Origin of the sequence: Ochrobactrum teleogrylli, from assembly GCF_006376685.1 — a bacterium.
Classification (GTDB): domain Bacteria; phylum Pseudomonadota; class Alphaproteobacteria; order Rhizobiales; family Rhizobiaceae; genus Brucella; species Brucella teleogrylli.
This window is the reverse complement of the sequence record NZ_VEWL01000013.1, coordinates 1-57,671: the sequence shown is the minus strand read 5'-3', so window position 1 is coordinate 57,671 and position 57,671 is coordinate 1. Positions and strand designations below refer to the sequence as shown.

Sequence of the window (57,671 nt, the reverse complement as noted above, 5' to 3'; positions counted from 1 at the left end):
CCCCGCGATTGCCGATTTGCAGGAACTGATCCGTTTGGGGGAGATCGGCTATGTTCGCGGCATCGAAGCCAAGCTCGCCCTTCTGGCGCAGGATGAACACCTTCAACCCTTCGTCGACAACGCGCGCGAATATATACGCGCCTTCAACATGTCGGGCTACGATATGTTCTTGCGCAATCTGGAACAGAAAATGGATAACCGGCCATGAGCGTTCTTCCCCGCGACACGGTTCTTATCGTTGACGATTCTCCGCAGACGCTCGGCTTCCTGACCGAAGCGCTGGAACAGGCTGGCTACTCCGTGCTGATCGCAACATCCGGCAGCGCTGCGCTTGGCATTGCTGAACGTATCACACCGGACATGATCCTGATGGATGCAATTATGCCCGGAATGGACGGGTTCGAGACCTGCCGCCGGCTCAAGGCAAATCCAGCCATCTCGCAGGTGCCCATCGTATTCATGACCGGCCTGACAGAAACTGAACATATCGTCCATGCGCTGGAAGCGGGCGGTGTCGACTATTTGACCAAGCCCATCAATATTGATGAGCTGCGGGCGCGCATAAGGGTGCATCTCACCAATGCCCGCTCCGTGCAGAGTGCCCGCGTCGCGCTCGACGCCAGTGGCAGACATCTGTTTGCGGTGGACCGTGACGGCGCCATTCTCTGGTCCACGCCGCAGGCGATGCGCCTGATGGATAGTGCCAGTGAGAATGGGAACGGCCAGCTGCTTTTGCAGCAAAAATGCGCCGAGTTGCTACGGGCACGGGACCGACAAGGAATCTCCAATGATAGCCCGGAATTCGTCACGACCAACGGGCAGATATCCCTGCAACTGGCGCATCTCGGTTCGACCGGTCCCAATGAGTTTTTGTTCCGGCTGACTGCGATCAGCGAAAACGGCGAACAGGACATGCTACGCCGTCACTTTGGCCTGACGGCGCGAGAAAGCGATGTTTTACTTTGGGTAGCCCATGGAAAAACAAATCGTGACATCGGCACTATTCTCGACCTGAGCGCTCGCACTGTGAACAAACATCTGGAGCAAATCTATATTAAACTTGGGGTCGAGAACCGTGCGGCAGCAGCTGTGAAGGCTACCATCGTTCTTCATAGATAAAAGCTTGGCACTCCAGGAAGCGCCATTTTTACTTCTGCGTGAACAGAGAGCTTGAGTTGCATTATTTGCGATCAGAAAAATTTTCAGCGTTCGCAACTGCTGCGGCGAAGAGTTCGTCTCGGGATCGGGTCCCGACCCCACTTTGCAAGCCCTCGTCAACGAAGTGCTGCATAGCGGCAATTTTATCGCTGCGCATCTGATCTTTACGGATCAAATCGCGCACATAGTCGCTCGCGTTTGAATAGCGTCCTGTCTTTGCCTGCGCCTCAACCCATTCTTTCATCGGATGAGGGAGCGATACGTTCATGGTTGCCATTTAAGTCTCCCTTCTTTGGCTTACATTGTGCATTGGCAAAGTTTGTCAATTCAATTTCAACGACTCTGCCGCAGTGACTATGTGCCGAAGTTGTGGCAACGAAGGAGGATGAAAGCACTCAGAGCATCATTACGTGATAATCAGATTGCGACCACCTTTGTGGCGTTTATCTGCGCGTTTTTGATGCTTCAGGGAATGCTGTCGGGCTTCACACGCAGCGCCATGGCTGGAAGTGAATACGAGAATGTATTCGGAGTAATCTGCTCGACCGCCGGAGCAGGTCATCTGCAGGCCAATGAAGATGACCACAAAACGCCGTCCAAATCTGGTGATTGCCCGTGTGCCTCTCTTTGCCGACTGGCATCGAGTGCCCTGCAAGTTGCGCTGACACCCACCCAGGCGTCTTTTCAGGAGCCCATTCGCAGCACCGGTCTGGTCCGATATTCAGTAATCTCTGCAGCCTCCAGTCCCCAATTAAGTTTCTATTCTGAAGCCAGAGCTCCGCCGCCAATCTCCTGAACAGTTCACCTGGCGCAACCCGCCACATGAAATTCAGGAGAATTGCAATGTCTGAAGACACTCAAGGCACGGCGCATTTTGCGTCCGCCCCATCCGATCTCTATCGTGCCGTTTGGCGCTGGCATTTCTATGCCGGTCTGCTTGTCCTTCCCTTTATGATCACATTGGCAATAACAGGTGCTCTGTACCTGTTTCAGAACGAACTCGACGGGATCATTCACGCCGACCTCAAGCGCGTCCAAGTTCAGGAAACTTCAAAAGTTTCTCCATCGGCAATGGTGGAAGCATCTCTCGCAGCCGTACCGGGAACCGCGATCAAATTTACCGATCCGGCAAGCCCGAACAGCTCTGCCGAGATAATAGTAAGCACGCCGGACAATGGGAAGGTCGCTGTCTACGTAAACCCTTATTCGGGAAGTGTGCTTGGATCGTTGCCTGATCGTGGCACAGTGATGTGGACAGTCCGATATCTGCACAGTCTGAAATATTTTGGGTCCTACGCCAGAATGGCGATTGAGATTGCCGCGGGATGGGCGATACTTCTGGTGGAAACCGGAATTTATCTCTGGTGGCCACGAAAGCAGTCCGGCGGTGTTGTGAGCGTGCGGGGCACCCCATCAAAACGTGTGTTCTGGAGAGATACGCATGCGGTAACCGGTATCGTTGTTGGTTTCTTTATCGTTTTCCTTGCCGTTACAGGAATGCCATGGTCTGGCGTGTGGGGTGGGAAGGTAAACGAATGGGCGAATGGCAACAATTTCGGATATCCTGCTGGCGTCCGTGTTGCCGTTCCAATGTCCGATGAACACCTGGATCATATTGCCAAAACAAGCTGGTCGCTTGAACAGGCGCAGGTTCCCATGTCGTCGGGCGACCATGACCAAATGAGTTCCATCGGCCTTGATAAAGCCGTGGCAAAATTTGACGATCTTGGGCTTCATCACGGTTACGCTGTCAATATTCCAACAACTCCGACGGGTGTATTTACCGGATCGGTCTACCCCGATGATCTGTCGCAACAACGGGTTGTCCACCTCGATCAATATTCAGGAAATGTTTTGATCGATATGAGCTATGCAGACTATGGGCCGTTTGGAAAAGCGCTGGAATGGGGCATTAATACCCATATGGGCCAGCAGTTCGGTCTCGCCAACCAGATTATCCTGGCGCTTGCCTGTATTGGCATCGTGCTCTTGGCGGTTTCAGCCGGGGTTATGTGGTGGAAGCGGCGTCCCGAAGGCTCTCTTGGCGTTCCGCCGATGCCGGGTGACAGACGGGTATTCAGGGGACTGTTGCTTATTCTCGTGATTGGCGGAATTGTGTTCCCACTCGTGGGAGCGTCCCTGCTCGTGATGCTCGTCCTTGACTGGATTTACACGCGCTGGCGAGACCGAGCGAGAGCCAATCGAAAAGCACAAGCCTAGCATCCACTTTGCTATTTCTTAGAGCACGAAACTGACCATCCTCGATGGTCAGTTTCGCAAAGTTGAGGCCGATCTGGAAAGCTGGCCAGCATTCGCGTAGCGGACTTAAAACTCCCAGTCTTCATCCTCTGTCGCCACGGCCTTGCCGATGACATAGGAAGAGCCCGAACCGGAGAAGAAGTCGTGGTTTTCGTCAGCATTCGGCGAAAGTGCGGACAGGATAGCCGGATTGACCTTACAGGCCTCAGCTGGAAACAACGCTTCATAACCGAGATTCATCAGCGCCTTGTTCGCGTTATAATGCAGGAACTTCTTGACGTCTTCGGTCAAGCCGACGCCATCATAAAGCGCTTCCGTATAGCGAACCTCATTATCGTACAGCTCAAGCAGCAGCTCGAAAGCAAAGTCCTTGATTTCCTGCTTCTGCGCTTCGCCCAGCACTTCAAGCGCATGCTGGAACTTATAGCCGATATAATAGCCATGTACGGCTTCATCGCGGATAATGAGCCGGATAAGGTCTGCCGTATTGGTGAGCTTGGCGCGGCTCGACCAGAACATTGGCAGATAGAAACCCGAATAAAACAGGAAGCTCTCCAGAAACACACTGGCGATCTTTTTCCTGAAAGGATCATCCGCACGATACTGTCCGAGGATCAGTTCAGACTTGCGTTGCAGGAACTCGTTTTCTTCCGACCAACGATAGGCGTCATCGACATCCGGTGTCAGACAAAGCGTGGAGAAGATCGAAGAATAGGAGCGCGCGTGGACCGCTTCCATGAAGGCGATGTTGGAAAGCACCGCCTCCTCATGGGGCGTTGCCGCGTCCTCCATCAGCTCCACTGCGCCGACGGCGTTCTGGATCGTGTCGAGCAGAGTCAGACCCGTGAAGACACGGATCGTCAGCTGCTTTTCCTGCGGCTTCAGCGTTTCCCAGGACTGGATATCATTGGAGAGCGGCACCTTTTCCGGCAGCCAGAAATTACCCGTCAGTCGGTTCCAGACTTCCAGATCCTTGTCGTCTTCGATGCGGTTCCAGTTGATGGCGCGCACGAGACCCGGGGTCTTTCCTTTGCCGGTTTTGAATTGCATGTTCATTGGATTTCCTCTGGTCACATCTGGAACTTACAAAGCGCAGGAAACGCAGCCTTGCACCTGTGTCCCCTCAAGCGCCATCTGGCGCAGCCGGATGTAGTAGATCGTCTTGATGCCTTTCTTCCAGGCATAGATTTGAGCCCGGTTGATGTCGCGGGTCGTGGCCGTGTCGCGGAAGAACAAGGTCAGCGACAGACCCTGATCGACATGCTGGGTCGCAGCCGCATAGGTGTCTATGATCTTTTCCGGCCCGATCTCATAGGCGTCCTGATAGTAATCGAGATTATCATTGGTCATGAATGCAGCCGGATAATAGACGCGACCGATCTTGCCTTCCTTGCGGATCTCGATCTTGGACACAATCGGATGGATCGAAGAGGTGGAGTGATTGATATAGGAGATAGACCCGGTCGGCGGCACGGCCTGTAGGTTTTGGTTGTAGAGGCCACCCTCCATCACCGCCTTTTTCAAATCGCGCCAGTCATCCTGCGTGGGGATCGCGATGCCTGCCTTTTCGAAAATCTCACGTACCTTTTCGGTCGCGGGCTGCCAACACTGATCCGTATATTTGTGGAAATATTCACCTGACGCATATTTGGATTTTTTAAAACCGCTGAACGATTTGCCCGCTTCGACGGCAATGCGGTTGGAAGCACGCAGAGCGTGGTAAGTCACGGTGTAGAAATAGATATTCGTGAAATCCACCCCTTCTTCCGAACCGTAGAAAATCCGCTCACGGGCCAGATAGCCATGCAGGTTCATCTGACCAAGGCCGATGGCGTGACTTTCATCATTACCGCGCGCGACAGACGGCACCGAGCTGATATGGCTCATATCAGAAACCGCCGTCAGCGCCCGAATGGAGGTCTCGATGGTCTTTCCAAAATCCGCGGAATCCATCGCGGCTGCAATGTTGAGCGACCCCAGATTACACGAAATATCCTTGCCGAGATGTGCATAGGAAAGGTCTTCATCAAAGCTGCTGGCTTCGCTCACCTGCAGAATTTCCGAGCAGAGATTGCTCATGGTGATGCGCCCGTCGATCGGATTGGCGCGGTTCACCGTGTCCTCGAACATGATATAGGGATAGCCGGACTCAAACTGGATTTCCGCCAGAACCTGGAAGAATTCGCGCGCGTTGATCTTCCGCTTGCGGATGCGCGCATCATCGACCATTTCACGATATTTTTCCGTGACCGAAATCTCAGTCAGCGGCTGACCATAGACCCGCTCCACGTCATAAGGCGAAAAGAGATACATATCCTCATTGTTGCGGGCGAGTTCAAAGGTGATATCCGGGATCACCACACCGAGCGACAAGGTCTTGATACGGATTTTCTCATCGGCATTCTCGCGCTTGGTGTCGAGGAAGCGCATGATATCGGGATGATGGGCATGCAGATAAACCGCGCCGGCTCCCTGTCGTGCGCCAAGCTGGTTGGCGTAGGAGAATGAATCCTCCAGAAGCTTCATCACGGGAATAATGCCCGAAGACTGGTTCTGGATCTGCTTGATCGGCGCGCCGGATTCGCGAATATTCGTCAGGCTCAAGGCCACGCCGCCACCGCGCTTGGAAAGCTGCAATGCGGAATTGATGGAACGTCCAATGGACTCCATATTGTCCTCCACCCTCAACAGGAAACAGGACACGAGTTCGCCGCGCTGCTTCTTGCCCGCATTGAGGAATGTCGGCGTTGCAGGCTGATAGCGACCGGAAATGATCTCATCGACAAGGTCACGCGCCAGTTGCTCGCTGCCGCGCGCCAATACCAGCGCCACCATGCAGACGCGGTCTTCATAGCGCTCCAGATAGCGCTTCCCGTCGAAGGTTTTCAGCGTGTAGCTGGTGTAATATTTGAAGGCGCCCAGAAATGTCGGGAAACGGAACTTTCTCGCATAGGCCTCATCGAAAAGATCGCGCACGAAATTGAAGGAATACTGGTCGAGCACGGCTTGTTCGTAATAGTTTTCGGCCACCAGATAATCCAGCTTCTCCCGCAGATTATGGAAGAAGACCGTATTCTGGTTGACGTGCTGAAGAAAATATTGCCGCGCAGCTTGCCGGTCACGGTCCAGCTGGATGTTGCCTTCATCGTCATAGAGATTGAGCATTGCGTTCAGCGCATGATAGTCCAGCCCGTCCGTAGATTTGACGGGCTTGGGGCTGTTCGACGCTGCCGCTAGTGGCGCGTCCTCCGCAATCGGCTCTGCACCGCGCTCGCGGATCAGGGTTGTGTCTGCCGTGTCCAAAATCGTTCCATCCCGTTCCTGACATTGCCAATGTCTTCATCGGTTCCCAAAAGCTCGAAGCGATAAAGATAGGGAACCTGACATTTGGCGGAGATTATTTTGCCGGCTATGCCAAAAGCTTCGCCGAAATTGCTGTTGCCCGCGGCGATCACGCCGCGGATCAGCGAGCGATTGCCCGCATTGTTGAGAAACCGGATGACGGGCTTTGGCACCGCCCCCATGTTTCCACCGCCGCCATAGCTTGGCGTCATGAGCACGAATGGCTCGTCTATCTGCAACGGGCTCGTGTCATCCTCACCCCTTTGCAGGATGGGAATGCGCCTCGCGCGCATTCCAAGCCGCTCTACGAAACGGTGCGTGTTCTCGGAGCTACTGGAAAAATAGACAAGGAGACCCATTGCAGAACTCATGCAAAGCCACGGTCACGAAAGGCCGTTGATCATATCCGGGCGAAAACCGGCCCAGTGGGTTTCACCGGCCACGACGACCGGCACCTGCCGGTAACCCAGCCCCGTCACGAGATCGAAAGCCTCCATATCTGCAGAAATGTCGATGACCTGATAATCGATCCCCTGGCGGTCGAGGGCGCGGGTTGTTGCGGTGCACTGGACGCAAGCGGGTTTGCTATAGACGGTAACGTTCATTTCTTCCTCACTGGATTGGGCGCAAGCTGACTGGGACCCGTCCGCCGTATGGGGGACAGATGCGCATAAAAAATCGTTCGCGCACGGGACATGCGCGTGAAGACGGACAAAATGGGGAAAGTCAGCGATGCATGAGCACCACTGGACCGCGCAAAATCACCTCTGGAAAGGTGGTCCTGAACTGAAAGGACAATACAAACTGGACAATGTGTCAGACATGGACTTCACCCCGAAGCTTGTGAGCGGGTATTCGGGGTAGCAATCGGCAAGAAGCACAACTCGCCTCAATGACTGCACACCAACCGGACACCCCGCCCGTGGACGTTCATTGCTCAAGGCAGGTCTCCTGGCTCACGGGTCAGCGCCCTTGTCGGTCTTCCCAGCTTACGCCAGTGACATGATCAACAAGAACTCACCGTTTACAGTTGCGGGGGCAGCTTCGGCTTCGTCTCAACCTTCATGGCGGCGACTCACCGAATTCCCTCTTAGCTTTCGACCCATCGAATCGAAAGAACCTAGAACACTATATATAGTAGTCGAAGTTAAAAATCGGTCAATAGATAGTTGCGGAAAACGCGCGTCGGTTAGGCGAATACGTCAATCGCGACGACGAAACGACGAGGCATCGATGTCGTGCCTTTGCAGCCTTGCATAGAGACTGCGGCGCGGCAGTTGCAGCACTTCAGCAGCAAAGCCAACATCGCCATTGCATCGTTTGAGCGTGGCGCGGATGACCCCTTCCTCGAACCGATCCATCTGTTCGGATAACGGCAATGTGCTCGGTTCATGTTCAGGGTCATGCCGCAAGCCAAGCACCACCTGTTTGGCATAATTGCGCAGCTCGCGCACATTGCCCGGCCAGTCGTCGGAATGGAGCCGTGACTCGATGGCTGCATCGATTGCGGGGCGCGGCTGCCCAAACTGGCTGGCGGCCTCGTCGAGAAAATAGGCAAAAAGGAGACCTATATCCTTGCGGCGTTCACGCAAGGGCGGAATGCGCAACCGCACCGTTTCTAGCCTATAGAAAAGATCAGAGCGAAAACGCCCCGCTGCAACGGCACCGTCCAGATCGCCTTTGGCGGCCGCAATCACCCGCAGATTGACAGCACGAGGCTCTCCGGTCAGCGAAGGCAACTCGCGCTCCTCCACAACCCGCAGCAACTTGCCTTGCAGGTTGACCGACATGCTGTCGATCTCGTCAAGAAAGAGCGTACCCCGATCAGCATCGGCAATCCTGCCGCGCTGAATACGATTGCCAAACAGGACGTCATCTGCAACCGCATCGGGGAGCGCAGCGCAATCAATCGCAACGAAGCCGCGAGCATGGCGCGCACTCCAGCGATGCAACAGTCGGGCGACAAGTTCCTTGCCCGTACCAGTCTCGCCTTCGATCAGTACATCAACATCGACGCTCGCCAATTGGCGAATCGTGTCGCGCAGCCGCACCATGACCGGCGTTTCGCCCAGCAATGGATAATCCTGCTCGGCTTCCGCCGCAGCACGGCGCAGACGCCGGTTTTCCAGCACCAGACGGCGCATTTCCAGCGCACGGCGCACACTGGAAATCAGGTGATCGGCTGCAAAGGGTTTGGCAATAAAATCGAAGGCGCCCTTCTTGAGCGCCGTGACGGCCATGCCGATATCGCCATGGCCTGTCATCAGAATGACCGGCAATTCGGGGTCACGCGCCAGCAGCGCTTCCATAACGGCATGGCCATCGATACGCGGCATCCGAATATCGGTGACGACAACGCCGGGAAAATCGGCGGTCAGATTGGCTAGCGCCGACTGGCCATCGCCGTGGGTTTCAATATCGATCCCGGCAATCTCGAAGGAATCCGCAAGGGCCGTGCGAAACGGCGCATCGTCATCGACCAGCATCACGCGCAAGGGTTCACTTTCCGTCATGCTCACCGTCCTTATGCACCCGCTTCCACGTCGCAGCAAAAGCCGCACCACCCAGTGGTGAAGGAACGACCCGCAACGTTCCCTCCAGTTCCGTCATCAGATCGCGCGCGATACCGAGCCCAAGACCAAGCCCGTCCGGTTTGCCGGTGACAAAGGGGCTGAAAATCTCATCATCCAGTTCCGGATCAATACCCGGACCGTTATCTGCAACGATCAACGACACTTGCTCATCGTCTTGCTCGATGATGATTGCGACATGTGGATCGGGCTGCGCCGTCACCGCATCGAGCGCGTTTTGCAGCAAATTGACGAGCACCTGTTCCGAGCGGATACGGCAGGCGAACACCATCAATTCTGATTGCTCCGGCATATCCAGCGGTACATTGGCATTGCGAAAACGGTCGCCCATCAACACCATCGTGCCATCGACCAGTTCGTTCAGTGGTATCGGACGCGCAACGCTGCCGCGTCGACGGGCAAAGCGGCGCATCTCCTGCGTAATGGAGCCGATGCGCGCCGTTAGATCGACGGAGGTCGTCAGATTTGCGGCAACCTTGTCGAGCTTGCCCTTGGACAGATAGTGCTGCGCATTCTCGGTCAGCGTACGGATGGTCGCGACCGGCTGATTGATTTCATGCACAAGGCCCGCAGTTATCGAGCCAAGCGAGGCCAGCCTGTTTGCTTGCGCCAACTCCTCACGGGCATCACGAAAGCGCTTGTCGGCGCGCTCGCGCTCGATCATCTCGGCACTTAGTTCCGCCGTGCGTTCGGCGACAGCCTTTTCCAGCGCAGCGCGATCAGCAGTTGCACGCGCAGCGCGCGTCATGCGCCAGTAGACGGCAGCGGCAAGCAAAAACACCACCAGCATCGCCGCAACGGTGATTAGTCGCGCCAGATCATGGGCCGCCTGCATGGACGGTGCGGTCGGCTCGATATGGACCAGTTTCAGCGCGGTCCCGGCAATGGGTTCTTCAACGACGACGAACGGATCGCCGGAAGGTCCGCGCATCACCCCTCCAGACTCAAAAGCATAACGGCTCGGCTGGAGATCGGCGGCATGGAACTGCCCGCTTTGGAGAATTTTCGTCCGTTCGGCGGTGGTAATCGGCTGGAAAGACCGCAGCGCTTCCGGCATATCGGTCGACGCCAGAATGATTCCGCGTGGATCAATCACAAAGGTCTGACCCGGATCGTTCGTCCATGTAGTGACCAACCGGTGAAACTCAAATTTCACCACCACCACGCCGACCGGATTGGTCTGATCACCGATGCGCCTGGAAAGGAAAAGACCAAAACGTCCGCTCAGATCGCCGATGGCGTAATATTCGGCGTCACCGGCAGCCATGGCGCCCTGAAAATAGGGGCGATAGCTATAGTTGCGCCCAACAAAGCTTTCCGGCGTGCCTGCATTCGATGAGGCAATAACGACACCGTCACGGGCGATGACATAGATGATAGGCGAGCCGATCTCACGGGCCAGAAAACCGAGATTGGCATTCAAGCGCGCGACGGCGTCCTGCGCCCCGCCTGCCAGCACATCCCGCAGATCGCTATATTCCTTCAACGCGACAGGAAGGAGACGAAACTTGGCCAGCTCACTGTCGATCAGACGTGTTTGCTGACGCGCAACAAGTGTTGCGTTCTGACGCAACCGTTCGGTCGCGCCCTGCTCCGTCCATAGTTTTGCAGCCGTCCAGAAACCCGCCGCCAATATAATAGCAAAAGCAAGAAGCAGGAGTTTCACCGCGTTTCGGGACATCTTCATTTGTGCAGAATTATGCAATATCCAACGTAAAGTCACGCAGATTTTTGCACAAATTATGCGGACTTACGCAGCCGCGGACCGTCTTTTTCAAATAATTTCAAAGAATTAAACTTTTTAACGCCGCTCTATGGCGATTGAAATCCGCGTACCGCATCTTATCGCCACCACGAAAATGGGAGTTTCGTCAGGAGGGGTTCACCTATGCAGCGATATCAATGCCCGCCTAAAGTTAGCCGGACGGGGACTTCAATTTCCTCAACGCCAATGGCGCTTTTGTGGCGGAGCGCGGTTCATAGCTGAACCCTCCTTTCACAATTTCAGACAATCCGGCTTCGGTTTTCAAGCCGTCCGGCACCACAGCCTTTTAAAACCCTCAACACAACAGAACCCGACTGGCAGCGCAACGAAGCTGCGCTTCTGCAACGGGTTGATCCTCAGATATCGAGACATGTGAAGGAACAATAATGGCCTCAATAACATCCGAACGGAGTGATGCGCCGAGCACCAACAGTCGGCTTAAATCGATCATCGGTGGTTCTACCGGCAATTTGGTCGAATGGTTCGACTGGTATGTCTATGCTGCTTTCACGCTCTATTTCGCACCGCATTTCTTCCCCTCCGACAGCCAGACCGCGCAGCTTTTAAGCGCCGCAGCCGTCTTTGCCGTCGGCTTCGTGATGCGTCCGATTGGTGCGTGGATCATGGGCATATATGCTGACCGCAAGGGCCGTAAGGCTGGTCTGGCACTCTCCGTGACACTGATGTGTGCTGGTTCGCTGATCATCGCGCTCACCCCTGGATATGAGACCATTGGAATTGTCGCGCCAGCCCTTCTGGTCCTCGCACGACTGATGCAGGGGCTGTCGGTCGGCGGCGAATATGGTGCGAGCGCCACCTATCTTTCTGAGATGGCGGGGAAAGACCGTCGCGGCTTTTTCTCATCGTTCCAATATGTGACGCTGATCTCCGGCCAGCTCTTGGCCATTCTTCTCCTGATCGTTCTGCAATCGACCATGGAAACCTCGGCGCTGGAAGCCTGGGGGTGGCGTATTCCGTTCTTCATTGGCGCTCTGCTTGCCGTTGTCGTCTTCTGGCTGCGTCGCGGCCTTGCGGAAACCGAAAGCTTCAAGAACGCGAAAGCGAAGGATGCGCCAAAATCGGGCTTCTGGACCCTGATCAAGTACCATCCGAAGGAAACTGCGCTGGTCATGCTTCTGACCGCTGGTGGTACGCTCGCCTTCTATGCCTACTCGATCTATATGCAGAAATTTCTGGTCAACACGTCGGGCTTCAGCCGTGAAGTGGCAAGCCAGATTAATGCCGTGACACTGTTTGTCTTCATGTGCCTGCAGCCGATAGCCGGTGCGCTTTCGGACAAGATCGGTCGCAAGCCCCTGATGATCGCCTTCGGTGCGGCTGGCGTGCTGTTCACCTACCCGATTTTCACCACGCTGGAACAGACCCGCGATGCATGGACTGCCGGGATTCTCGTTATGGCGGCACTGATCATTGTGACCGGTTACACCTCAATCAACGCAGTAGTAAAAGCAGAACTTTTTCCGGCTCATATCCGTGCGCTTGGCGTGGCGCTGCCCTATGCTCTCGCCAATACACTGTTTGGCGGCACGGCGGAGTATGTCGCGCTGAGCTTCAAGAATGGCGGCTGGGAACGTGGCTTTTACTGGTACGTCACCGTCATGATCGGCATTTCCTTGATCGTCTATCTCCGTATGCGGGATACGAGCAAGGACAGCATGATCAAGGAAGACTGATCATATTGCCTCCCAAGCGCAAAGAATGCCGGGCCTTTGGCCCGGCATTCTTTTAGGAAGGCTCTATTTTAAGAACGTAAAGCTCTCTTTCCGATCCATTGGCATTAGCTTACCCAAACGGTCACCGGCGTTCTGAAACGGTGCGTGCGGCATTTTCGACGAGTGGTCCGAAACTGTCGCTGAAGCCTTCCGCCGACCATTCCTGCAGGCTGCCAGCCACATGAATTGCGCCGACCGGATTTCCGCCCGCATCAAGAATGGCCGCGCCAATAGCAACTTCGTTATGCAGAAGCTGGCGACACAAGACAGAATGCCCGCGTTCCCGCGTGGCATTCACCTGCCCCATCACCTCTTCCAGAGTCCGCACCGTATGGGGCGTGAAAGGCGTCAGGTCGGAACGGCTGACGATATCCGCGATTTTTTCGTCGGGCAGTCGTGAAAGAATGGCAACGCCACCCGCCGTGCAATAGGTCGGCACGGCATGGCCGACGAGCGTCGCGCTGAAGATTTCGTGCTTTGATGGCATGCGCACGGCGTAGACAACCCGGACATCGTCGAAAAGCGAAAGATCGACGCGTTCACGCACGCGGCGACGGAGCTCCAACATGATCGGGTTGGCGCGTTGTAGCATCGGATTGAGCCGCAACAGATCATGAGTCATATCGAGGATGCGCAAGCCCGGCAGGTAACCGCGATCTGCGGGATCGCGGGCGATCACATCAAGTTTTTGCAGTGAATGGACGATGCGCTGGGCTGCGCTTCGATCGATCCCAGCTGCAGTCGCTATCTGGCTCAGCGACAGCGGATGCCGTGCCTTCTGAAACGCCATCATGACAGCCACGGTCCGCGCAACAGAGCGCAGGAACAATGGATCTTCATTATAGGCTTCCCCCTCATCGGGGTCAAAAGTGGAGATGCCGCCCAGGTCTCGAAATGTGTTCATGGGAAAAATCTTTAGTCGCCGTTCAAGGATTGACAAGTACCAAAATTGGTCCCTAAGATAAAAATAGATATAGATGTATCGCTGACAGATACACGTTCCTGCCCGAGGGGGCAAATCGATGAAATGGGAGTATGCTCGTGTCAAAACGCGTGGCTGTCGCTGGCTTTTTGCATGAAACAAACACGTTTGCTGCGGCTCCAGCCGATATGGCGGCGTTCGTTCAAGGTGGCGGTTATATTCCGCTGTCGCGCGGTGACGCGATTGTCGATCACGCGCAAGATGTCAATCTGGGCATTGCCGGTGCACTGAAATTTGCCCATGAAGCGGGATGGGAAATTGTGCCGATCCTGTGGGCAGGGGCCATACCGTCTGCACCGGTCACAGAAGATGCTTATGAAACCATCGTCTCGGAAATCGTTGCCGGGCTGAAGGATTGTGGTCCGCTCGACGGGATTTTCATCGACCTGCACGGTGCAATGGTTGCTGCGCATGTCGATGACGGTGAAGGTGAATTGCTTGAGCGGATTCGCGTCGTCCGCCCGGAAGAGCCGATTGCAGTCGCGCTCGACCTGCACGGCAACATTACAAAGCACATGTTCGAACTTTCCGATGTGATGGTCGGTTTCCGCACTTATCCGCATGTCGATATGGCTGAAACCGGTTATCGTTCGGCCAAGGCGTTGCAAGCCCTGATGGATAAATCGGATGTCTGGCCGCATGGCTGGCACAAGACCATGCGTCAGGGCGACTATCTCATTCCGATTGCCTGGCAATGCACGGACGAGCAACCCGCCAAGGCCCTTTATGGCATGACGGTTGACCTGCCGGAAAATGTGCTGACAGCCTCGCTTTTCATGGGGTTTCCCGCCGCTGATTTTGCTGAATGCGGCCCTTCTGTCTTCGCCTATGGCTGGGACCACGCCGCGGTTGAGCGTTGCGCGGACGCCATCGCCAATGCGCTGGCCGCGGCGGAAGGGTCGTTTGCAGGCATTGCCTATCAACCCGAGGAAGGGGTCGAAAAGGCGATTGAACTCTCCCGCGATGCAAAGCGACCCATAGTAATTGCCGATACGCAGGACAATCCCGGTGCCGGAGGCAGTTCCGACACGACAGGAATGCTCCGGGCACTTGTGGCCTGCGGTGCCAATAGGGCATCCATCGGCTGCATGCACGATCCGGAGGCGGCGGCACTCGCCCATCGCGCTGGCGAGGGAGCAGAAATTGAAATTTCGCTGGGCGGCAAATCCGGGATAGCCGGCGACGAGCCGTTCACAGCCCGGTTTCAGGTCGAGAAACTGTCTGACGGGAAAGCCCATGCAACCGGGCCCTATTATGGCGGCACGTGGCTCAACATGGGACCATCAGCATGTCTGCGGCTTGGCGGCACGCGCGTGGTCGTGACGACCAATCTGGCGCAGATGGCCGACCGCGCCCTGTATCGCATGGTGGGTATAGAGCCGGAACAGGAAGCCATTCTTGTCAATAAAAGCTCTGTCCATTTTCGCGCAGATTTCGCGCCGATTGCCGAGAAACTTTTGGTCTGCACGGCTCCCGGAGCCATGCCGCTGAGCCCGGCCCAACTATCATGGAAACATCTTCGCTCGGGCATCCGGCTCGAGCCGCTAGGGAAAGAATTCAATCCATAAATAAAGAAAAAACCTTCAGAGGAACCACATAAATGCTGTTTTTCAAATCCCCCACCTCCGGTCCCATTCTTCGCCGGTTGAAATACGGAATAGCCGCTTCTCTGATCGCACTCGGTGCTGGCAGTTTATCAAGCAACGCATGGGCTGAAACAACCCTGACAGCCGTCATGCATTCGGATCTGCGTATCCTTGATCCAGTTATCACGACGGCGCATATCACACGCGATCATGCCTATATGATCTATGATGTGCTGATCGCCGTGGACGAGAATTTCAAACCGCAGCCACAAATGGCAGACTGGACGATTTCAGACGACCAGAAAGTCTACACTTTTACGCTGCGTGACGGTCTCAAGTTCCACGATGGCGCGCCTGTCACCGCAGCCGACGCCGTGGCATCGCTGGAACGCTGGGCCAAGCGCGACGCGGGCGGACAGCTCATCATGGATGTCACGGAGTCGCTCAAGACCACCGACGACAAGACGCTGGTATGGACGCTGAAGGAACCTTTCGCGCCATTCCTCGATACGCTGTCCAAACAGTCTGCGCTGCCGCCTTTCATCATGCCCGCCCGCATCGCTGCGACCCCCGCCGATACGGCGATTACCGAACATATCGGTTCGGGCCCGTTCAAATTCGTGCCTGCGGAATTCCAGCCAGGCGTCGGCGTCAGCTACGTCAAGAACGAGGATTACATCCCGCGCAAAGAGCCTGCGAGCTGGATGGCCGGGGGCAAGATCGTGAATGTGGACAAGGTGCGCTGGGTCACGATGACCGACGCGCAGACTGCGGTCAACGCGCTGATGAGCGGCGAAGTCGACTATATGGAGCAGGTGCCGGTCGATCTGGTCCCGCTGTTCGAAGGGGACGATTCCGTCATTCTGGAAAAGCGCGATCCGCTCGGCTACCAGACCATGGGGCGTCTGAATTTCAAGCATCCGCCTTTCGACAACGCGGATATCCGGCGCGCTGCCTTTCTAGCAATGTCGCAGGAACCGGTGCTGGCAGCGCTGATGGCGGACCCGAGCTATTACAAGGTTTGTGGCGCGATTTTCGGTTGTGGCACACCGAATGCCACTGATATCGGCGCCGAAAGCCTAACGGCGAAGGGCAATATCGAGGAAGCCAAGGCGCTCCTGAAAAAGGCTGGTTATGACGGCACGCCGGTCGTGATGATGCAGCCGACCGATGTGACCAGCCTGTCGCCCCAGCCGGTTGTCGCCGCGCAGCAATTGCGTGCGGCCGGTTTCACGGTCGATATGCAGCCGATGGACTGGCAGACGCTGGTTGGTCGCCGCGCCTCCAAGGATGAGCCTTCAAAGGGCGGCTGGAACATTTTCTTCACCAACTGGCAGATTCCCGAAATTGCAACGCCGCTCAATTCGGTGATGCTCAATGGTCGTGGCGATCAGGGCTGGTTCGGCTGGCCGAAGGACGACCAGATCGAAGCCCTGAAGAAGGATTATATCGCCGCGCAATCGCCGGAAGACCGCAAGGCCGTGGTAGAGAAGATACAGGCGCATACGCTTGAAAATGTGCTCTATATCCCGCTCGGTGAGTACAACCCGCCACAGGGCCGCCGCGCCAATATCGTCGATATGCTCGGCTCGCCCGTGCCGGTCTTCTGGAATGTGAAAAAGACAGAGGAATAATCCTGCCCCGGCTATCGCGCTGCAAATCTCTCTGGCGCGATAACTCCCTGTCCAACGCGGAACCGGCTCCTCCCTCCGGTTCTGCCTCACACGGGACGTGTATATGGCTGTCTATCTGATAAAACGCATTTTTGCGCTCGTGCCGGTTTTGTTACTGGTATCGATCTTCGTCTTCCTCCTTTTACGTCTTACGCCCGGCGATCCGGCGGCAATCCTCGCAGGCGATGCCGCGACGACCGAGCAACTGGAGCGTATTCGTGAGGCTATGGGCCTCAACGAGCCGATCCTGACGCAATATTTCACCTGGATGGGCAAGATATTGCAGGGCGATCTCGGCGTGTCACTCATTTCCGGCGTGCCTGTGCTGGACATGGTTTCGCAACGCATCGGCCCGACCATTTCGATTGCCGTTCTGACCATCATCATTGCGGTTTTGGTTGCGATACCCATGGGCGTCGTCGCAGCCTGGCGGCATCGTTCCTGGATCGACTATCTGGTCATGAGCTTTTCGGTTCTCGGCTTTTCGGTGCCCGTGTTTCTGGTCGGTTATGTGCTGTTGTTGATTTTCTCGGTCAATCTCGGATGGCTGCCCGTGCAAGGTTTCAAGCCGCTTTCATCCGGTCTTGGTGGTTTCATGGAACGCGCGATCCTCCCGGCGCTGACATTGGCTTCCATCTATATCGCACTCATTGCCCGCATGACCCGTGCGGCGATGCTTGATGTGTTGGGTGAGGACTATATTCGTACCGCGCGTGCCAAGGGTGTGAGCGACCGCCGCCTTCTTTTCGTGCACGCGCTCAAGAACGCTGCCGTGCCGGTCGTGACGATTGTGGGTACGGGCTTTGCCTTGCTGATCTCCGGTGTCGTCGTCACCGAGAGCATCTTCAATATTCCGGGCATCGGTCGCCTGACCGTGGATGCCGTGCTCGCGCGCGACTATCCCGTCATTCAGGCCATGATCCTTTTGACGAGCGCGCTTTATGTGTTCGTCAACTTGCTGATCGACCTTTCCTACACCCTGTTCGACCCAAGGATTCGTTATTGATGCGCTCTGAATCGACATCGGCGGGCATGCACTGGATACTTCGCCTGTTCTCGTTGCCGCGCGTCGCTCGCGTCGGTATCGGGCCACTGGTTGCGGGCGCTCTTCTCGCCGCAATCGTTCTGCTTACCCTCATCTCACCCTGGATCGCACCGCACGATCCTCTTGCTATGAACCCGTTGATGCGTCTGAAACCGCCCTCGGATGAATATCTGCTTGGCACGGACAATTTTGGTCGCGACCTCTTCTCGCGCATGATCCTTGGCGGGCGTATCTCGCTCCTGATCGGGCTTCTCGCAGCGGCGGCATCGATTGCAGCCGGTGTGTTCATCGGTCTCATCGCTGGTTTCTTCCGTACTGCCGATACCATCATCATGCGCATGATGGATGCCCTGATGGCGATGCCTTCGATCCTGATTGCCATCGCACTCGTTGCGCTCAATGGGCCGTCCATCGGTTCGGTGATCGCTGCGATCACCATTCCCGAAATCCCACGCGTGGTGCGTCTGGTCCGTTCGGTTATTCTGAGCGCCAGAGAGGAGCCCTATGTTGAAGCGGCAATGGCCCTCGGGTCCAGCACACCGAAAATTCTCTTCCGGCACCTTCTGCCGAATACGATGGCGCCCTTGATCGTGCAGGGTACCTACATCGTCGCATCGGCGATCCTGACCGAAGCGATCCTTTCTTTCCTCGGTGCCGGTATCAGCACCGAAATCCCGACCTGGGGGAACATCATGGCGGAAGGCCGCCAGTTCTTCCGCATCAAACCGTCGATTGTGCTCTGGCCCGGCTTGTTGCTGACATTGTGCGTGCTGTCGATCAATCTTCTGGGCGATGCCGCGCGCGATAGTCTCGATCCACGTCTCAAGAAGCGGGAGGGCTGATATGGAACTGCGCAATCGTGATTTCTCGCAAGAGCCTGTTGTGCTTGAGGTGGAGAACCTCATCGTTGCCCTGCCGGGTGGCACGCCCGTCCTGCGTGATGTCAGCTTTGATATCCGCAAAGGTGAAACGGTGTGCCTCGTCGGTGAATCCGGATCAGGCAAATCCGTGACCTCCCTGACGGCGATGGGACTGTTGCCCAAGGATGCCCTCAAGGTGAAAGGCGGCGCAATCCGGCTGGATGGCAACGACCTTCTCAAACTGTCGCTTGCCGATATGAAGAAAATGCGGGCCACGCGCATTTCCATGATCTTTCAGGAACCGATGACGGCGCTCAATCCTGTCATGCGGGTTGGCGAACAGATCACCGAGGTCCTCGACATTCACACAGCACTGTCGGCGGAAGCCAAACGCGCCAAAGTCATCAACATCATGGAACAAGTGCACCTGCCGGATGTGGAGCGCATCTATCAGAGCTATCCGCATCAGCTTTCCGGTGGTCAGCGCCAGCGCATCATGATCGCCATGGCGCTCATTCTGGAGCCGATGCTGTTGATTGCCGATGAACCGACCACGGCGCTTGATGTGACGACGCAAAAGCAGATTCTGTCGCTGATTGCGGAATTGCAGGAAAAGCATGGAACCGCCGTGCTGTTCATCACGCATGATATGGGTGTGGTTGCCGAAATCGCGGATCGTGTCTGCGTGATGCGCAGCGGCGAGATTGTGGAGCGTGGCACCATCCGGCAGGTACTGACCCAGCCGCAGCAGCAATATACCAAAGACCTGCTCGGTTCGGTGCCAAGTCTCGTTCCACGTGCGGCGCGCGAACCGCTGGGACATGATCCTGTTATCCGCGTCCGAAATCTTGGCATGACCTATCAGAGCGGCGGCATCTTCAGCAGAAAGCCCGGTGTCAATGCATCGCGCGAAGTGACCTTCGATCTGCAGCCGGGTCGCACGCTCGGTATCGTCGGTGAATCCGGTTCTGGCAAGACGACGGTAGCGAGATCTATCATGCGCCTGATCGAGCCGACCGAAGGTGAAATCGTTGTCGACGGTCGCGATATCGCCCATCTCGGCAAGCGCGATATGAAGCCGTTTCGTAAAAAACTTCAGGTCGTTTTTCAGGACCCGTTCCGCTCGCTCAATCCGCGCTGGACAATCGAGCAGAGCCTGACCGAAGGCCCGGTGAATTATGGTGTCCCTTATGAGGAGGCCGTGGCGGAAGCCAAGCGGCTCCTGAAGATCGTATCGTTGCCGGAAGATGCTTTGAAGCGTTATCCCCACCAGTTCTCGGGCGGGCAGCGCCAGCGCATCGCTATCGCCCGCGCGGTTGCGCTGCGCCCGGATATTCTGGTTGCAGACGAGGCAGTGTCGGCGCTTGATGTGTCGGTGCAGGCGCAGGTTCTCGATCTTCTGGCAGAACTGCAGAAGAACACCGGTATCGCCATCATCTTCATCACGCACGATCTGCGCGTCGCAGCGCAAATTTGTGATGAAGTGCTGGTGATGAAGCGTGGCGAGGTGGTCGAGCAGGGAGAGGCGGCCAACGTTCTGGGAAGCCCGTCACACGACTATACGCGCGCACTGATCGAAGCGGCTCCCGGTCGCTTCTGGGATTTTGCAGCGGGTCAGCCCGTCGCCTAATTGGGGGCCGCAGGGAGCGGCCCCGATTTTCCGAGTGATTTTGAACAGGAATGAAATCATGCCCATCATACCGTTTATTGAGGAGAAAGCCGGCGAGATGCGCGCGGTTTTCGAGGATCTGCATCGTCATCCCGAGATCGGCTTTGAGGAGAAACACGCTGCGGGTGTTGTCGCCGATCTTCTGGAAAAATGGGGCTTCGATGAAGTTCATACCGGCATTGCCAAGACAGGCGTCGTCGGCATCCTGAACGGGCGCAATGCTGGCAATCGTCGGGTCGGCCTGCGCGCGGATATGGATGCGCTGCCCATCGACGAAATTTCCGGCGTTCCCTATAGCTCGCAAAACCCCGGTCGCATGCATGCCTGCGGCCATGACGGACACACGACGATGTTGCTCGGCGCCGCGCAATATCTGGCCGCAACCCGCAATTTCGAAGGCAGCGCCGTTTTCGTTTTCCAGCCCGCCGAAGAGGGGCTCGGCGGTGCGCGCGGGATGATCGCGGAAGGCCTGTTCGAGCGCTTCCCGTGCGATGAAATTTACGGCATGCACAACCAGCCTCTGGGCACGCTTGGCAAAGCCGTCATCCGCAAGGGCGCAGCCATGGCCGGTGCCAGCTTCTTCGACATCAAGCTGACTGGCAAAGGCAGCCATGCCGCCCAGCCGCATAATGCGCGCGATGTACTGGTGATCGGTGCCGATCTGGTCGGTCAGTTGCAGACCATCGTTTCCCGCAACATTCCAGCGACTGAAGCCTGTGTCGTTTCCTGCACGCAGTTCCACACCGGCAGCGCCTATAACATCGTGCCGGAAGTCGCGACGATCACCGGGACAATCCGCTATTTCGAAAAGCGCGTCTGCGATCTTGCTGAAAGCCGCTTGCGCGAGATCTGCGCCGGTGTGGCTGCGGGTTATGGCATCACGGTTGATGTCGATATTCGCAATGTGTTCGATGTGCTGCGCAACGATCATGAACTGGCCGACGCCTATGTCGCGGCTGCACGCGATGTGCTGGGCGAAGAAAATGTGACCGACGATTGCCCGGCTTTCATGGGCAGTGAGGATTTTGCCGATATGCTCGCCCGCGTACCTGGCGCTTACATCAATGTGCTGCATGGCGGCAAGGCAGCCCTTCACAATCCCGCCTTTACGCTCGATCCCGCAACGTTGCCCATCGGGTCGTCCATCTATGCCCGGATCGTGGAAACTCGCCTGCCAGTGAATAAGGAATTAGCCGCATGAGTGCGCATGAACTGCCGTTTGATCTCGACGATATGATTGCGCGCCTGCGCCCATGGATCGAGACGGAAAGCCCGACCTTCGATGCGGCGGCCGTAAACCGCATGGTGGATGCTGCGGCTTATGATTTTGCAGCCGCCGGTGCGAGCATCGAATTCATTCCTGGACGCATGGGCTATGGTGGCTCATTGCGCGCACGCTTTCCGCATGCGGATCAGGGCAAACCGGGCGTTCTGGTGTCAGGCCATCTTGATACTGTGCATCCACTCGGCGTCATCGATGTGAACCCCTATCGCCGCGAAGGCGGCAAGATTTATGGTCCCGGCATTCAGGACATGAAGGGCGGCAATTTCGTCGCTCTGGAAGCGATGCGCCAGATCGTTCGCTCGGGGCTGACGACAAAACTGCCTGTTACGTTCCTGCTGACACCCGATGAAGAAGTCGGCACACCTTCGACGCGCGACCTGATCGAACAGGAGGCGCTCAAGAACAAATATGTGCTGGTGCCCGAACCGGCGCGGCGCGATGGCGGCGCTGTGGTGGGGCGCTATGCAATTGCCCGCTATAATCTCGAGACGGTCGGACGCCCCAGCCATGCCGGCTGGCTTTTGGCGGAAGGCCGTTCCGCCATCCGCCGCATGGCGGAAAAGATCATCGATATCGAAGCGCTCACTACGGATGACTGCACCTTCTCCGTCGGGGTTATTCAGGCGGGGCAATGGGTCAATTGCGTTTCCTCAAACTGCAAGGCCGAAGCGCTTAGCATGGCCAAGACCCAGAAAGATCTCGAAGACGGTGTTGCGCGGATCATGGCGCTTGCCGGTGTGAAAGACGATGTCGAGTTTATCGTGACGCGCGGTGTGACACGCCCGGTTTGGGAAAATGCGCAGCCGCAGGATATGAAGCTTTTCAACTTCGCCAATGATATCGCCCAGAAGATCGGCTTTACCATGACGGCACAGAGTTCTGGCGGCGGCTCGGATGGTAATTTCACCGGCGCGCTTGGCATCCCAACGCTCGATTCCATCGGCGTGCGGGGCGAAGGGCTGCATACATTGGACGAGCATATCTTTGAGGACAGTCTGATCGAACGCGCACGCCTTCATGCGGGCCTTTTCCTCGAGCTTGAATAAAGTGTGGCAGGTGCGGCGATGTTCAATGCAAAGTCGGATGAGATGAAATTTGATGCCCATCAGATCACGGGCCTGAAAGAGAACGTCACCATCACGGTCGATCAATGGGGTGTTGCTCATATTCGAGCCAACAACCTTCATGATCTTTTCTTTGCACAGGGTTGGAACGCCGCACGAGACCGCCTCTGGCAGATCGATGTGGCGCGCAAGCGCGGCCTCGGCCTTCTGGCGCGCGACTTCGGCCCCGGTTACCTTGAACAGGACAAGGCTGCACGGCTGCTGCTCTATCGCGGCGATATGGCTTCCGAATGGAACGCCTACGGACCGGATTCGGAAGAAATCTGCACCGCTTTTGTATGTGGCATCAATGCCTATGTCGATGCCTGCGATGCGGGGGTGATAGCGCTTCCTCCTGAATTTCTGCTACTGGGCAATCGACCGGATCGCTGGAAGCCAGAGGATGTCGTGCGTGTGCGGACTCACTCGCTCACGCGCAATGCATCGTCCGAACTTCTGCGGTCGAAAGTGATGGCAGCAGCCGGGATCGAACTTGGCGCGAAGCTCGATCAGTTACGGAAAGAATTGTCGCACGGTGTCTTCCCGCAACCGGTTGACGGGTTCGATCCGGTGATCATGACGGATCGGGTTCTGCGCGATTTCAATCTCGCCGTCAGCCCGGCGACCTTCTCCATGGACCGGCTTGCAGCCACGCTTGAGGAGGCCAGCCTCTGGACCACGATTACCCCGTCTGGTGAAATCGTCAGGGCTGCTTTCGAAGAAGGGTCGAACAACTGGGCGATATCAGCGGAGAAAACCAGCACAGGTCGTCCAATTCTGGCTCTCGACCCGCATCGCACACATGTTTTACCGTCGATCCGCTATGTCGTGCACCTGTCCATGCCGGGGCTGGACGTGATCGGTGCTGGTGAGCCGATGGTGCCCGGCATATCGATGGGCCACAACGGCACCGCCGCTTTCGGGCTGACCATTTTCGGTGCGGACCAGGAAGATATTTATGTCTATCGAACAAAGGAAAGCGACCCCGATCTTTATGCCTATGGCGAGGACTGGGAAGCCGTCAAGACGATAGAAGAACCGATTTCCGTCAAGGGATATCCAGATCAAACGGTTGCGCTGAAATTCACCCGCCACGGCCCTCTTCTCTATCAGGATGCTGAAAGCAATCGTGCCTTTGCATTGCGCACCGTCTGGATGGACCCGGGTATGGCGCCCTATATGGCCAGTCTTTCGGTCATGCGTGCAACCAGTTATGCGGACTATGCGGATGCACTGGCGGGCTGGGGGTGTCCATCCGTCAATCATATCTATGCCGATACGAGCAACACGATCGCGTGGAAGCCCTCCGGAGCGACGCCCGTTCGCAAAAATTGGGACGGGCTTCTCCCTGTGCCGGGCGATGGGCGTTATGAATGGGACGGATATTTACCGCCGCAAGCCGGTCCTCTAGAGGTGAACGCCGCTCGCGGTTTCGTGGCGACGGCTAATGCGATGAATGTGCCCGACGATTGGTCGCGTTCGAATCCGGCCATCGGCTATGAGTGGCTCGACAGCAGCAGGCATAATACGCTTCATATCGAACTATCCCGAATGGATCCAATTTCGATAGCCGATTGCGCGCGCCTGCAATGCTCAACTTTTTCACCGATTGCCGCGCGCGTGTGCGCCTGTTTATCAGCCATGCCAGCGGTGACTGCATCACGGGTCTGGCCGCTGCTTCGAGACTGGGATGGCGATCTCGCAGCCGGATCTGCGAGCGCTGCGTTTTTTGAGGTTTGGTTCAGCAAGCATCTCGGTCCGCTTGCCGCTCGATCGGAGGGCGCGACGCCGCAGATTATCCCGTTGCTCATGCCATTTGATGCACCGAGCATCGTGACCTGGCTGGAAGGCGCACGGGCCGATGAGCAGGTGGTTGAGCGCATCATCCAAAGCCTCAATGACGGCTGGGCAGAGTGCGAAACCCTGATGGGTACTGATCCTGATTGCTGGTCATGGGGACAAATCCACAAGCTGTATTTGCAGCACCCGCTGCAAGCGCTTACCGAAGAAAACTGGTCTCTGCCACCCATCGGTCTCGGCGGAAGCAGTTCGACACTCAACTATGCCAATTATCGTCTTGAGGATTTTTCTGTTCTGGCCGGGCCGTCTGTCCGCATGGTGATCGATGTTGGGGCTTGGGATAACAGCCTGTTTGTCAATAATCCCGGACAGTCGGGCATTCCAGAAACATCACATTATCAGGACCTTCTTGAGAATTGGCACGAGGGAATTCATTGTCCGCTCGTCTATTCGCCAAAGGCGATACAAGCCGCAGCCAAGCACACGATCATGCTAAAAGCATAGTTGCGGGATATTCAGATAAATTGCGGAAGATATCAGGCCGTCACTTTCCGCCCGGCCTATTACCTCTCAGCAGTAATCATATCACCAATCATCGGACCGATTTTGACAATAAGCGAAGGAAAAATCCCCCGCCAATAAGAGAGGCAAGCAGGCCCGCCGACATGGGCCACGGATAGGCGAGATTGCGCCCAAGCCAATCTGCAAATACGAGCAGCAAGGCGCCGAGCAGAGCGCTGGCCAGAAGTCGCATCGTCACCCCTCGGAACCCGAGCATTGCTGCAAAATGCGGCACCATAAGACCAATGAAGCTGACGGGCCCGACAGTGATCGTCGCCGCCGTTGTTCCAAGTCCTGCAATGGCAAGAAGGATCGCCCGGCTTGACGAAACTTTAAGGCCAACAGAGCGCACCGTTACATCGCCCAATGGAAAGATATCCAGCGGTCGCCTGAACAGAAGGGCTGCAAGCAGAACGATAGTCGCGCAGATGCAACCCAAAGCCGCATCATTCCAGCCGATGTTACCCATCGACCCTGAAAACCAGTTCAGGAGGCCAGCCACCCGCGGATTGCCACTGGCGAGAAGCAGGATCATCAGAGCATGGAACATGCTCCCCAAGCCAACGCCGATGAGAAGAACGCGTTCGGGCTGAAAAGCAGTACGCCAGCCGATCCCGGCAATGACACTCAGCACGACCAATGCGCCGAAGGTGGCGACGGCAAGCTTGGAAAAGCCGCTCGCATCGCCCATGAAGAGCACCGCGATTGCAAGCCCAAAACCCGCACCATAGCCGATGCCGAGCAAATCAGGACTGGCCATCGTATTTCGCAGCGTACCCTGCAGAACAAGGCCCGCAACTGCGAGACATATGCCGGCGCCCGCCGCAGCAAAAATTCTTGGCCCGCGCCACCCTGTTACGGCCTCTGGCGCGGCAAAACTCCAGCCGTCAGGCGTATTCGACACCAGCACTGAAAGGATCATGCAAAAGGCAAGAGCGCATGAAAGGGCAAAGAGGAGGCGCAACGGCTTCTGGAGTCTCTTTCCAGTCGAGGTACCTTCTTGTGCTGACGAAACACCGGGCAGACGAACGCGGCTTGCCAGAATGACGAGAATTGGTCCTGTGAAGAGGCCCGTAGCGGCGCCCGCGGGAATATTGCCGACGAAAGGCGCAATGGCCCGCAACAGCTGATCGATACCGACAAGCAGCAACGCGCCGAGCAAAGCCGACCACACGAGCCTGCGCCCGTCCTGCCCGGGGGCAAAGGCGCGCGCAAGGTTGGGCGCGGCAAGTCCGATCATACCAATCAGCCCAAGACTGCTGGTAATGACCGCAGCAGTCGCGGCAGCGGCAGCAAGCAGAACCAGCCGCATCATTGCTGGTGAAATACCAAGGCCCTTTGCCTGGTTATCACCGAGCGATAGAAGATTGAGCGGACGTTGCAGAATGAAGATGAGTACTGCAAGCGGCAGGAGGCGCGGAAGCAGATAGAGACAGACTTCCCACCCACCCTGCTGCAGGGAACCTGCCTGCCAGGTCAGCAGGTTGATGAGGTAATCATGATTGAAGAGTACAAGCAGGCTGAAGATTGCATTGCAATAAAGTCCAACCATCAAACCGGCCAATACGACAGTCGTCGAAGAAAACTGTCCGCGAGAGGCGATGAACAGCGAAAGGCTGAGTGCCATTCCCGCACCGATGATTGCTATAGCTTCATTGCTCGCGATCCACAGGCCGGGTGCGAAAACCAGGGTGAAAGCCAGTGCGATCTGCGCGCCGGAGGCGACGCCCAAAAGTCCGGGTTCAGCCAGCGGATTGCGCAGAACGGTTTGAAACACCGCGCCGCCAAGCCCGAGCGCACCGCCCACGAGCAGGCCGACCGCAAGACGCGGCAGAAAGCTGTAATAACCGATCACATGGCGCGGATCGTCGGGATTGGGAGCTGTTATAATATGCAGCCATTCTGCGGGCTTAGCGATGCTAAGAAAGCCCTGGACAATCAACAGCGCTACACATGCCACCGAGAAGGCCAGCATTATCCAGCGCAGGGAGGATTTTCGCGGGCGGGCGCAGGTTGTTTCAAGGCCGCTCACGCCATGTTCTCCAATGCCGAGGCGATGAGATCTGCCAGATGGGCCGCGGAAGGCACGCCGCCAAAGGGATGAAACTGGTTCAGCCATGCGACGCGTCCATCGCGCACCGGTCGGAGCAGTTTCCACATGGTGTTTTGCTGTAAGGAGCGTTCGGTCTGAATCCGTTGCGAGGGAATGTCCACGACGAGAAATGCCGCGTCAGCGCTTTCCACCAGCTGATCAAGCCCGACACGAGCCATGCCGGTTCCATTCACCGGGCCAGACCAGACATTCGAAAGTGCGAGTTTTCGCAACACGGCATCGGGAAGCGTGCCTTCGCCATACATGGTCATTTCACGGCCGCCAATATCAGGCAGCATGACACCCACCGCATACTTATGTATTGAGACCGTTTCACGCGCCTTTGCAAAGCGCGTTTCCGCATCCTCCACCACGGAAGATGGCACGGAAGGCGAAACACCACACAAATTCGCGACGCGGTTCAATATCTCGATCGCCAGCTGGTATCGTTCGACATTGGGCGTCGTGATGCTCGGCACCAGCGCGACACGCGCAACATCGGCGATGCGCGGGGTCATCACCAGATTATAATCCGTCGCGATCACAAAATCGGGCTTCAGCGCTGCAAGCGCTTCAAGATTGATCTCCCAGAAAGGCCCGACATCAACGACCGTTTCCGGTAAAACCGGCGCCGCCATACGCTGACGGTAGAAACTTGTATCGGAAAGCCCCACGGGTACAATTCCGAACGAGAGCATGGCTTCCGCCGCAGCCCAATCGATCGCCACGACACGCGGAGCAGATGCGGCGGCAACCGTAGAACCAAAGCCTGAAAGCCCCGCGCAAAGCGCGAGGCCCGAACCCAATAATATCTGGCGACGTGTCAGCAAAGCATCTGCCCTAGAAGCTGACCTTCACCCGGCCAATAACCGAGCGGCGGTCGCCTTCATAGCAGCTGACGGTATCTTCACAGGTGGTGAAATACTTCTTGTCGAAAAGGTTCGTCGCGTTGAGCTGGAAGGTCATGTCCTTGTATTTGTAGCTCACACCAGCGTCGACCAAAGTGCGGCCGTCAACCTTGACGGTATTGGCCTTGTCACCATAGCTGGAACCGACATAACGCACGCCGCTACCAAGGCTCAAGCCTTCCAAAGCGCCGCTGTTGAATGTGTAATTCAGCCATGCCGAAGCCTGATGTTCAGGCACCATCGTCGACTGCTTGCCGATATAGGCGGCGGCGTCTTCGGTGATTTCGGTATGGGTGTAGGTATAGGACCCAATGAAGTCCCAGCCATAGGAAAGGTTGACTTTGCCTTCCAGTTCCAGACCGCGTGAATGGACCTCGCCGGTTGCCTGCGGGCCATCGATGTAGCTGTAGGAAACGACATTCGACTTCACGATGTCGAACCACGCCATCGTGAACAGGCCGTCAAATTCCTTCGGCTGGTATTTGACGCCGGCTTCCCACTGACGCCCTTCCGACGGATCGAAGGTGTTGCCGCTATTGTCCGTGCCAAGATTTGGAACGAAGGATTCCGAATAGCTGACATAAGGCGCAATCCCCCATGGCGTGACATAGGTGACGCCAGCACGACCGCTGAACTTGCCGATATTCTGGTCGGTATCGCTGTCGTCGAGACGATTGTGATTGTCGAGGTTCAGCCAGTCATAGCGACCGCCGAGTGTGAAGATCCAGCTGTCGTTGAATTTGACCTGATCCTGCGCATAGACGCCGGTCTGATTGTATTTTTGACGATAGCTCTGCGTCTGCGTCGTCGGCACGGAGATCGGAATACCGTAAGACGGGTTGAAAGGATTGAGGCTCGGTGCCGGGTCACGATATTGCGTGACATCGGAGTTGGAATAGGAATAGTCAAGACCGAGCAACGCTTCATGCGCGATATTGCCGGTTTCAAATTCGGCAACTGCCTGATTGTCTACGACAAAGCCGCTCATATTCTCGTCGAAACGGCGCGCCTGCCGGGTAATCCCCGTCGGTCCGAGACCGAGCGCCAGCACGTTGTCGAGAAGGAAACTCACCTGACCGTAACGCAGGTTCTGCTTCAACGTCCAGATGTCGTTCAGATGATGTTCGAACTCATAGCCGATACTGCCCTGCTTCTGCACGCTTCTGTTGAAGTCGGGATCACCAACCAGAATATTCGGAGAGTTCGGATAGAGATTGCTGATCGTGGCGGGCAGAACGCTGCCGCCGCTGTCGTCACGCAAAAGCTGGCCGGAGACAGTCAGCGACGTATCGGCGTCCGGCGCCCAGGTGAGCGACGGTGCAAACATGTAGCGGTCGTCCTTGACCTCGTCTCCATTGGAATATTCGAACTGCGTATCGCTTTTGCGCACCACGCCGATCATACGATAAAGCAGCGTCTTGTCCTCATTGACCGGCCCCGTCAGATCGACGCCGAACTGCTTGCGGTTATAGCTGCCATATTCCACCGAGGTTTCATGGAAGGCTTCGGCCTGCGGCTTCTTGGTGACGCGGTTGACCAAACCGCCAGCATCGCTCTGGCCATAGAGCGATGACACCGGGCCGCGCAGCACTTCAATCGAATCCAGCTCATAGGGATCGGTGCGGAAGAAGGTGTAGCTGTTGGAAAGCTGGCGCAGTCCATCTTGGTAGGAACTGGTGGACTGGGCGTTGAAGCCACGCATCAGGATCCAGTCATAACCCTTCGGGTCGGGGCCATAGGTTTCAATGGTCACGCCCGGCACATAGCGCAGGATTTCTGTCACGCTCTGCGCATTCTGGGTTTCGATCTGCTTGCGGCTGACCACCGAAACCGACTGCGGCACTTCAATCAAGGGCGTATCGGTCTTGGTTGCGCCTCTGGAGTTTTCGACTACAACGCTGCCCGATGTATCGCCTGCGACTGCGCCTTGCAGAGTGATCGTGTCGAGAAGCAGCGAACCGTCCGCAGCCACGGCTCCCGCATCGCCAGCCTGTTGGGCTGAAATAGTCACCGTGTTTCCGCGAATGCGATAGGACAGGCCCGAGCCGGACAGAATGCTGTTCAGCGCTTCCGAGCGGGTGAGCGTGCCTTTTGCGCCAGTGGAATTCTTGCCGCGCACGATATTGGCATCGTAGAAAAGCTGGACGTCGGTATTATTGGAATATTGCACCAGAGCCTTGGACAAAGGCTGCGCCGCAATATTGAAAGACATACGCTGCACCTGTTGCCCGGCGCCCGCGGCCTGCGCCCAGACCGGGCTTGTCGCAAACGAAGCGACGGCAACCAGTGCGCTTGCTGCCAGAAGATGCAAGGAAAACTTCAATTTGAGAAGAAGAGCTGCGCGTCCCTGGCCAATCCCTGTCTGAATTCCCCTCGTCTTATCCACGCGCATGCTGCAATCCCCAATGTCTGACACCCCGCCGACGGGCGGGAAACTCTGTTTCATGGCGGCCGCCAAGCAGCCCCTCAGATGGTTAGACACCTCGGAAACGCGAACTAATGAGCGGTCCGGAAAATATTTTTGATAATTTTTGTCAGGTTAACGCCGTGTGACGACTGTTACCCAGCCGGAAGCGTTCATAACCTTGACGGGAAGGGTTTCCGCAATGGTGGCAAGCGCCGCTTCCGCATCGCGAGTATCGAAGATCGCCGTCACCGGCATATTGCCTATTTCGGCATCGGTCAGGAAAATCCTGCCTCGGCGATAACGTTCGAGTTCCGTCAGCACACGGCGCAGCGGTACATCTTCAAAGATAACGCGGTCATTGCGCCATGCTTCGACGATCTGAATGTCAGAGCGATGCGGCGTGGCGATAGCGCCACCACCGAACGTCAGCTGCCAGCCTTCATCAAGTCGAACTGGCGCAGCATCACCAAAGGCCACCGACACGGCATGTTCAACCACGGTAACGATCACCGCATCTTCGTCCAGCTTGACATCGAATGCCGTACCAAGTGCGGTGATGGTGCCGCCTTTGGCGGAAACCACAAAAGGGCGCGTCGCATCGGCGGCAACCTGAAAGAAGCCCTGTCCCTGATGCAGCACCAGATCGCGGCGCTTGTCCGAAAAATCGACCGAAAGGGCGGAATAACTGCCAAGCTCCACCGTGCTGCCATCGGCAAGGGTAAAGCTTCGGCGCTCGCCCACAGCCGTCTTGTAGGTCGCAAACAAGCCGGGGTGCGACAGCATATAGGCACCGGGCGTCAGTACCAGCGCCGCGAAGCCGCCCAGAACGACACCCCGCCTGCTGATACGGTTCGATCCCTTGTATCTATCATATTCGGGTTTCACGGCATCAAAGCGCTGCCACAGAGCTTGCGCACGCTCATAAGCAAGCTGGTGGGCCGGATCGGACGCTATCCAGACCGAGAACGCACACCGGTCATCGGCGCTAACGGCTTTGTCCTGCAAAAGCACGAACCATTCCAGCGCTTTCATGAAAACCGGGTCAGTCTCGAAATCCTTCATGCCTGTCCACAACTGCCTTGGCTCTTCCTATGCGGAGAGCCGTTTGTCGAGTTCGGCCAGAGCCGCTACAATCTGGGTTATAACCGTATTGCGCGAAATTCCCATACGCGCGGCCACTTCATCGTAAGTGAGGCCTTCGATCCTATTGAGGACGAAAGCCTGACGGCGGCGCGGCGGCAAATCCGCGATGGCCTGCAAAAGACGTCGCAGCTCGCTGCGAAATAGCGCCGTCATTTCCGGCGAAGGCGTGCCGTCGGCGTAACGCTCCGGCGCGTCGTCTTCCAACTCCACATCCGCCCTGCGACGGGCGTCACGTAAGTGATTAAGCGCAAGATTGCGCGCTGTGCGCTTCACATAAGCGGGACCCGGCACCTGTGCCGCATCGTCATAGTGGGAAAGCAGGTTCAGGAAGGCCTGCTGAACGACATCTTCGGCTGCGGCGGCGTTTCCGACAATACGACGCACAAAAGTCCGCAGACTAATATGCTCGCTCTCATAAAGTTCAGTCAGATCCCAAAACCGGGAAGTCATTCCTTCGCGCGCTCCAGACAACATGTTTACAGCCGCATTTGCGAAATAGCAGCTGTCTCACGCCATAGAGGTCCGAAAAATATCGCGCAATCACAATGATTTAGAAGAATTCTAGGCGGACAAAATAAACATGCATAAATTACTCAGCTTTTATCGTTAGAAAACATCGACTTCGGTTGAAAAATACACGCGCCGGTCGTTGGCGGGGAAAGGCAACCATCAAAATTCTAATATCTTAATGTATCTAAAATATCACATAAATCGCCTTGATTGCTTGGGCGAATATTATCGAAACATCTTTAAACCGGATCTATGCCACCCTCCTGAAAGCCATACGGTGAAACATGATCGCCAGAAGCGCCGGCTCGACAAGCGGCGCGGTATAACGGTATTGCAGGCTGATAGCCTCCCTGTGCATGAATGCTCAGCACATGTGCCGTCCATCGCGCGATCTTCCGGGTCACAACACCGTCAGATACAAACCGTATGGCAAACCTAAAAATCCCATCTGTGGTCGTTGAAAATAGTTTGCGATATTAACGCTCTAACTAGTTCTTGTCGTTCGTTGTTCAGCACAATATGGTTTGGGTGTTAACTCCTGTATTGACCTTTGTTTTTGGACAGAATGCGCATGAATGACAAACGAGGTTCTGGCGCTTCGAAGCCACTTAATCCGGCAACATCATTCCACGAGAATGACCGGCCCACGTTGAAGACGATCGCGTTCATGACTGGGCTCGGTGTCACGACCGTTTCGCGCGCTTTGAAAGATGCTCCTGAAATCGGCCCTGAAACTCGAAAACGCGTTCAGCTTATTGCGCGCCAAATCGGTTATCGCCCCAACCGGGCGGGAGTGCGACTGCGCACAGGCAAGACGAACGTCATCGCACTTGTCCTCAATACACAGGACGAAATCATGGGCTTTACCAGTCAGGTCATTCATGGCGTGGCCGACGTTTTGGCCGAGACCCAATATCATCTGATCGTGACACCCTATTTCGACTCCAGAGCGCCCATTGAGCCGATACGCTATATCGTTGAGACCGGCTCCGCTGATGGTATCATTTTTTCACGTACAGAACCCGACGATCAGCGTGTGCATTATCTGATCGAGCATGATTTTCCATTCGCCACCCACGGGCGAACGGATGCAGGCATTGACCATCCATATCACGACTTCGATAATCAAGCATTTGCCCGAAGGATGGTGGGGGAGCTAAGCGCTTGCGGGCGCAAAAAGCTTGTGTTGTTGACCCCTCCAGCGCAGCTGACCTATTACCGCCATATGGTCAATGGGTTTTATGAAGGGTTGCGGGAATTTGGTTGCTTCGGTTCGCCGTTGGAAGGTGTTGATCTCGATACACCACTTGAAGATCTTCGTGTTTATATCGCCGATCTGATGAAAAGTCCTGATCGCCCCGATGGCATCATATGTTCGGGCAGCGCAGCAGCATTGGCTGTTGTTGCGGGCATTGAAGATGCCGGATTGCATATCGGTCAGGAAGTTGATGTTGCTGCGAAGCAGTCCACTCAAATTCTACGCTGGTTCCGCCCCGGCCTGATTGTGGTGGAGGAAAGTTTCAAACTGGCCGGGCAACAGCTCGGCAAGGCGATTTTGGGGCGCATCAATGGAGCGGATCTAAAATCGCTCCAGACGATAGGATAATGAAAGCACAAGTTGAGCTACAAGCCGTTCCGACGATCGAACGGCTTGCGCTATTCGAGAAAAGAAGAAGCTAGCTCATTGCCCGCTTTGCTTCGGCTTGTGCCGGAAGCAGTAAAGCCTCGGCGGCGGCAATATCAAGCGCTTCAGGTCTGGTGCACGTTGTCGCCACCTCAACGAAACGCCCCTCCTCGCCCGATTTGAGAATGGCGAGCATGACATCGACACCATGCAAGGCGCGTTCAAGCGAACAGCGCATGTCACGGCCTTCCAGAATAGAAGTCGCCATGTCGGCCAATCCGGCTGTACGATAATTCGCCATCATACCATTGGAATGTTCTTCATTCGCAATACCAAATGGATGGCTCCAATTTTCAACAGTCGTCGCAGGCTGACCCGGTTTTACCACCTGCACGTCGCCGCCAAAGAAGTTCGGATCGGGCAGATAGAGCGATCCTTCCGTGCCATATAGTTCCATATTTGCATGGCGATGCGACCAGACATCCCAGCTTGCAGACAATGTGATTGTCGCGCCTTGTTCAAACTCAAGGAGCGCATGGATGGTGGTCGGAGTTTCAACCGGGATAATTTGTCCCTTGCGTGGTTCCGACAGGATAGTCCGCGTCGGCGTCGCGGCTGAGGTCAGCGCCGCAACCCGTTTTATCGGACCGATCAGGTTGATCAGATTGGCAATGTAATAGGGCCCCAGATCGAGGATGGGACCACCGCCGCGCTTGAAGAAGAAATCCGGGTTCGGGTGCCAGTGCTCCATGCCATGGCTCATGACATGGCAAGTGCCCGATGTGATGCGTCCGACATGACCACGATCGACTTCACGCCGGGCAAGCTGATGCGCTCCACCAAGAAATGTGTCGGGAGCGCAGCCCACTTTGAGGCCGCGACCATCGGCGAGCGCCTTCAGTTCAAGCCCCTGTTCCATGGACAAAACCAACGGCTTTTCCGAATAGGCGTGCTTGCCTGCGGCCAGTATCTGTTTTGTGACGGCGTAATGCGCATCAGGAATAGTCAGGTTGACGACGATATCGATGTCGTCATTCTGCAGCAATTCATCGATGGTCTGAGTCTTTATGCCAAATTCTTCAGCGCGCGCCTTGGCCGCCGCTGGATTAATATCGGCACATGCCCGAATTTCGATGGATCGAAACATCGGCGAAAGCCGCAGATAGGCCGCCGATATATTTCCGCAACCGATAATGCCGACACCAAGTATGTTCGTCATTTTCTTCTCCAGATCAAAGTGTCTTTACGGTTTCGATGGAACGGCTGGCAAACCGCGTATCGTCCGATGGATTATCGTGTTCCATCACGAAATAGCGCACCGGCGTTTTGCGCAGGGCTGCGAACAATCCAGCCCAATCGACCGTTCCATGGCCCACATCTTCCCAACCGTCCTCGTTGGTCTTTTCACCGCTAACCGCAATATCCTTGACGTGCACAGCGAGGATGCGGTCACCATAGCGTTCGATCCATCGAAGAGGGTCGGCCCCGCCCTTGATGATCCAGGCTATATCGGCCTCCCATGCGAGTTCCGGCGACGCATCGAGAATATGTTCTTGCGGAACCGAGCCGTCCGGCAGCACCCGAAACTCGAAATCGTGATTGTGCCAGCCGAACGCGTAGCCTGCCTTGCGATAGGGTTCACCGGCAGCGGCAAGCCGTTTGCCGAACGCCTGCCAGCCTGCAACCGTATCCGGACGGCGATCCGCGTCGAGATAGGGACAAAAGATTGCTTTCATATCGGCAACCTTTGCGATCTCCAGAACACGGTCGATTTCGTTTTCCAACATATCGAGACCGAAATGCCCCGTCGGCATGGAAAGCCCGAGAGCATCGAGATCTTTCTTCAGTTGAACCGGATCACCATAGATGCCGCCATATCCTTCCACCCGGCTGTAGCCGAGATCGCGCAGCATGGTCAAAGTGCGCTCCAATGGCTGGAAGTTGCGGGAACTATAGAGTTGATAGGAATATCCGTTCATGTCTTTCATCCTTCGAACCAAATCCTGAATTTTAACCGGGCTTCGACGAGACAAAGCGCTCCCGTCACGGCCCGAATTCTTCGTGCCGTCTCTTCAAAGTCAGTCGTTTCACATATGATGGAAGCGCTATCGCGCTCGTGCGTAGCTGTTCATCTAAAGCCTTTCCTCAGACTGAGAATCGAATAGTGACAGGGCGTCGGCTTTGAAGCCGATCCTGACCTTATCGCCTGCCCGATAACGCTTACCGGCCTCGACACGCGCAGAAAGCGCATGTCCGTTTAGCTTGAGCCAGACCAGACTATCCGCGCCCATCGGCTCATCCAGATCGACGGTCGCCTCGAAGCCATCTGCGACATCAAGCCTGATATGTTCGGGGCGGACACCCAGCGTCACCTTCCGCCCCTGCTCCAGCGCGCCGTCGTAACCGTCGAGTTGCACCGCGGCTTCGCCTATGTGGAAGACCGGCTTGCCGCTTCGCGAAGCGATTTCGCCGGAAAAGAAATTCATGGAAGGCGAACCCAGAAACCCGGCAACAAAGCGGTTCCTGGGGCGATTGTAGATCGTCAGCGGATCGGCAAGCTGTTGAACGACACCGCCTTTCATCACGGCGATACGATCGGCCAGCGTCAAGGCTTCGATCTGGTCATGGGTAACGTAGATCATCGTATTGCCGAGCTTCTGGTGCAGGCGTTTGATTTCGACACGCAGTTCCGAACGCAATTTGGCATCGAGATTGGAGAGCGGCTCGTCGAACAGAAACACATCGACATCGCGCACAAGCGCTCGCCCGATAGCGACACGCTGGCGTTGGCCACCCGACAATGCCGAGGGCTTTCGTTGCAACAATGGTTCAATCTGGAGGATTTCGGCCGCACGTTTGATGCGCTTGTCGATCTCGGCCTTGGGCAGACCCGCGACGCGCAAACCGAAAGACAGGTTTTTCTCGACGGTCATTTGCGGATAAAGCGCATAAGACTGAAACACCATGCCGATGCCGCGATCCTTGGGCTCTTGCCATGTGACATTGCGCCCTTTGATGAAGATACTACCCTCGGAAATATCGAGCAGACCTGCAACACAGTTCAGCAAAGTCGACTTACCGCAACCGGATGGTCCCAGAAGCACGAGAAACTCGCCCTCGCCGATCTCCAGATTGAGATTTTGCAGAACGTTGACCGAACCGAAATCGAGCGACAGATCCTGAATGGAAACACTGGAATTCATGAGGTTCATCCTTTCACTGCGCCCGCAGCGATACCGCGTACGAAGTAACGGCCTGATACGAAGTAAACGAACAAGGGTACGGCGCCTGTCAGAATGGTGGCGGCCATATTGATGTTATATTCCTTCACACCCTGCATGGAGTTGACGATATTGTTGAGCTGAACGGTCATCGGAAAATTCTGCGTTCCTGCGAACACCACACCGAACAGAAAATCGTTCCAGATTCCTGTTACCTGAAGAATGATCGCGACCACGAATATGGGGAACGCCATCGGCAGCATGATCTGGAAGAAGATGCGCCAGAATCCCGCACCGTCTACCCGCGCGGCCTTGAAGAGTTCGGGCGGCAGGGCGGCAAAATAATTGCGGAACAACAGTGTCAGTATGGGCATGCCGAAAATCGTGTGGACGAACACAACACCAGCCAGCGTGCCGAATATGCCTAGTTCCCGCGTTATGATGACAAGCGGGTAAAGCATGACCTGATAAGGAATAAACGCCCCGAACAACAGGACCGAAAAGAAGATTTCCGATCCTTTGAATTTCCAGTTCGCCAACGCATATCCGTTGACCGAAGCAATGGCGATGGACACGATAACGCTTGGCACGGTGATCTTGACGGAGTTCCAGAACCCGGCGCGGATGCCTTCGCAATAAAGGCCGGTGCAGGCCTGGCTCCATGCCTTGACCCACGGTTCGAACGTGACTTCGACGGGTGGCGCAAAGATATTGCCGAGGCGTATTTCCGGCATGCCCTTCAATGAGGTCACAACCATCACATAGAGTGGCAAAAGATAGTAAACAGCGGCTACAAACAGGATGCTGTAGAGCATGACAGTAGCAGGTGCAAAGCGTCGTTTCGGCTTGCGCCCCCAAGGCCGCGCAGCACTGCCTTGCGCCACGCCAAGCGGAACCTCGGTTCGCTCCAGCGCAGTTTCCATTTTCCGGTTCAGCACTGCTTCCGTCATCGCGCTTTCCTCCGGCTGTATTCGAGCATGGTCCATGGGACGAGGATGATGAGGACGGTGGTGAGCATGACCGTCGAAGCGGCAAGCCCCTGTCCGAGATTGGCCCAGCCGAACATGAAGTCGTAGACATATTTGGCCGGCACTTCCGAAGCGATCCCCGGACCGCCATTGGTCATGGCGACAACCAGATCATAGAGTTTCACAATGCCGGTCGCGATCAGCACCACTGTTGTCACCAGCACCGGGCGCATCATAGGCAAAATGATGAAGAGATAGGCTTTCCACTTGGGAATGCCGTCGACACGCGCGGCCTTCCAGATTTCATCATCCACATTGCGCAATCCGGCCAGCATCAGGACCATCACCAGTCCGGTCATCTGCCAAAGCCCGGCAATGACGATTGCGTAGATGACATAGGTCCGGCTTGACAGGATCGCCATTTGAAAACTGTCGAACCCTATATCGCGAATGACTTTTTCCAACCCCAGTTGAGGGTTGAATATCCATTGCCAGACGAGTCCGGTCACGATGAATGACAGCGCATAAGGATAAAGAAAGATCGTGCGAAACGTATTCTCGAAACGGATCTTCTGGTCCATCAGCGCCGCCAGCAAAAAGCCAACCACCAGTGAGAACCCCATGCAGAGAACACCGTAGATTGCCAGATTGCGAACAGACACATGCCAGCGGGAAGCGCCGAAGAGCCTGACATATTGATCGAAGCCGACAAAATTCCATACCGGCAACGATTTTGAGGACGTGAAGGAATAGGCGACCGTCCAGAGCGTACAACCGATAAAGACCACGAGAACAGTCGCAATCATTGGAAGTGCTGCAATTTTCGCATTCAGATTGCGAAACATTCCGGAGGGCTTTCTGAGCCTGCCCTCTTCCATAACGGCCATGATATCCTCCCTGTTCCCTTGCCGGAAAATCCGGCACTGCCCTCCTCGAAGCAATGCCAGACCTTGCAACCGAGCTAGAGCATTTCCAGCAAAAGTGCGAAGCGCCTACGCGGCGAAATCAGTCCACTGGACTGATTTCTGATCCCGCTTCGATGCGTTGGATAATGCGTAAAAACAAATAGATAGAGCGGTTCCGACGATTCCATCAAAACAGGAACCGCTCTAATGCGCCTGTTCGATGATCTCCGCAAACCGTTCCTGAATATCATCGACCGTCATGTCGGGATTAGAAAAGAATTCCGCCGCAAGGCTTTCGATCTGCCCCTGTGTATCGGGCGCACGCAACTGCTCAACCGACGGAACGATATTGTCCGGATTCTTCAGGATATCAATGCCTGCGCGCATGCAACTCGAAGCCGTGTCGAGGTCAATGTCGCCACGGATCGGCAGCGATCCTTTTGCGAGATTGAAAGCCACCTGCGTCTCTTTGGAAACAAGCATGCTCGCCAGTTTGAGCTGAGCCGTGGTGACTTCTGGATCCTTGTTTTTGGGGAAATAAATCGCGTCACCACCCGTATCGAGATATTGGTGAACGCCAAGCCCCGGCAGGCAGTCATAGTCTTTCCCGGCAACCTTGCCCGCCGTGCCGAATTCGCCCTGCGCCCAGTCGCCCATGATCTGCGTACCGGCCCGGCCTGTCAGCACCATATTCGTGGCTTCGTTCCATGAGCGACCGACATAACCGGGATCAGCCAGCCCGCGTGCCTCAGCCAGCGCCTCGAAAACCTTCTTCATTTCAGGACCGCGCGCCGCTTCGGCATCCTTGTCCTTATTGACTTTGAGGTAGAGGTCCTTGCCACCAATGGCTGTCGTCAAAACCGTCAACATGCCGTTCACTTGCCATCCATCACCGGTAGCCAGCGGCACGATGTTCTTTTCCTTGAGCTTTGGCCCCGCAGCAACGAGGTCGCGCCAGTTTTTCGGCGGTTCTGCGCCAGCGTCTCGAAAGGCTTGCGGGTTGATCCACATCCATTCCCAAGAATGAATGTTCAATGGCACACAATAAAGACGCCCCTCATAGGTACAGGATTCAAGCAGGCTCTTCGGGCGTATAAAATCGGCCCATCCTTCCTTTTCAGCGAGTTCCGTGAGATCGGTCATCAAACCGCCCTGAACCAGTTCTTCCGCCTGCCGTCCGTGATTGAGCTGGGTGGCGCCCATCGGATTACCGCCCAAAATACGGCTGATGATGATGGGACGCGCCGTAGAGCCACTGCCGGCGATGGCACCATCGACCCACTTATCCCCACCGAGCGTATTGAATTTTTCAGCCAGAACCTTGACCGCAGCCGCTTCGCCGCCCGAAGTCCACCAATGCGTCACTTCAAGATCGGCCGCGAATGCCGATCCGGTCATTACGCAGCACACCGATGCGACCAACGTCGCGAACTTCAATCGATACATTTCATCTCCTCCCAAATCTGAAACGTTACAGGTATCGTATTCAAAACCATCTGCATTGCAAGAGTTTAATTTGGAAATGATCATAACTCACTGAATTAACAGATTAATATCCTATTTCTTCCCAATTTTTTGGTCACGCGATAGTGCCAGAGCTCCTTGATAAAGAGAATGCCCATTACTTTCCAAATCATTTTCTGAAACGTTACAGATTTTATAAAACCTTAGGTTTATATCATCGGCGACGATAGAAGATCATCCCGGCGTGATAAAAATGTGATTGATAAAATTGTCACCGACGGTTCAACCGGTGTCGTGCCAGTATCTGATGCGGTTGCCGGACAGTTCGTAACGGCTTCGCAGGCGCGTTCTCGTATGCCACGCGCCTGCACAAATCGGGCCAGGAGTTAACGTCGGGCGTTTCCGCGCTCAATCACCCCAAGGCCGAAGTAGGCGGTTGATCGATATTCAGTTTTTGCATCGATGCGGGTTGCCCCGCTCAACGCTGCCGCCCACTCGTAAAAGAGCGGGAGGCTTACAATACATCAGCCAAGGCTTGGATGTTCAAATCATCATTGAATCGGGCACCGAGCTGGAAACGACATAGAACCCCATGGCATAGAAAATTAACTCAGCTTCCTGCCGACGGTTTTCGCGACCAGCGCCAGCGAAATGGCCCCTGCATCCGCATGTCCGATGCTCTTCTCAGCCAAGGGTCTTGCTCGACCGAGTTTCGGCACAAGTGGCGCCGTCGCGTCTGCCGCCGCCTTTGCAGTCTCTGCAGCATTGTTCCAGGCATCGGCCAACGTCTTGCCAGATGCAAACGCCCTTTCGAGCGTTTCCACGAAAGGAACAAACGCATCAACCAATGTCTTGTCGCCTGGTTTAGCCCCACCAAGGGTTGTCACTGAATCAAGCGCGCGTCTGCTGCCGCGAACGACCGCACCCTCCTCAATCTTGCCATTGTCGGAAAGCTCGGTGCTCCAAGAGCGCAGCAGAAGACCCCATAGCGCGCCAGATGTTCCTCCGGCCCGGTCTGCCCAGGCGTCGCCTGCCACAGCCAATACGCTTGCAGCACCGGCACCTGCCTTAACAGCCTGATCCGCTGCATCTTTTGCAGCCGCGGAGCCTCGACGCATGCCTTGCCCATGATCGCCGTCGCCTGCAAAAGCATCGATACGACCAAGTTCTTCTTCGGCCTCGACCAGTACGTCGGCGACGGCGTGCAAAATACCCTGAATGCAAACGCCACCGGCCTGCCCCGCCTCATCGGCTGGAGCAAAAACAGAAACCGCATCCTCGTTGGCAATGACATCATCCGCAGGCTCGACTGCGATTGCTTCGCCGCGACGCAGAACCGGCGTATCGCAAGCTGCCGTCCAATAGCGCTCGAGTTCGTCATCGAGCCAAAGAAGGGTCAACGAGCAGCCTTGCATGTCGAGACTGGTAACAAACTCACCAGCTTCCGGAGCGACAACGTGAAGATCAGCTTTTTCCAGCAGCGACGCAATCGCCGTCCACAAGACGAACAGTTCTTCATATTTGGTCGCACCAAGACCGTTCAGGATAACGCCAACTTTTTGCGTTCCTTCGGGGCGTTCCGCCAGAAGTTTCTCAACCAGCAGGTTTGCCAGACCGGAGGCAGGCAGGATCGCCTCTTCCTTGATCCCCGGTTCGCCATGAATGCCGAGACCAAGCGCCATCTGGCCTTCCGGTACGGTAAAGAGCGGGTGCGGAGCGCCAGGCAAAGTACAGCCTTTGAAGGCAACACCGAAAGACACAGTATTAGCATTCGCGAGACGTGCAAGGCGTTCAACCTCATCCAGTGACAGACCAGCCTCAGCAGCGGCACCGGCAATCTTGAACACGACCAGATCACCAGCAATGCCGCGCCGCTTCTCGTGCATATCCATCGACGCGCTAGCCACATCATCGGTCACGGGCACGATGCGGACGTCGATACCCTCGGCACGCAGACGTTCGGCGGCCACGCCAAAATTGAGGACGTCCCCGGCGTAATTGCCGAAGCCCAATAGAATACCGCCGCCCTTATGCGCCTGCCGGCAGATACGCGCCACCGCCGCCGTGGAAGGTGACGCAAATACGTCACCGGCAACGGCTGCATCCGCGAGTCCCGGCCCCACATATCCGGCAAATGCAGGGTAATGGCCAGAGCCGCCGCCCACGACAACAGCGACCTTGCCGTGAGGCACCTTTGTGGAGCGCACAACGCCGCCACGCACGTGGCGAACATAGCGGCTAAAGATACTGGCAAAACCGGCAAGAGCGGTCGAGGCAAACTCCTCCGGCGCGTCGAAAATGGTCGTCATTAAAACAGTCCTTAATCTGGGTCATTAGCCGCGAGGCAGGATGCGGCGTAGGTAGTCACGATTTGTTGCCGCAACGGAAAGCCCGTCGCCACCATAATGTTCACATAATAGCGGACTGGCAAATCCGTGATCCAGCGCCATTCTGATCGCTGCACGATAATTGATGATCCCGCTTTCAAGAGGAGCAGGATGCGTGACGATGATACCGGACGCTGGATCTTCTGTACGGGTGTAGTTCTTGACGTGCCAGAACTTTGCGTAAGGCGCGACCTTCTCCATCATCTTCTGCCAATGCTCGACCGGGCGGTGCAGACGAATGAGATTACCCAGATCGGCATTGATCCCAACATTTTCGAGACCCACGTCCTCAACAAAACGAACTGCGCTGTCCGCAGTGCCGAGATAAGTATCCTCGTACATTTCAAGCGACAGCTCTATACCAAGCTCCTCTGCGTGGCGACCGAGTTCGCGAATGCGTTCAACAGCCTTGTTCCAGATAGCCGGATCGTCAGGATTCTTCGCTCCATCGACCGTCCAGAACCACAATGCCTGTTTCTGCGCGTCCGTCAGCGGTTCAAAAAGCCCGAAGGAAACGCAACTGGCGCCGACTTCCTTGGCCGTGTCGATGACCTTGTGCCCATAGGCCAGATATTCGTCGCCGTGTCGTGCATCGATCACGCTGCGCCGCGAGGTGGAAATCGCAGGTATCGTGAAGCCAAGCGATTTGGCGACCGCCATGAACTCATTAAGACGGGCCGGGGACAAATCCGCCAGCCGCAACCAGCTGTCAGTTGGATCGAGTTCGGTAAACCCTGCATCCGCAACGTCAGACAAAGTGCGCGCCCAATCTTCTGGCGACTGATCCTGCACCGAACTGCCATCCGGCAGCATATTGGGATACTGGATCATCGCCGCTGCAATCGGCCAGGTTTCACGTGTCCATTTGGATGTCGTCTGTTTCAACTTGTGTTCCTGTTCTTTTGTGTGATCCATCAAAGTCACGCCATATTGCTGTTACCGGAGGAAATTTCGGTTTTTCGGCTGCGCAGTTTGGCAATACCCCAGAAGATGGCGGGAGAAACAAGCAGGAAGACGCCGAGCGTCATTAACGACGCAACCAAGCCATTCGACCAGAATATGGAAAGTTCGCCGCCGGACATCATCATCGACTGACGGAATGCATCTTCTGCCTTGTCTCCGAGAACCATGGCGAGAACCAACGGCGCCAGCGGATAATCTAGTTTCTTGAAGATATAACCCAGCACCCCGAATGCGATAACCAGCCAGACGTCGGTTATCGAGTTGGCGACCTGATAGGCACCGGAGAAAATGACCGCAACAATGATCGGTCCGATGATCGAGAACGGCACGCGCAGAATAGATGCGTAGAGCGGCACGGTCGCGAGTACCAGAATAACGGCGACGATATTGCCAAGATACATGGACGCAATCAGGCCCCACACGAAATCCGGACGATCCGTGAACAATGTCGGGCCGGGAGTGAGGCCCCAGATCATCAGGCCGCCCATCATCACAGCAGCGGTAGCCGAACCCGGCACGCCAAGCGCAAGCATCGGGAGAAGCGCAGATGTACCGGCTGAATGGTCAGCGGTTTCCGGTGCCACGATACCGCGAGGGTCCCCCTTGCCGAACTTCGATTTATCACGGGCGGAACGACGGGCCACGCCATAGCTCATAAAGGATGCGGCCGTTGGCCCGGCGGGTGTTATGCCCATCCAGATACCGATCAGCGTCGATCGTGCAAGCGTAAACCAGTAGCGCGGCATTTCCAGCAGCGTACGCCCAATCTCACCGAGACGCACCCGCGCCTTGATTCCATCAAAGCGTAACCCCTCTTCCGTCGTCAGCAACAATTCGCCGATCCCGAACAGGCCCATCACTGCAATCAGAAAGGAAATACCCTTGATGAGTTCCGGTATCTCGAATGTCAGGCGCAAATTGCCCGAGATCGTATCCATGCCCACCGAAGCAAAAGCAAAACCGATCATCATGGAAACGAGCGTCTTGAAGGGCGATTGAGCGCCCATGGATATGAAGCTGGCAAAAGCCAGAAAATAAACAGCGAAATATTCAGGCGATGAAAACCGCAGGGCGAAATTGGCAACCCAGCTGGAGAGCAGTGTAATCATCACCACGCCCGCCAGTGCTCCGATACCAGCGGAAACGAATGCCAGCGTCAAAGCGCGGCTCGCATGTCCGGCCTTCGCCATCGGATAACCATCGAACGTGGTGGCAACAGAGGAAGGCTCGCCTGGAATATTGAACAGAATGGACGTTGTCGATCCGCCGAACAATGCTCCCCAATACATACAGGAAAGCAGAATAATCGCGGAAATAGGGTCCATCGTGAATGTCAGCGGCAAAAGCAGGGAAACGCCATTGGGCGCGCCCAATCCCGGCAGGACGCCAACCAGAATTCCAAGTGTCACCCCCAGCATCATCAACAGAACATGATTGAAACTGAGTATATGGGCGAAGCCATCCATCAAGAGACTGAAGTTTTCCATGTCTTTCCTCCAAAGACATCGGACTTTCCGGTATCAATAAATGCCGAAGAAAGCCTCGACCGGGCCTTTAAGGAGCGGAACCTTGAAGCCGATTTCAAAAATGACGAAAAAGAACAGGGAAATGGCGATACCGGCTGATATGGAAGCCCACCACTTGTAGCGTCCCTGAAACATCATCGCTCCAGCGATGTAGAGTGCCGTGCCGACATACAACCCGAGAACCGAGGATATGGCAGCGAAGGCAACGAGCGGCAAGGCGAAACCGAAAACCGGTTTCAGCCGGGAGAGTTCAACGAAGACTTCCCCGCTACCGCGATGTTTTACAAATGCCACACCGAGATTGACCGCACTTCCGAACATGATCAGCAGCCCGATGTAGAACGGAAAATAACCCGCATCCGGCCCCATTTCCGTCCAGCCTGTACCGGCCTGTTGTGCGCCGAAACAGACCGCCGCTCCCAGCGCGCCTGTAAGGAGAGCAACACCCGTCTCGATGACGAAGCGGGAAATGCCGCCTTCACCTTTATCACTCATGGGATGAACCCCTTTGATGAATGATGCAGACGCCATCGGCGTCTGCATGACTGCACAAAACGTCAGTTGGCGAGCCAGCCTTCACGCTTGAGCACGGCTGTTACCGCTGTTTCATCGTTCTTGATAAAGGATGCGAGTTCACCACCGCTCATATAGGCGGAAGATTGCGAACTATCGGCAAGATACTTCGCCCATTCAGGTGTCTCTGCAACCTTCTTGAGTACGCCTGCATAGTAATCGACGACGTCCTGATCGACGCCGGCTGGAAGCCATACGGTGCGTGGCATGGAGTAATTTTCGATTGTAATTCCTGCTTCCTTGCAGGTCGGGATGTCGCTCCAACCCATGTCGCCAGCAACCTTGCCGTCACCCTTGAGCTTTTCTCCCTTGAAAACACAAAGTGGCTTCACCATACCCGCCTGCCATTGACCGAGGTTCTCACTCGGATTGTTGACATTGGCCGCGATATGCTCGCCCGCAAGCTGAACGGCGGCTTCGCCACCGCTTTTGAACGGGATATAGCCAAGCTTTGAGCCCGTGGCATCGTTGATCATGGATGTCAGAATCTGGTCAACGTCCTTGGACTGGCTGCCGCCAATCTTCATGCCCGCATCATCTTTCGCCTTGGCGATAAACTCTGCGGCTGTCTTGAAGTCGGACTTTCCATTGACCCAAAGAATGAATTCATCCGAAGCAAGCGCCGAGACGGGGAGCAAATCTGTCGATTTATAAGGAACTTTGGCGCGCACTGGCAGAAGGTAGGCGTTGTTGGTTCCGAATGCGAGCTTGTAAGGATCGCCCTTATAGCCAGCAGTATAGACAAAGCCTTCCGCTCCGCCTGCGCTGCCTTTGTTTGTGACAACGATTGGCGCGCTCATCAGATCATATTTACCGATGATAGACTGGATCGTACGCGCAAAAATATCCGTGCCGCCGCCCGGTCCGGCGGTCACGACAAACTCCACGGGCCGTGTCGGCTCGAATGCCAAAGCAGATGATGCGATTATTGCCACACCTGCCGCCAGGCACGCGATATGCAAAGACTTCTTCATGGTCCATCCTCCCAGTTAAGCGGCACAGGCCTCCCCCCATGCCGATAGTGTCAAAATGTCGAAAATCAGGCCGCGTCTGAAAGTGCAGCTGCTCTTTTCGCCATTCGTGCCGCGAGCAGGATCGCTTCGCGCGTGGCCCCCACGTCGGCGACGCCCTTCCCGGCAATATCGTAGGCAGTGCCGTGAGCAGGAGTGCAAAGGGGGAAGGGCAATCCGCCCATCATTGTCACACCTTTGTCGAAGCCCATCAGCTTCATCGCGATCTGCCCCTGATCGTGATACATGGTCAGCACCGCCTGAAAGCCATCCTTCAGCGCGCGCAGAAATACTGTGTCAGCCGGAAATGGACCATCGACATCGAACCCCTTGGCGTTCGCCGCCTTGACTGCAGGCTCAATGATGTCAATTTCTTCCATACCAAAGCTGCCGCCATCACCGGCATGCGGATTGAGTCCGGCCACTGCGATCTTCGGATTGTCATATCCCGCCTTCTTCAAGCAAAACCAGGCCAGTTCCAGCTCGGCGAGAATTCCTTCAACAGTCAAGGTCGCAGCTACATCCTTGAGTGGAATATGCGACGTCACGCGTGCGTTCCAGACTTTCTCCAGAACATTGAACTCACGCACCTTGCCTTTGAAACCCAGCACATCGGCAACAAAGCGGATTTCGTCGTCATAACCTGGATAGGCGAACCGCATGGCCTGCTTGTTGAACGGCGTAAAGCAAACAGCCTGCGCATGCCCGGCATCGGCAAATTCCAATGCAGTACGAAAGTTCTGGGTTGCAAAAGTTCCCCCGACCAGCGTGGCTTCACTGCGCACAACATCCTTCGGATCGAGATTCCTCAAGTCAATGAAGACGTGCTTGCCGACCGGCATGTTCGGTGCATTTTCGAGAGTGGATTCCTGAAGATCAAGCTCAACACCCGCAATATGCGCACCTTCGTCCAGAATGCGGCGATCACCAAACACGATGAGATGCGCTTCCTTTCTGACATCGGGCAAAGCGAGGAGACGTGCTGTCAGCTCGGGACTGACACCGGCTGGATCCCCCATTGCAAGCGCAATCACGCTCGGTTCAGCGCCATTAGCGGTCATTCGTATCCTCCTCGTCTGCATTCTGTATGCAATATGCATATGGCAGGTCTCAGCGCGACGCAAGTATTTTGTATTCTGTATGCAGCATTTTATATTGACGGTTGAGAGCAGGCCAGCCATCTTCACCTCGAACGGTGAGGTAAGGATTCGGGCTCACCCTTTGAGAAAAAGGCCGATGGACGAAAATCAGAAAACCGAGCAAGCCGAACACGGCACACAATCGTTCCGCCGCACGGCTTTGCACGATATGCTTGTCAACCATCTGCGCGACATGATCATTGAAGGACAGCTGGAGCCCGGCACGCGCCTGCATGAAGGGCAGCTCGGAGAGCAGCTCGGCGTGTCCCGCACACCGCTGCGTGAGGCTATCAAATATCTGGCCAGCGAAGGACTAGTCGAGCTTGTTCCAAGCCGCGGCGCAGTTGTGAAACGGTTCAGCGCAGCTGATGTCAAGGACATGCTCACCGTCCTACGTACCCTGGAAGAGCTAGCAGGCAAACTCGCCTGCGAGCTCGCAACCGACAAGGAAGTTGCTGAGGTTCGTTCGCTGCACGATGAAATGATCAAGCGCTACCGAACCGCTGACCGGCTGCAATATTACAAACTGAACCAGCAGATTCATATCGCTATTGTTCGTCTTGCCAAGAACCCTACGCTGGCAGACGTTCACCAAATGCTGCAGACACGATTGAAACGGATCCGTTTCGTCGGCCATGAAGGCGCCGAGAAATGGGCGGCGGCTGTATCGGAGCATGAAGAAATGATCGAGGCTCTGGAAGCCCGTAACGCGACCCGGTTGTCCGAAGTATTGGGCCGCCATTTGACCAATGCATGGGAGCGCGTACGCGAATCGATGTAGACGAGCCGTTCGCGCAGACGTGCGGCGAATCCAATGCCACGCCGAAAATTATCGAATGGCATGCACACGAAACATGCTGACACTGGGTTGGCGGCAAAAAGCCGTCGATTGCGCTAGTAATGCGGGTGCCGATATAACAGTTCGGAGCTGACACGACCCGGAAAGGACCTTTATGCTGCCGACCGAACCCGATCCTCACCGCCTGGAAATGACGGTTTTGATGACGCCCGACATGGCAAATTTCAGTGGCAAGGTCCACGGCGGCGCCTTGTTGAACCTGCTGGACCGTGTCGCTTTTTCCTGTGCGTCGCGCTATTCGAAACAATATGCAGTTACGCTTTCTGTCGATCAGGTCACGTTCAAAGAGCCGATCAACGTTGGTGAACTCGTGACATTTCGGGCTTCGGTGAACCATACGGGCCGGACGTCCATGGAGATCGGCATTCGCGTGGAAGCGGAGCATATCCGCTCGGGCAAGCGCCGCCACACCAATTCCTGTTATTTTACAATGGTAGCGGTCGATGATACCGGGCGACCTGTTGCAGTGCCTGCCTTGATCCCAGTCGACGCTTTGGATCGCAGGCGCCATGAAGCAGCCGAACTCCGACGGACGCTCCGACGGGAATTCGCACAGCGGATGGAAATGGTTGCCGCGACCGGGCGAGACATCGTCGACACCACGGAGTTGTAAATGCAATCTGTGCCACAAAGATCGCTTGGCGGACAGCCGAAATCGCTGATGGGCGTCGGCTGGTGCTTAGATCACCAGTACCGTATGCAGGGCTGAGCAAGAGAACGGAAAGGCCCTTTCACCTAAAAAAGTGCCTGCTCGACGGAATCTTCATTCAGCAAGCGCGTGGGTGGCGACGCACTGCGTTTCAATTCTCTTGCCGGTGTGGCGATCAAAGCTGGCGCCGGAAATGGCGGCGGACCTTCCACATGAAAAGCGCATCCGCCAATATCTGGAGCGCTATGTCGATTTTATTTTGGGAAGATGCTGAGCGGGCGGCTTTGTTCGATTATTTGAACAACAACCCGGTCCGGACGCTGGAACAAACCGCTGATTTGTTCCGGGATTTCCTCGCATATACCGATGCGATCATTCTCGCCGCGCAGGAAGCGGGTTCGGTTCGTTCAGGATCGCCAAAGTTCCTTGCAAGTTTTGCTCGCGGTGCGACCCGTCATACCCTGAAACGAAGACGTCCCAACCCGCTTCCCCTTGAGCCAGAGGAAAGGCAGTTGATTATCGATATGTGCTGGAGTGCTCTGTCGGGCGCCAACAAGGCGTAGCTATTAAGGAGTTTAACGAACCGCGACTGGCATTTGGAATAACGGCGCCTGACTTTTTGCGAGTAGGCCGGCTCACTGATCTTACATGGTGAGAAACAAGGGTCTGACAGTCCCAGTTTGTACGAAAGCTTTCTATTCGTTTCGATATTTTCCCACCTATCGTGTTCAAAGCACCTTGCCAGTCGTTCCCACATCAACGTTGAAAGTTGCCGGTTGACTACTATAAATGTAATTTAGCGGGAGTTAAAAGCCAAAGGCAGAAAGAATGACCCAAAGCAATCTGTCGAGCAATCCATCCCAGATTGAGCCATTACAAATTCATGATATCAAGGTCATAGATAACGTAAAGCTCAAAAAGGCGATCACCGCTGCGGCCTTGGGCAATGCGATGGAGTGGTTTGATTTTGGCGTATATGGCTTCGTCGCCTATGCTTTGGGCCAAGTGTTCTTTCCAAATGCCTCGCCCGGCACGCAGACCATTGCAGCCCTTGCTACTTTTTCCGTACCATTTCTGGTGCGTCCCCTTGGTGGGTTGTTTTTTGGCGTCATGGGTGACCGTTTTGGCCGCCAGAAAGTCCTTTCCCTTACCATTATAATCATGGCCGCCAGCACTTTTTGCATCGGCCTCATCCCCTCTTACGCCACCATTGGCATCTGGGCCCCAATCCTTCTGTTGATCTGTAAGCTGGCGCAGGGCTTTTCCGTCGGTGGTGAATATACGGGGGCTGCTATTTTCGTAGCAGAATATGCACCCGATAAACGTCGCGGCTTTCTGGGCAGCTGGCTCGATTTTGGCTCGATTGCCGGTTTTGTTCTGGGAGCCGGTTTCGTTGTTTTTCTCAGCACAATGCTCGGCGAAACTGCCTTTCTAGAGTGGGGATGGCGGGTTCCATTCTATTTTGCTGCGCCTCTCGGGCTGATCGGACTGTATCTGCGTCATGCGGCTGAAGAAACGCCAGCGTTTATGCAGCAACTTGAAGCACTGGAAAAAGAAGATCGGGATGCAATCGAAGACCGCCCGATGGTGTCATTCAATGAAATTGTCAGCAAATATTGGCGTGCGTTAAGTGTGTGCACCGGAATGGTACTGGTGACGAACATCACCTATTACATGCTGCTGACCTACATGCCGACCTACCTGTCGCAAAGCCTTGGCTATTCTGAGGACCGCGGTGTGCTCATCATCATCGTGGTGATGATCGGCATGCTGTTTGTTCAGCCAGTTGTGGGATTTCTCAGTGATCGGTTTGGCCGCAGACCGTTTCTGATTATCGGAAGCGTTGGCCTGCTGTTGTTGTCTGTTGTTGCCTTTCACCTGATCGCCAGTGGCAACATCGCAACGATATTTGTCGGGCTGCTGATACTGGCAGTCCTGCTTAATTGTCTCACTGGCATTATGGCGTCAACACTTCCGGCGCTTTTCCCCGCGCGTATTCGATACAGTGCTCTCGCGGCGGCATTCAATATTTCGATTATCATCGCGGGACTGACGCCGACCGTTGCAGCTTGGCTCGTCGAGGCCACCGAGAACCTCTATTTGCCCGCCTATTATCTTATGTGCGCTGCAGTTATCGGGCTGGTCACGGCGTTCTTTCTACCCGAAACGGCTAACCGTCCACTGAGAGGAGATACACCGAGCGCATCGAGCAAGACCGAAGCCAAACAGTTATTGCAGGAAGCCTATTCCAATATAGAGCAGCGCGTTCAGACAATCGATGAGGACATTCTCACGCTCGAACAACAGATCGAGGATTTGCGCCTGCGTAGACAGGCACTCGTGGATCGACATCCAAACCTTTCTTGATCTCGCGTGGAAGCAATGCTGCGCCGACGAGTGGCCGATGTAACCTATCCTGCTTGTCAGAATGGTGCTTCTAAAGCGTAAACCTGCCCGAAGAAGCCGCGACGAAACAGGCGGCGAAGCTTAAACGGGAGTGCAATTTACGAAAGGGTTTCAGGTTGAAATTCTGAATATGCACAGTGAGTTGGCTCCCATTGAAGCTTGGCGTCGATCTCTAGCCTAAAATAAGACGAATGCACTCTTGTTTTAAAAACAACATTTGGATTATAGGAAAGCCAGTTCCACAAGGCCGACGGAAAACAGCGCCCCGCAATCCAGGATTTTATCAGTGACTGCAATGAAAACTCTTCTGGCCGCTACCGGCCTTGTTGCTGTGTTCGCGCTTCAGAACAATGCAGCAGATGCCGCCACACAATATCCGCTGACGCTCGAAAACTGCGGTACGAAAGTTACGTTTCAGAAGGCGCCGGAACGCGCGATCGGCCTTGGACAGAACAGCGCTGAAATCATGTTGCTTCTGGGGCTTGAGAGCAAAATGGCAGGGACAGCGTTCTGGCCGAGTAAAGTTTTGCCACAGCTTGACGCCGCCAATTCTAAAGTAAAGCTTCTCACCGTTGAGTTCCCGACATTTGAATCGATCCTTGCAGAAAATCCGGATTTCGTAGCGGCAGCTCTTCCAAGCCTCATTGGCCCGAACAGCAAGGTTGCAAAGCGCGAGGATTTCGACAAGGTAGGCGTCCCCACCTATCTTTCGCCCAGCACGTGCCTGAGCACAGAGCAGGTCAGGGATGAATATGGCAGCCGCGACAAGCTGTGGAACATGGATCTTCTTTATAAGGAGATCGACGAACTTTCGCAGATTTTCGATGTTTCAGATCGCGGTCAGGCGCTGATCGCTGATTTCAAGGCACGCGAGGCGGCCTTGCGCGCAAGCGTTCCCGCGAGCGGTAAGAAACTTTCTTATGTCTTCTGGTTCTCCAGCCCGTCGCCATCGGCGGACGCCTATCTGGGCGGTGGAAACGGCGCCTCGAGCTTCATCGCTGACGTTCTGGGCGGCGAGAATGCCATCAAGGCAGAAGCCGAATGGCCGACGCTTGGTTGGGAAAGCATTATCGCCGCCAACCCTGACGTCATTGTTGTTGCAAATCTCGACCGTAATCGTTGGGAACTCGACAAGCCAGAAGCCAAGATCCAGTTTCTCAACACAGACCCTGCGGTCAGCCAGATGCCAGCCGTCAAGAACAAGGCCATTGCCGTCATGGATGGTCAGGCGATGAACCCGACCATCCGCACGATTTATGGCGCAGAACAGGTCGCGGAACAGCTGAAAGCGCTTGGTATTCTCAAGTGAGTGCTGCTGGACCATCTTTAAGGCATTGGGGCGCCTTCAGCATGATGCTGTTGGCGTCGCTTGTTGCAATCGGATTGGTGGTGGGTATCAGTGTCGGGATCGGAGATCTGCCGATCCCTTTATCGACAACGTTTGCAGCGATAACCAATCGTCTTGGATGGAGTTCCGTCGAGCTCAATCGCATTCATGAAACGGTCATCTGGGATTACCGCCTCAGCCGCGCGTTGGTGGCGGCATTTTGTGGTGCGGGTCTCGCGCTTTCAGGCGCGATCATGCAATCGCTTTTGCGTAATCCGCTGGCTGAACCCTATGTTCTGGGTATTTCGGCTGGAGCATCGACCGGCGCTGTAACCGTTGTCATACTCGGCATCGGTGCTGGCGCAGTTTCATTATCAGCAGGCGCATTCGTTGGCGCGTTTGCGGCCTTCTTCTTTGTTGCGCTCCTCTCCAATGGAACAAGGGGCGGTGCGGATCGCACCATTCTGGCAGGCGTTGCGGCTTCACAGCTTTTCAACGCTGCGACCTCGTATATCGTCACCACATCCGGCAACGCGCAGCAGGCTCGTGACGTGATGTTCTGGCTCCTTGGCAGCTTCGGTGGCGTTCGCTGGCCAGAATTCACGCTGGTGTCGGTGGTCATCACCTTCGGTCTTATCGCCTGCCTTCTCTATGCCCATGTTCTGGATGCTTTCGCTTTCGGCGATGAAGCCGCCTCATCGCTCGGCGTTAATGTGGCCCGTGCGCGCATTGTTCTCTTTGCGCTCACAGCAATGATGACAGCCACTATCGTCAGCATGGTCGGTTCGATAGGCTTCGTCGGGCTCGTTGTCCCTCATGCCGCACGCTTCATCGTCGGTCCGCTACACATAAGGTTGTTGCCCGCCTGCGCCATCGTCGGTGCAATCTTCATGGTGTTGGCCGATATCGCCTCACGCGCGTTGATACCGCAACAGGTCCTCCCCATCGGTGTGGTGACAGCACTTGTCGGCGTGCCTTTCTTTTCGATCATTCTATACCGTTTTCAGCGCCCATCATGACGATCAGAGCCGAAAATCTTGTCTGGAAAATTGGCAAGAAAACGATAATCGACGACGTGTCTTTCGAGGCAAAGCCTGGAAAGATGCTGGGGCTTTTAGGACCAAACGGTTCTGGAAAAACATCCCTGCTGCGTCTGATCGCGGGCTTAAAACGCCCCCATTCCGGGCATGTCCTGCTTGACGAAAAAGATATCAATACGGTTGCCCGGCGTAGCGTCGCGCAGCGTGTGGCTTTTGTTGAACAACACGCCACGACAAACGCGGGTTTGAAAGTCCTGGACGTCGTGAGACTTGGGCGTTTTCCACACAGATCGATGTTCTCGGGCTGGACAGGCGCGGATGAAGGAGCCGTTCAAGATGCAATTGAACGCACCGGTATGACGGCCAAGAAAAACGAAACGTGGCAAAGTCTGTCAGGTGGCGAAAAACAGCGTGCGCATATTGCAAGGGCTTTGGCCCAGACGCCGAAAGAACTCATCCTTGATGAACCAACCAATCATCTGGATATTCAGCACCAGATGAGCTTGTTAAAGCTGGTTTCAGGGCTACCAATCACGAGTGTCATTGCACTGCACGACCTTAATCATGCTGCCATGTTTTGCGATGAATTGATCATTATGCTGTCTGGAAAGATCGTGGTTACGGGAACACCGGAAGAGGTCATCAACGAGACTATTCTCAAGCAAGTCTTCTCGATTGAAGCGCGCGTGGAAACTTCTCCGTTCAGCGGGCGCTCGCATATCCACTATCTGAGATAAGAAACGCGCCGGATAAAACCGGGTGTTTAATGATATACTCCGATCCATTTACCCCCACCACGCGGCGAAGAACTCTGGAAGAGTTGCGCAAGAAGGCGCCACATCTACTGTCGACAAGCCTCACCAGATGCGCAGGCTGCGCGCGGCGTCGGCAAACAATACGGCAGCACGCGAAGTCAAAAGACCACGGATTGTAGACGATATTGTTGTGATCACGCCCCCGCCCGTTCGGTCTGCATCGTCCTGGCGGATAACGAGCCAGCCGGAGTGTTGAAACGTCGATTAACTCTCACTTTTATTAGCTGAATCGAATAGAAGCGTTGAGTGCCGCCGACGCAACTTTCTCATAAAAATTGGAATAAAATATGGATAGTGCAGTGCTTTTTCTGCATGCACGAGGTCAGTCGGCCGATGAAATCCGGTCGCTGGATTGGAGTCGGAACCCGATCGGAGTGCCTGGGAATTGGCCAGCGCCTCTGGTCACTGCGGTGCAGATGATGCTGGCTTCACAATTTCCCAAAGCAATCATTTGGGGTCTGGAATATACGACGATTTATACGCTTTCAGGCCTATTCTCGGTGAGAAAGAGAACTGCATGGGAGCATCCTTTCGCGATACTTGGTCTGAAGTCTGGGATGAACTGCTGCCGATGGTCCAGAAAGCTTATGCTGGCGAAGCGACGTTTATCGAAGACTTCCCTCTGGTCATCGATCGACACGGATATGATGAACAGTGCTACTTTACTTTCTGCTACAGCCCTATCTTTGACGAGCAAGGACGTGTTGGCGGGATGATCGATACAGTCATCGAAACTACCGAAAAGGTGGAATCCGAAAAACACGCCAAGATTCTAAATGCCGAACTCGCTCATCGCATCAAGAATACATTCAGTGTGGTATCTGCAATTGCGAGCCAGACATTCAACAATTATGCCGACGAAGAGGTCATCAACACTTTTACTAAGCGGCTGTTTGCGTTAGGCAATGCTCGTGATGTTCTTCGGCTTGGTAAAAGCTCGGAAGGCTCATTGCGTCAAATCGTGTCTGGGATAACAACAGCGCTGGCTGTTGCAGATCGCGTTCATATGAATGGACCCGATGTAATGATCGGTCCGAAGGGCGCGTCTATCCGCGTCAGCCGGGCGACACGGCACTGATATCCGAGGGTCTTCGTCTTCATTTCAATATCCCGAAGCGCCGGAGAGACCGCCTTCCCAACAGGGACGGACTAAAAATCGTTCTCGCATTCGCTATTCTTGACTATACTTTCATATATTTCTATATGTGGTAAGGCAGACTTCCGCTTACGTTAGAGGTGGCTCGGTTTGTTTGAACAGTTTCGGGCGTTTCGTTAAGTGGATTTCCGCCGCGATTATGCCGCCACCATCATTGGCGTCAGCGCGCGCCTCGGGCACCGTCTCGTAAGCATGCAGATAAACCTGCTCATATTTGATCGACCGCCATAGCCGCTCAACGAAGACATTGTCGCGCCAAGCGCCTTTGCCGTCCATCGAGATGGCAATTTCAGCTTTCTTCAGCACGGCAGTGAAGTCAATGGACGTGAACTGCGGCCCTGGTCGGTGTTGAAGATGTCTGGCTTGCCCTACCGGGCCAGTGCCTCCTCGACTGCTTCAATGCAGAAGTCGACCTCCATCGTAATCGACAACCGCCACGACAGAACACGCCGACTGAACCAGTCCACGACGGCGCAGAGATAGACAAATCCGCGAGCCATCGGAACATAGGTCAGGTCCATCGCCCATATGTGGACGGCTCCGCCTTGCAAGTGTTTTTTTTAGATATTTTGATCAGATCGCTTGCTTCCATATGTGCGGCCTTTTTGTGTGGTCGCACATGACCACTGGCCAAGATGGTCTCCGCAACGCGTGTTCCTAACAGACCTGCGGCCATTGACGGCCATTGGGCAATGCGGAGTGTCACACGTCTTGGATCGATCGATCACACCATCTGTTTTCTCTTGCAAGTTCACAGCATCAGCTCAACACGACAGCAATCATATCTTGCTCACCGAGATGGCCAATCTCCTATGTTGCCTGCGTCCGCCCTTCTGCTCGCCGGTACCTTTCTCCGCTCACCATGAGCTTCCAAGCGATGCGGGCGATCTTATTGGCGAGCGCCACAGCCACCAACTTTGGTTTCTTCCGCTGCAGAAGTTCGATCAACCATCAGGACGTATGTCTACTTCTGCCGGCTCTGACATATTGAAGAATGGCAGTTGCACCGACCACTAATATGCTCCTCAGCATTTCGTCGCCCGCTCGGGTGATTACCCCGAGTCTGAGTTTGCCTGCGGTCGAATGGTCTCTAGCACTACTTTGGCAGATTGATTATTTAGGGCTTCCCTCCGCGGAGTTTCGGTGATTCATAAGGAACCAGCTTTT

At 55.4% G+C, this 57,671-nt stretch carries 47 protein-coding genes, 2 pseudogenes and 1 riboswitch (1 of these 50 running past the window's edge); of the genes and pseudogenes, 22 read left to right on the top strand and 27 right to left on the bottom strand.

All coding sequences use genetic code 11. From position 1 onward, the window contains the following. Both FIC94_RS18110 and FIC94_RS18105 read left to right on the top strand, forming a co-directional pair. Positions 1 to 208, top strand: the final stretch of a protein-coding gene (locus FIC94_RS18110) for a hybrid sensor histidine kinase/response regulator (protein WP_140025904.1). 3,179 nt of this gene lie to the left of the window's left edge; only the last 208 of its 3,387 coding nucleotides appear in the window; its start codon lies off the left edge, out of view; its stop codon occupies positions 206 to 208. Next, a complete protein-coding gene (locus FIC94_RS18105; protein ID WP_109366285.1) occupies positions 205 to 1,119 on the top strand; it encodes a response regulator transcription factor in 915 nt (304 codons plus the stop codon). Before FIC94_RS18110 ends, FIC94_RS18105 begins: the two co-directional genes overlap by 4 nt. A gap of 61 nt (positions 1,120 to 1,180) precedes the next feature. Here FIC94_RS18105 and FIC94_RS18100 read toward each other — a convergent pair whose 3' ends face one another. Further along, a complete protein-coding gene (locus tag FIC94_RS18100) occupies positions 1,181 to 1,435 on the bottom strand; it encodes a type II toxin-antitoxin system ParD family antitoxin (RefSeq protein WP_109366286.1) in 255 nt (84 codons plus the stop codon). 108 nt (positions 1,436 to 1,543) lie between these two features. Between FIC94_RS18100 and FIC94_RS18095 the strand changes: the two genes are divergently transcribed. Continuing rightward, entirely contained in the window at positions 1,544 to 1,954 is a 411-nt protein-coding gene (locus FIC94_RS18095) for a DUF2946 family protein (RefSeq protein ID WP_180918046.1), read from the top strand. Positions 1,955 to 2,001: 47 nt separating this feature from the next. Next, positions 2,002 to 3,378, top strand: coding sequence for a PepSY-associated TM helix domain-containing protein (locus tag FIC94_RS18090; RefSeq protein ID WP_140025902.1), 1,377 nt, complete (start codon positions 2,002 to 2,004; stop codon positions 3,376 to 3,378). Between the two features lie 105 nt (positions 3,379 to 3,483). On the opposite strand, the gene nrdF is transcribed toward FIC94_RS18090, so the two are convergent. The 6 genes from nrdF to FIC94_RS18060 form a co-directional block, all read right to left on the bottom strand. Next, on the bottom strand, positions 3,484 to 4,473 hold the full coding sequence (gene nrdF / locus FIC94_RS18085; RefSeq protein ID WP_371830935.1) for a class 1b ribonucleoside-diphosphate reductase subunit beta: 990 nt from the start codon (positions 4,471 to 4,473) through the stop codon (positions 3,484 to 3,486). Between the two features lie 27 nt (positions 4,474 to 4,500). Further along, entirely contained in the window at positions 4,501 to 6,720 is a 2,220-nt protein-coding gene (gene nrdE / locus FIC94_RS18080) for a class 1b ribonucleoside-diphosphate reductase subunit alpha (protein ID WP_140025901.1), read from the bottom strand. Next, positions 6,696 to 7,118, bottom strand: coding sequence for a class Ib ribonucleoside-diphosphate reductase assembly flavoprotein NrdI (nrdI, locus tag FIC94_RS18075; protein WP_140025948.1), 423 nt, complete (start codon positions 7,116 to 7,118; stop codon positions 6,696 to 6,698). The genes nrdE and nrdI overlap by 25 nt, the downstream gene beginning before the upstream one ends. Positions 7,119 to 7,142: 24 nt before the next feature. After that, complete coding sequence (gene nrdH / locus FIC94_RS18070; RefSeq protein WP_109366291.1) at positions 7,143 to 7,364, bottom strand: glutaredoxin-like protein NrdH; 222 nt, start codon at positions 7,362 to 7,364, stop codon at positions 7,143 to 7,145. 319 nt (positions 7,365 to 7,683) lie between these two features. Continuing rightward, a riboswitch (cobalamin riboswitch) is annotated at positions 7,684 to 7,898 on the bottom strand. 63 nt (positions 7,899 to 7,961) lie between these two features. Continuing rightward, the gene (locus tag FIC94_RS18065) at positions 7,962 to 9,272 is read right to left on the bottom strand and encodes a sigma-54-dependent transcriptional regulator (RefSeq protein WP_140025900.1); all 1,311 of its coding nucleotides are present in this window, start codon (positions 9,270 to 9,272) and stop codon (positions 7,962 to 7,964) included. Then, positions 9,259 to 11,037, bottom strand: coding sequence for a sensor histidine kinase (locus FIC94_RS18060; RefSeq protein ID WP_140025899.1), 1,779 nt, complete (start codon positions 11,035 to 11,037; stop codon positions 9,259 to 9,261). Before FIC94_RS18060 ends, FIC94_RS18065 begins: the two co-directional genes overlap by 14 nt. 464 nt (positions 11,038 to 11,501) lie before the next feature. On the opposite strand from FIC94_RS18060, the gene FIC94_RS18055 reads away from it, so the two are divergent. Beyond that, entirely contained in the window at positions 11,502 to 12,809 is a 1,308-nt protein-coding gene (locus FIC94_RS18055; RefSeq protein ID WP_109366294.1) for an MFS transporter, read from the top strand. A gap of 121 nt (positions 12,810 to 12,930) precedes the next feature. On the opposite strand, the gene FIC94_RS18050 is transcribed toward FIC94_RS18055, so the two are convergent. Then, entirely contained in the window at positions 12,931 to 13,752 is an 822-nt protein-coding gene (locus FIC94_RS18050; protein ID WP_140025898.1) for an IclR family transcriptional regulator, read from the bottom strand. Between the two features lie 131 nt (positions 13,753 to 13,883). Here FIC94_RS18050 and FIC94_RS18045 point away from each other — a divergent pair, with 131 nt between their 5' ends. The 8 genes from FIC94_RS18045 to FIC94_RS18010 all read left to right on the top strand — a co-directional run bounded on the left by FIC94_RS18045 (position 13,884) and on the right by FIC94_RS18010 (position 25,355). Further along, positions 13,884 to 15,398, top strand: coding sequence for a M81 family metallopeptidase (locus FIC94_RS18045; RefSeq protein WP_140025897.1), 1,515 nt, complete (start codon positions 13,884 to 13,886; stop codon positions 15,396 to 15,398). A 32-nt stretch (positions 15,399 to 15,430) separates the two neighbouring features. Then, positions 15,431 to 17,050, top strand: coding sequence for an ABC transporter substrate-binding protein (locus tag FIC94_RS18040; protein ID WP_140025896.1), 1,620 nt, complete (start codon positions 15,431 to 15,433; stop codon positions 17,048 to 17,050). A 103-nt stretch (positions 17,051 to 17,153) separates the two neighbouring features. Then, a complete protein-coding gene (locus tag FIC94_RS18035; protein ID WP_140025895.1) occupies positions 17,154 to 18,095 on the top strand; it encodes an ABC transporter permease in 942 nt (313 codons plus the stop codon). Further along, positions 18,095 to 18,976: an ABC transporter permease gene (locus tag FIC94_RS18030; protein ID WP_140025894.1), complete on the top strand. Its 882-nt coding sequence runs from the start codon at positions 18,095 to 18,097 to the stop codon at positions 18,974 to 18,976. The genes FIC94_RS18035 and FIC94_RS18030 overlap by 1 nt, the downstream gene beginning before the upstream one ends. Before the next feature lies 1 nt (position 18,977). Continuing rightward, a complete protein-coding gene (locus FIC94_RS18025; protein ID WP_140025893.1) occupies positions 18,978 to 20,624 on the top strand; it encodes an ABC transporter ATP-binding protein in 1,647 nt (548 codons plus the stop codon). Between the two features lie 58 nt (positions 20,625 to 20,682). Continuing rightward, positions 20,683 to 21,864, top strand: coding sequence for a M20 aminoacylase family protein (locus FIC94_RS18020; protein ID WP_140025892.1), 1,182 nt, complete (start codon positions 20,683 to 20,685; stop codon positions 21,862 to 21,864). Beyond that, positions 21,861 to 22,994, top strand: coding sequence for a M20/M25/M40 family metallo-hydrolase (locus FIC94_RS18015; protein WP_140025891.1), 1,134 nt, complete (start codon positions 21,861 to 21,863; stop codon positions 22,992 to 22,994). Before FIC94_RS18020 ends, FIC94_RS18015 begins: the two co-directional genes overlap by 4 nt. Before the next feature lie 42 nt (positions 22,995 to 23,036). Further along, on the top strand, positions 23,037 to 25,355 hold the full coding sequence (locus FIC94_RS18010; protein WP_140025890.1) for a penicillin acylase family protein: 2,319 nt from the start codon (positions 23,037 to 23,039) through the stop codon (positions 25,353 to 25,355). Positions 25,356 to 25,443: 88 nt separating this feature from the next. On the opposite strand, the gene fhuB is transcribed toward FIC94_RS18010, so the two are convergent. From fhuB to FIC94_RS17985, 5 genes are all read right to left on the bottom strand, one after another. Continuing rightward, positions 25,444 to 27,444 (bottom strand): Fe(3+)-hydroxamate ABC transporter permease FhuB, encoded by a 2,001-nt coding sequence (gene fhuB / locus FIC94_RS18005; RefSeq protein WP_140025889.1) that lies wholly within the window; start codon positions 27,442 to 27,444, stop codon positions 25,444 to 25,446. Then, positions 27,441 to 28,334, bottom strand: coding sequence for an ABC transporter substrate-binding protein (locus tag FIC94_RS18000; protein WP_235892059.1), 894 nt, complete (start codon positions 28,332 to 28,334; stop codon positions 27,441 to 27,443). The genes fhuB and FIC94_RS18000 overlap by 4 nt, the downstream gene beginning before the upstream one ends. Positions 28,335 to 28,344: 10 nt before the next feature. Further along, the gene (locus FIC94_RS17995) at positions 28,345 to 30,804 is read right to left on the bottom strand and encodes a TonB-dependent siderophore receptor (protein ID WP_140025888.1); all 2,460 of its coding nucleotides are present in this window, start codon (positions 30,802 to 30,804) and stop codon (positions 28,345 to 28,347) included. Between the two features lie 147 nt (positions 30,805 to 30,951). Further along, positions 30,952 to 31,881: a FecR family protein gene (locus FIC94_RS17990; RefSeq protein ID WP_140025887.1), complete on the bottom strand. Its 930-nt coding sequence runs from the start codon at positions 31,879 to 31,881 to the stop codon at positions 30,952 to 30,954. 27 nt (positions 31,882 to 31,908) lie between these two features. Next, positions 31,909 to 32,412, bottom strand: a complete 504-nt coding sequence (locus tag FIC94_RS17985; protein WP_140025886.1) for an RNA polymerase sigma factor — start codon at positions 32,410 to 32,412, stop codon at positions 31,909 to 31,911. A 631-nt stretch (positions 32,413 to 33,043) separates the two neighbouring features. Between FIC94_RS17985 and FIC94_RS17980 the strand changes: the two genes are divergently transcribed. Then, positions 33,044 to 34,078: a LacI family transcriptional regulator gene (locus tag FIC94_RS17980; RefSeq protein ID WP_140025945.1), complete on the top strand. Its 1,035-nt coding sequence runs from the start codon at positions 33,044 to 33,046 to the stop codon at positions 34,076 to 34,078. 70 nt (positions 34,079 to 34,148) lie between these two features. On the opposite strand, the gene FIC94_RS17975 is transcribed toward FIC94_RS17980, so the two are convergent. The 12 genes from FIC94_RS17975 to FIC94_RS17920 all read right to left on the bottom strand — a co-directional run bounded on the left by FIC94_RS17975 (position 34,149) and on the right by FIC94_RS17920 (position 48,174). Next, positions 34,149 to 35,315: a Gfo/Idh/MocA family protein gene (locus FIC94_RS17975; protein ID WP_140025885.1), complete on the bottom strand. Its 1,167-nt coding sequence runs from the start codon at positions 35,313 to 35,315 to the stop codon at positions 34,149 to 34,151. A 13-nt stretch (positions 35,316 to 35,328) separates the two neighbouring features. After that, positions 35,329 to 36,075 carry a sugar phosphate isomerase/epimerase family protein gene (locus FIC94_RS17970; RefSeq protein ID WP_140025884.1) on the bottom strand — a complete coding sequence of 249 codons (747 nt, stop codon included), beginning with the start codon at positions 36,073 to 36,075 and terminating at the stop codon, positions 35,329 to 35,331. 153 nt (positions 36,076 to 36,228) lie between these two features. After that, entirely contained in the window at positions 36,229 to 37,299 is a 1,071-nt protein-coding gene (locus FIC94_RS17965; RefSeq protein ID WP_140025883.1) for an ABC transporter ATP-binding protein, read from the bottom strand. A 5-nt stretch (positions 37,300 to 37,304) separates the two neighbouring features. Then, a complete protein-coding gene (locus tag FIC94_RS17960; RefSeq protein ID WP_371830934.1) occupies positions 37,305 to 38,267 on the bottom strand; it encodes a carbohydrate ABC transporter permease in 963 nt (320 codons plus the stop codon). After that, positions 38,264 to 39,172 carry a carbohydrate ABC transporter permease gene (locus FIC94_RS17955; protein WP_140025882.1) on the bottom strand — a complete coding sequence of 303 codons (909 nt, stop codon included), beginning with the start codon at positions 39,170 to 39,172 and terminating at the stop codon, positions 38,264 to 38,266. The genes FIC94_RS17960 and FIC94_RS17955 overlap by 4 nt, the downstream gene beginning before the upstream one ends. Before the next feature lie 222 nt (positions 39,173 to 39,394). After that, positions 39,395 to 40,636 carry an ABC transporter substrate-binding protein gene (locus tag FIC94_RS17950; RefSeq protein ID WP_140025881.1) on the bottom strand — a complete coding sequence of 414 codons (1,242 nt, stop codon included), beginning with the start codon at positions 40,634 to 40,636 and terminating at the stop codon, positions 39,395 to 39,397. 623 nt (positions 40,637 to 41,259) lie between these two features. Then, positions 41,260 to 42,963 carry a dihydroxyacetone kinase family protein gene (locus FIC94_RS17945; protein ID WP_140025880.1) on the bottom strand — a complete coding sequence of 568 codons (1,704 nt, stop codon included), beginning with the start codon at positions 42,961 to 42,963 and terminating at the stop codon, positions 41,260 to 41,262. Positions 42,964 to 42,987: 24 nt separating this feature from the next. Continuing rightward, positions 42,988 to 43,956 (bottom strand): sugar phosphate isomerase/epimerase family protein, encoded by a 969-nt coding sequence (locus tag FIC94_RS17940; RefSeq protein ID WP_140025879.1) that lies wholly within the window; start codon positions 43,954 to 43,956, stop codon positions 42,988 to 42,990. Positions 43,957 to 43,961: 5 nt separating this feature from the next. Beyond that, positions 43,962 to 45,491 carry a tripartite tricarboxylate transporter permease gene (locus tag FIC94_RS17935; protein WP_121539219.1) on the bottom strand — a complete coding sequence of 510 codons (1,530 nt, stop codon included), beginning with the start codon at positions 45,489 to 45,491 and terminating at the stop codon, positions 43,962 to 43,964. A 33-nt stretch (positions 45,492 to 45,524) separates the two neighbouring features. Continuing rightward, positions 45,525 to 46,025: a tripartite tricarboxylate transporter TctB family protein gene (locus FIC94_RS17930; protein WP_140025878.1), complete on the bottom strand. Its 501-nt coding sequence runs from the start codon at positions 46,023 to 46,025 to the stop codon at positions 45,525 to 45,527. A gap of 62 nt (positions 46,026 to 46,087) precedes the next feature. Then, a complete protein-coding gene (locus FIC94_RS17925) occupies positions 46,088 to 47,077 on the bottom strand; it encodes a Bug family tripartite tricarboxylate transporter substrate binding protein (protein ID WP_140025877.1) in 990 nt (329 codons plus the stop codon). Between the two features lie 65 nt (positions 47,078 to 47,142). Then, complete coding sequence (locus tag FIC94_RS17920; RefSeq protein WP_140025943.1) at positions 47,143 to 48,174, bottom strand: 4-hydroxythreonine-4-phosphate dehydrogenase PdxA; 1,032 nt, start codon at positions 48,172 to 48,174, stop codon at positions 47,143 to 47,145. Between the two features lie 175 nt (positions 48,175 to 48,349). Between FIC94_RS17920 and FIC94_RS17915 the strand changes: the two genes are divergently transcribed. From FIC94_RS17915 to FIC94_RS17880, 8 genes are all read left to right on the top strand, one after another. Then, positions 48,350 to 49,033, top strand: coding sequence for a GntR family transcriptional regulator (locus FIC94_RS17915; protein ID WP_140025876.1), 684 nt, complete (start codon positions 48,350 to 48,352; stop codon positions 49,031 to 49,033). A gap of 172 nt (positions 49,034 to 49,205) precedes the next feature. Next, entirely contained in the window at positions 49,206 to 49,724 is a 519-nt protein-coding gene (locus FIC94_RS17910; protein WP_167836138.1) for an acyl-CoA thioesterase, read from the top strand. Positions 49,725 to 49,972: 248 nt separating this feature from the next. Next, positions 49,973 to 50,323, top strand: a complete 351-nt coding sequence (locus FIC94_RS17905; protein ID WP_140025875.1) for a TetR family transcriptional regulator C-terminal domain-containing protein — start codon at positions 49,973 to 49,975, stop codon at positions 50,321 to 50,323. A gap of 265 nt (positions 50,324 to 50,588) precedes the next feature. Then, entirely contained in the window at positions 50,589 to 52,127 is a 1,539-nt protein-coding gene (proP, locus tag FIC94_RS17900) for a glycine betaine/L-proline transporter ProP (protein WP_140025874.1), read from the top strand. 325 nt (positions 52,128 to 52,452) lie between these two features. Continuing rightward, the gene (locus tag FIC94_RS17895) at positions 52,453 to 53,475 is read left to right on the top strand and encodes an ABC transporter substrate-binding protein (RefSeq protein ID WP_140025873.1); all 1,023 of its coding nucleotides are present in this window, start codon (positions 52,453 to 52,455) and stop codon (positions 53,473 to 53,475) included. A 41-nt stretch (positions 53,476 to 53,516) separates the two neighbouring features. Further along, positions 53,517 to 54,512 (top strand): FecCD family ABC transporter permease, encoded by a 996-nt coding sequence (locus tag FIC94_RS17890; protein ID WP_124916183.1) that lies wholly within the window; start codon positions 53,517 to 53,519, stop codon positions 54,510 to 54,512. Next, positions 54,509 to 55,270 carry an ABC transporter ATP-binding protein gene (locus FIC94_RS17885; protein ID WP_140025872.1) on the top strand — a complete coding sequence of 254 codons (762 nt, stop codon included), beginning with the start codon at positions 54,509 to 54,511 and terminating at the stop codon, positions 55,268 to 55,270. The genes FIC94_RS17890 and FIC94_RS17885 overlap by 4 nt, the downstream gene beginning before the upstream one ends. 463 nt (positions 55,271 to 55,733) lie before the next feature. Continuing rightward, a complete protein-coding gene (locus FIC94_RS17880) occupies positions 55,734 to 56,426 on the top strand; it encodes an HWE histidine kinase domain-containing protein (RefSeq protein WP_235892058.1) in 693 nt (230 codons plus the stop codon). 240 nt (positions 56,427 to 56,666) lie between these two features. On the opposite strand, the pseudogene FIC94_RS17875 reads toward FIC94_RS17880, so the two are convergent. Then, positions 56,667 to 57,034 (bottom strand): annotated as a pseudogene (locus tag FIC94_RS17875) (transposase); the annotation flags it as partial. 280 nt (positions 57,035 to 57,314) lie between these two features. Further along, positions 57,315 to 57,596: pseudogene (locus FIC94_RS17870) on the bottom strand (IS110 family transposase); the annotation flags it as partial. Positions 57,597 to 57,671: the final 75 nt, after the last annotated feature.

What these genes read in the sequence shown, in the direction of transcription:
- FIC94_RS18025 (WP_140025893.1), top strand. Translation starts at nt 18,978, where the DNA reads ATGGAACTGCGCAATCGTGATTTCTCGCAAGAGCCTGTTGTGCTTGAG.
- FIC94_RS18010 (WP_140025890.1), top strand. Translation starts at nt 23,037, where the DNA reads ATGAAATTTGATGCCCATCAGATCACGGGCCTGAAAGAGAACGTCACC.
- FIC94_RS18095 (WP_180918046.1), top strand. Translation starts at nt 1,544, where the DNA reads ATGAAAGCACTCAGAGCATCATTACGTGATAATCAGATTGCGACCACC.
- FIC94_RS17945 (WP_140025880.1), bottom strand. Translation starts at nt 42,963, where the DNA reads ATGACGACCATTTTCGACGCGCCGGAGGAGTTTGCCTCGACCGCTCTT.
- FIC94_RS18100 (WP_109366286.1), bottom strand. Translation starts at nt 1,435, where the DNA reads ATGGCAACCATGAACGTATCGCTCCCTCATCCGATGAAAGAATGGGTT.
- FIC94_RS17915 (WP_140025876.1), top strand. Translation starts at nt 48,350, where the DNA reads ATGGACGAAAATCAGAAAACCGAGCAAGCCGAACACGGCACACAATCG.
- FIC94_RS18035 (WP_140025895.1), top strand. Translation starts at nt 17,154, where the DNA reads ATGGCTGTCTATCTGATAAAACGCATTTTTGCGCTCGTGCCGGTTTTG.
- FIC94_RS17965 (WP_140025883.1), bottom strand. Translation starts at nt 37,299, where the DNA reads ATGAATTCCAGTGTTTCCATTCAGGATCTGTCGCTCGATTTCGGTTCG.
- FIC94_RS17905 (WP_140025875.1), top strand. Translation starts at nt 49,973, where the DNA reads ATGAAAAGCGCATCCGCCAATATCTGGAGCGCTATGTCGATTTTATTT.
- FIC94_RS17935 (WP_121539219.1), bottom strand. Translation starts at nt 45,491, where the DNA reads ATGGAAAACTTCAGTCTCTTGATGGATGGCTTCGCCCATATACTCAGT.
- FIC94_RS18045 (WP_140025897.1), top strand. Translation starts at nt 13,884, where the DNA reads ATGCTCGTGTCAAAACGCGTGGCTGTCGCTGGCTTTTTGCATGAAACA.
- nrdF (WP_371830935.1), bottom strand. Translation starts at nt 4,473, where the DNA reads ATGAACATGCAATTCAAAACCGGCAAAGGAAAGACCCCGGGTCTCGTG.
- FIC94_RS18030 (WP_140025894.1), top strand. Translation starts at nt 18,095, where the DNA reads ATGCGCTCTGAATCGACATCGGCGGGCATGCACTGGATACTTCGCCTG.
- proP (WP_140025874.1), top strand. Translation starts at nt 50,589, where the DNA reads ATGACCCAAAGCAATCTGTCGAGCAATCCATCCCAGATTGAGCCATTA.
- FIC94_RS17960 (WP_371830934.1), bottom strand. Translation starts at nt 38,267, where the DNA reads ATGACGGAAGCAGTGCTGAACCGGAAAATGGAAACTGCGCTGGAGCGA.
- FIC94_RS18090 (WP_140025902.1), top strand. Translation starts at nt 2,002, where the DNA reads ATGTCTGAAGACACTCAAGGCACGGCGCATTTTGCGTCCGCCCCATCC.
- FIC94_RS17940 (WP_140025879.1), bottom strand. Translation starts at nt 43,956, where the DNA reads ATGGATCACACAAAAGAACAGGAACACAAGTTGAAACAGACGACATCC.
- FIC94_RS18060 (WP_140025899.1), bottom strand. Translation starts at nt 11,037, where the DNA reads ATGAAGATGTCCCGAAACGCGGTGAAACTCCTGCTTCTTGCTTTTGCT.
- FIC94_RS17930 (WP_140025878.1), bottom strand. Translation starts at nt 46,025, where the DNA reads ATGAGTGATAAAGGTGAAGGCGGCATTTCCCGCTTCGTCATCGAGACG.
- nrdH (WP_109366291.1), bottom strand. Translation starts at nt 7,364, where the DNA reads ATGAACGTTACCGTCTATAGCAAACCCGCTTGCGTCCAGTGCACCGCA.
- FIC94_RS17910 (WP_167836138.1), top strand. Translation starts at nt 49,206, where the DNA reads ATGCTGCCGACCGAACCCGATCCTCACCGCCTGGAAATGACGGTTTTG.
- FIC94_RS17890 (WP_124916183.1), top strand. Translation starts at nt 53,517, where the DNA reads ATGATGCTGTTGGCGTCGCTTGTTGCAATCGGATTGGTGGTGGGTATC.
- FIC94_RS17950 (WP_140025881.1), bottom strand. Translation starts at nt 40,636, where the DNA reads ATGTATCGATTGAAGTTCGCGACGTTGGTCGCATCGGTGTGCTGCGTA.
- FIC94_RS17920 (WP_140025943.1), bottom strand. Translation starts at nt 48,174, where the DNA reads ATGACCGCTAATGGCGCTGAACCGAGCGTGATTGCGCTTGCAATGGGG.
- FIC94_RS17985 (WP_140025886.1), bottom strand. Translation starts at nt 32,412, where the DNA reads ATGACTTCCCGGTTTTGGGATCTGACTGAACTTTATGAGAGCGAGCAT.
- FIC94_RS17995 (WP_140025888.1), bottom strand. Translation starts at nt 30,804, where the DNA reads ATGCGCGTGGATAAGACGAGGGGAATTCAGACAGGGATTGGCCAGGGA.
- FIC94_RS17925 (WP_140025877.1), bottom strand. Translation starts at nt 47,077, where the DNA reads ATGAAGAAGTCTTTGCATATCGCGTGCCTGGCGGCAGGTGTGGCAATA.
- FIC94_RS17970 (WP_140025884.1), bottom strand. Translation starts at nt 36,075, where the DNA reads ATGAACGGATATTCCTATCAACTCTATAGTTCCCGCAACTTCCAGCCA.
- FIC94_RS18020 (WP_140025892.1), top strand. Translation starts at nt 20,683, where the DNA reads ATGCCCATCATACCGTTTATTGAGGAGAAAGCCGGCGAGATGCGCGCG.
- FIC94_RS18065 (WP_140025900.1), bottom strand. Translation starts at nt 9,272, where the DNA reads ATGACGGAAAGTGAACCCTTGCGCGTGATGCTGGTCGATGACGATGCG.
- FIC94_RS18105 (WP_109366285.1), top strand. Translation starts at nt 205, where the DNA reads ATGAGCGTTCTTCCCCGCGACACGGTTCTTATCGTTGACGATTCTCCG.
- FIC94_RS17980 (WP_140025945.1), top strand. Translation starts at nt 33,044, where the DNA reads ATGAATGACAAACGAGGTTCTGGCGCTTCGAAGCCACTTAATCCGGCA.
- FIC94_RS17955 (WP_140025882.1), bottom strand. Translation starts at nt 39,172, where the DNA reads ATGGCCGTTATGGAAGAGGGCAGGCTCAGAAAGCCCTCCGGAATGTTT.
- FIC94_RS17885 (WP_140025872.1), top strand. Translation starts at nt 54,509, where the DNA reads ATGACGATCAGAGCCGAAAATCTTGTCTGGAAAATTGGCAAGAAAACG.
- FIC94_RS18055 (WP_109366294.1), top strand. Translation starts at nt 11,502, where the DNA reads ATGGCCTCAATAACATCCGAACGGAGTGATGCGCCGAGCACCAACAGT.
- nrdI (WP_140025948.1), bottom strand. Translation starts at nt 7,118, where the DNA reads ATGGGTCTCCTTGTCTATTTTTCCAGTAGCTCCGAGAACACGCACCGT.
- FIC94_RS18040 (WP_140025896.1), top strand. Translation starts at nt 15,431, where the DNA reads ATGCTGTTTTTCAAATCCCCCACCTCCGGTCCCATTCTTCGCCGGTTG.
- FIC94_RS17975 (WP_140025885.1), bottom strand. Translation starts at nt 35,315, where the DNA reads ATGACGAACATACTTGGTGTCGGCATTATCGGTTGCGGAAATATATCG.
- FIC94_RS18050 (WP_140025898.1), bottom strand. Translation starts at nt 13,752, where the DNA reads ATGAACACATTTCGAGACCTGGGCGGCATCTCCACTTTTGACCCCGAT.
- FIC94_RS18015 (WP_140025891.1), top strand. Translation starts at nt 21,861, where the DNA reads ATGAGTGCGCATGAACTGCCGTTTGATCTCGACGATATGATTGCGCGC.
- FIC94_RS17990 (WP_140025887.1), bottom strand. Translation starts at nt 31,881, where the DNA reads ATGAAGGATTTCGAGACTGACCCGGTTTTCATGAAAGCGCTGGAATGG.